This is a genomic window from Paenibacillus sp. MAH-35 (assembly GCF_058135425.1).
The window spans coordinates 1-57,671 of record NZ_JBYUPU010000007.1; the positions used below are offsets into that span (position 1 = coordinate 1).

54 protein-coding genes (1 of these 54 running past the window's edge) are annotated in these 57,671 nt (G+C 51.4%); 21 read left to right on the plus strand and 33 right to left on the minus strand.

Annotation, left to right across the window (positions count from 1 at the left end; genetic code table 11):
- Positions 1-219: 219 nt before the first annotated feature.
- The 7 genes from AC3Y2E_RS09460 to AC3Y2E_RS09490 all read left to right on the plus strand — a co-directional run bounded on the left by AC3Y2E_RS09460 (position 220) and on the right by AC3Y2E_RS09490 (position 10,186).
- On the plus strand, positions 220-1,092 hold the full coding sequence (locus AC3Y2E_RS09460; RefSeq protein WP_379209478.1) for a helix-turn-helix domain-containing protein: 873 nt from the start codon (positions 220-222) through the stop codon (positions 1,090-1,092).
- Between the two features lie 542 nt (positions 1,093-1,634).
- Positions 1,635-5,477, plus strand: a complete 3,843-nt coding sequence (locus tag AC3Y2E_RS09465) for a DUF4838 domain-containing protein (protein ID WP_379209480.1) — start codon at positions 1,635-1,637, stop codon at positions 5,475-5,477.
- Positions 5,478-5,600: 123 nt separating this feature from the next.
- Positions 5,601-6,089, plus strand: a complete 489-nt coding sequence (locus AC3Y2E_RS09470) for a DinB family protein (protein WP_379209482.1) — start codon at positions 5,601-5,603, stop codon at positions 6,087-6,089.
- 308 nt (positions 6,090-6,397) lie between these two features.
- The gene (locus AC3Y2E_RS09475; protein WP_379209484.1) at positions 6,398-6,724 is read left to right on the plus strand and encodes a PadR family transcriptional regulator; all 327 of its coding nucleotides are present in this window, start codon (positions 6,398-6,400) and stop codon (positions 6,722-6,724) included.
- On the plus strand, positions 6,721-7,449 hold the full coding sequence (locus tag AC3Y2E_RS09480; protein ID WP_379209486.1) for a VanZ family protein: 729 nt from the start codon (positions 6,721-6,723) through the stop codon (positions 7,447-7,449). Before AC3Y2E_RS09475 ends, AC3Y2E_RS09480 begins: the two co-directional genes overlap by 4 nt.
- Positions 7,450-7,629: 180 nt before the next feature.
- On the plus strand, positions 7,630-8,655 hold the full coding sequence (locus AC3Y2E_RS09485; RefSeq protein WP_379209488.1) for an SMI1/KNR4 family protein: 1,026 nt from the start codon (positions 7,630-7,632) through the stop codon (positions 8,653-8,655).
- Positions 8,656-8,767: 112 nt separating this feature from the next.
- Positions 8,768-10,186: a DUF5050 domain-containing protein gene (locus AC3Y2E_RS09490; RefSeq protein WP_379209490.1), complete on the plus strand. Its 1,419-nt coding sequence runs from the start codon at positions 8,768-8,770 to the stop codon at positions 10,184-10,186.
- Positions 10,187-10,586: 400 nt separating this feature from the next.
- Here the strand turns inward: AC3Y2E_RS09490 and AC3Y2E_RS09495 are convergent, their stop codons facing one another.
- The 11 genes from AC3Y2E_RS09495 to zwf form a co-directional block, all read right to left on the minus strand.
- A complete protein-coding gene (locus AC3Y2E_RS09495; RefSeq protein ID WP_379209492.1) occupies positions 10,587-10,964 on the minus strand; it encodes a hypothetical protein in 378 nt (125 codons plus the stop codon).
- A 573-nt stretch (positions 10,965-11,537) separates the two neighbouring features.
- Positions 11,538-12,905 carry a serine hydrolase domain-containing protein gene (locus tag AC3Y2E_RS09500; RefSeq protein ID WP_379209494.1) on the minus strand — a complete coding sequence of 456 codons (1,368 nt, stop codon included), beginning with the start codon at positions 12,903-12,905 and terminating at the stop codon, positions 11,538-11,540.
- A gap of 346 nt (positions 12,906-13,251) precedes the next feature.
- Positions 13,252-13,803, minus strand: coding sequence for an AAA family ATPase (locus tag AC3Y2E_RS09505; RefSeq protein ID WP_379209496.1), 552 nt, complete (start codon positions 13,801-13,803; stop codon positions 13,252-13,254).
- Between the two features lie 544 nt (positions 13,804-14,347).
- Positions 14,348-15,322, minus strand: coding sequence for a permease prefix domain 1-containing protein (locus tag AC3Y2E_RS09510; protein WP_379209498.1), 975 nt, complete (start codon positions 15,320-15,322; stop codon positions 14,348-14,350).
- Positions 15,323-15,325: 3 nt separating this feature from the next.
- Entirely contained in the window at positions 15,326-15,652 is a 327-nt protein-coding gene (locus tag AC3Y2E_RS09515; RefSeq protein WP_379209500.1) for a PadR family transcriptional regulator, read from the minus strand.
- A gap of 295 nt (positions 15,653-15,947) precedes the next feature.
- Complete coding sequence (locus AC3Y2E_RS09520) at positions 15,948-16,331, minus strand: DoxX family membrane protein (RefSeq protein WP_379209502.1); 384 nt, start codon at positions 16,329-16,331, stop codon at positions 15,948-15,950.
- A gap of 475 nt (positions 16,332-16,806) precedes the next feature.
- Positions 16,807-17,232: an NUDIX hydrolase gene (locus tag AC3Y2E_RS09525; protein ID WP_379209504.1), complete on the minus strand. Its 426-nt coding sequence runs from the start codon at positions 17,230-17,232 to the stop codon at positions 16,807-16,809.
- 383 nt (positions 17,233-17,615) lie between these two features.
- A complete protein-coding gene (locus tag AC3Y2E_RS09530) occupies positions 17,616-18,134 on the minus strand; it encodes a GNAT family N-acetyltransferase (protein WP_379209506.1) in 519 nt (172 codons plus the stop codon).
- A 582-nt stretch (positions 18,135-18,716) separates the two neighbouring features.
- The gene (fsa, locus tag AC3Y2E_RS09535; protein WP_379209508.1) at positions 18,717-19,382 is read right to left on the minus strand and encodes a fructose-6-phosphate aldolase; all 666 of its coding nucleotides are present in this window, start codon (positions 19,380-19,382) and stop codon (positions 18,717-18,719) included.
- Positions 19,383-19,424: 42 nt separating this feature from the next.
- Entirely contained in the window at positions 19,425-21,410 is a 1,986-nt protein-coding gene (gene tkt, locus AC3Y2E_RS09540; protein ID WP_379209900.1) for a transketolase, read from the minus strand.
- The gene (gene zwf / locus AC3Y2E_RS09545) at positions 21,394-22,908 is read right to left on the minus strand and encodes a glucose-6-phosphate dehydrogenase (RefSeq protein WP_379209510.1); all 1,515 of its coding nucleotides are present in this window, start codon (positions 22,906-22,908) and stop codon (positions 21,394-21,396) included. The genes tkt and zwf overlap by 17 nt, the downstream gene beginning before the upstream one ends.
- A 169-nt stretch (positions 22,909-23,077) precedes the next feature.
- Between zwf and AC3Y2E_RS09550 the strand changes: the two genes are divergently transcribed.
- Positions 23,078-23,956 carry a LysR family transcriptional regulator gene (locus tag AC3Y2E_RS09550; protein WP_379209902.1) on the plus strand — a complete coding sequence of 293 codons (879 nt, stop codon included), beginning with the start codon at positions 23,078-23,080 and terminating at the stop codon, positions 23,954-23,956.
- 134 nt (positions 23,957-24,090) lie between these two features.
- Here AC3Y2E_RS09550 and AC3Y2E_RS09555 read toward each other — a convergent pair whose 3' ends face one another.
- Positions 24,091-25,119 carry an HD-GYP domain-containing protein gene (locus AC3Y2E_RS09555; protein ID WP_379209512.1) on the minus strand — a complete coding sequence of 343 codons (1,029 nt, stop codon included), beginning with the start codon at positions 25,117-25,119 and terminating at the stop codon, positions 24,091-24,093.
- A 445-nt stretch (positions 25,120-25,564) separates the two neighbouring features.
- On the opposite strand from AC3Y2E_RS09555, the gene AC3Y2E_RS09560 reads away from it, so the two are divergent.
- Positions 25,565-27,022, plus strand: coding sequence for an MFS transporter (locus AC3Y2E_RS09560; protein WP_379209514.1), 1,458 nt, complete (start codon positions 25,565-25,567; stop codon positions 27,020-27,022).
- A 75-nt stretch (positions 27,023-27,097) separates the two neighbouring features.
- Here AC3Y2E_RS09560 and AC3Y2E_RS09565 read toward each other — a convergent pair whose 3' ends face one another.
- A complete protein-coding gene (locus AC3Y2E_RS09565) occupies positions 27,098-28,654 on the minus strand; it encodes a HEAT repeat domain-containing protein (RefSeq protein ID WP_379209516.1) in 1,557 nt (518 codons plus the stop codon).
- 142 nt (positions 28,655-28,796) lie between these two features.
- On the opposite strand from AC3Y2E_RS09565, the gene AC3Y2E_RS09570 reads away from it, so the two are divergent.
- Positions 28,797-29,663, plus strand: a complete 867-nt coding sequence (locus AC3Y2E_RS09570) for an AraC family transcriptional regulator (protein WP_379209518.1) — start codon at positions 28,797-28,799, stop codon at positions 29,661-29,663.
- A gap of 47 nt (positions 29,664-29,710) precedes the next feature.
- On the opposite strand, the gene AC3Y2E_RS09575 is transcribed toward AC3Y2E_RS09570, so the two are convergent.
- The 9 genes from AC3Y2E_RS09575 to AC3Y2E_RS09615 form a co-directional block, all read right to left on the minus strand.
- Positions 29,711-30,493, minus strand: coding sequence for a DUF2268 domain-containing putative Zn-dependent protease (locus tag AC3Y2E_RS09575; protein WP_379209520.1), 783 nt, complete (start codon positions 30,491-30,493; stop codon positions 29,711-29,713).
- Between the two features lie 23 nt (positions 30,494-30,516).
- The gene (locus tag AC3Y2E_RS09580; protein ID WP_379209522.1) at positions 30,517-30,846 is read right to left on the minus strand and encodes a hypothetical protein; all 330 of its coding nucleotides are present in this window, start codon (positions 30,844-30,846) and stop codon (positions 30,517-30,519) included.
- A 215-nt stretch (positions 30,847-31,061) separates the two neighbouring features.
- The gene (locus AC3Y2E_RS09585) at positions 31,062-32,243 is read right to left on the minus strand and encodes an exo-beta-N-acetylmuramidase NamZ family protein (protein ID WP_379209524.1); all 1,182 of its coding nucleotides are present in this window, start codon (positions 32,241-32,243) and stop codon (positions 31,062-31,064) included.
- A 12-nt stretch (positions 32,244-32,255) separates the two neighbouring features.
- Positions 32,256-33,113, minus strand: coding sequence for a MurR/RpiR family transcriptional regulator (locus tag AC3Y2E_RS09590; RefSeq protein ID WP_379209526.1), 858 nt, complete (start codon positions 33,111-33,113; stop codon positions 32,256-32,258).
- Positions 33,114-33,145: 32 nt separating this feature from the next.
- Positions 33,146-33,856 (minus strand): PIG-L deacetylase family protein, encoded by a 711-nt coding sequence (locus AC3Y2E_RS09595; protein WP_379209528.1) that lies wholly within the window; start codon positions 33,854-33,856, stop codon positions 33,146-33,148.
- Positions 33,857-33,908: 52 nt separating this feature from the next.
- Positions 33,909-34,784: a carbohydrate ABC transporter permease gene (locus AC3Y2E_RS09600; RefSeq protein ID WP_379209530.1), complete on the minus strand. Its 876-nt coding sequence runs from the start codon at positions 34,782-34,784 to the stop codon at positions 33,909-33,911.
- Positions 34,781-35,686, minus strand: a complete 906-nt coding sequence (locus tag AC3Y2E_RS09605) for a carbohydrate ABC transporter permease (RefSeq protein WP_190928064.1) — start codon at positions 35,684-35,686, stop codon at positions 34,781-34,783. The genes AC3Y2E_RS09600 and AC3Y2E_RS09605 overlap by 4 nt, the downstream gene beginning before the upstream one ends.
- Before the next feature lie 105 nt (positions 35,687-35,791).
- Positions 35,792-37,111, minus strand: coding sequence for an ABC transporter substrate-binding protein (locus AC3Y2E_RS09610; RefSeq protein WP_379209533.1), 1,320 nt, complete (start codon positions 37,109-37,111; stop codon positions 35,792-35,794).
- A gap of 99 nt (positions 37,112-37,210) precedes the next feature.
- The gene (locus tag AC3Y2E_RS09615) at positions 37,211-38,164 is read right to left on the minus strand and encodes a GNAT family N-acetyltransferase (protein ID WP_379209535.1); all 954 of its coding nucleotides are present in this window, start codon (positions 38,162-38,164) and stop codon (positions 37,211-37,213) included.
- A gap of 336 nt (positions 38,165-38,500) precedes the next feature.
- Here AC3Y2E_RS09615 and murQ point away from each other — a divergent pair, with 336 nt between their 5' ends.
- From murQ to AC3Y2E_RS09630, 3 genes are all read left to right on the plus strand, one after another.
- A complete protein-coding gene (gene murQ, locus AC3Y2E_RS09620; protein ID WP_379209905.1) occupies positions 38,501-39,430 on the plus strand; it encodes an N-acetylmuramic acid 6-phosphate etherase in 930 nt (309 codons plus the stop codon).
- Between the two features lie 227 nt (positions 39,431-39,657).
- Positions 39,658-39,969 carry a TFIIB-type zinc ribbon-containing protein gene (locus tag AC3Y2E_RS09625; RefSeq protein ID WP_190928070.1) on the plus strand — a complete coding sequence of 104 codons (312 nt, stop codon included), beginning with the start codon at positions 39,658-39,660 and terminating at the stop codon, positions 39,967-39,969.
- Between the two features lie 60 nt (positions 39,970-40,029).
- Complete coding sequence (locus AC3Y2E_RS09630) at positions 40,030-41,022, plus strand: hypothetical protein (RefSeq protein WP_379209538.1); 993 nt, start codon at positions 40,030-40,032, stop codon at positions 41,020-41,022.
- Positions 41,023-41,201: 179 nt separating this feature from the next.
- Here the strand turns inward: AC3Y2E_RS09630 and AC3Y2E_RS09635 are convergent, their stop codons facing one another.
- The 4 genes from AC3Y2E_RS09635 to AC3Y2E_RS09650 all read right to left on the minus strand — a co-directional run bounded on the left by AC3Y2E_RS09635 (position 41,202) and on the right by AC3Y2E_RS09650 (position 43,251).
- Positions 41,202-41,543, minus strand: a complete 342-nt coding sequence (locus tag AC3Y2E_RS09635) for a GNAT family N-acetyltransferase (protein WP_379209907.1) — start codon at positions 41,541-41,543, stop codon at positions 41,202-41,204.
- Positions 41,544-41,555: 12 nt separating this feature from the next.
- A complete protein-coding gene (locus AC3Y2E_RS09640) occupies positions 41,556-41,723 on the minus strand; it encodes a hypothetical protein (protein ID WP_379209540.1) in 168 nt (55 codons plus the stop codon).
- 160 nt (positions 41,724-41,883) lie between these two features.
- On the minus strand, positions 41,884-42,273 hold the full coding sequence (locus AC3Y2E_RS09645) for a RidA family protein (RefSeq protein WP_379209542.1): 390 nt from the start codon (positions 42,271-42,273) through the stop codon (positions 41,884-41,886).
- A 96-nt stretch (positions 42,274-42,369) separates the two neighbouring features.
- On the minus strand, positions 42,370-43,251 hold the full coding sequence (locus AC3Y2E_RS09650) for a pirin family protein (RefSeq protein WP_379209544.1): 882 nt from the start codon (positions 43,249-43,251) through the stop codon (positions 42,370-42,372).
- A 319-nt stretch (positions 43,252-43,570) separates the two neighbouring features.
- Between AC3Y2E_RS09650 and AC3Y2E_RS09655 the strand changes: the two genes are divergently transcribed.
- Positions 43,571-44,050, plus strand: a complete 480-nt coding sequence (locus AC3Y2E_RS09655) for a MarR family winged helix-turn-helix transcriptional regulator (protein WP_379209546.1) — start codon at positions 43,571-43,573, stop codon at positions 44,048-44,050.
- Positions 44,051-44,126: 76 nt separating this feature from the next.
- On the opposite strand, the gene AC3Y2E_RS09660 is transcribed toward AC3Y2E_RS09655, so the two are convergent.
- Complete coding sequence (locus AC3Y2E_RS09660; protein ID WP_379209548.1) at positions 44,127-44,882, minus strand: class I SAM-dependent methyltransferase; 756 nt, start codon at positions 44,880-44,882, stop codon at positions 44,127-44,129.
- A gap of 160 nt (positions 44,883-45,042) precedes the next feature.
- Between AC3Y2E_RS09660 and AC3Y2E_RS09665 the strand changes: the two genes are divergently transcribed.
- The 6 genes from AC3Y2E_RS09665 to AC3Y2E_RS09690 all read left to right on the plus strand — a co-directional run bounded on the left by AC3Y2E_RS09665 (position 45,043) and on the right by AC3Y2E_RS09690 (position 50,927).
- Positions 45,043-46,119: a hypothetical protein gene (locus AC3Y2E_RS09665; RefSeq protein WP_379209550.1), complete on the plus strand. Its 1,077-nt coding sequence runs from the start codon at positions 45,043-45,045 to the stop codon at positions 46,117-46,119.
- Positions 46,120-46,148: 29 nt separating this feature from the next.
- Positions 46,149-46,607, plus strand: a complete 459-nt coding sequence (locus AC3Y2E_RS09670; RefSeq protein WP_379209552.1) for a helix-turn-helix domain-containing protein — start codon at positions 46,149-46,151, stop codon at positions 46,605-46,607.
- Between the two features lie 211 nt (positions 46,608-46,818).
- A complete protein-coding gene (locus AC3Y2E_RS09675; RefSeq protein ID WP_379209553.1) occupies positions 46,819-48,399 on the plus strand; it encodes a spore germination protein in 1,581 nt (526 codons plus the stop codon).
- A 4-nt stretch (positions 48,400-48,403) separates the two neighbouring features.
- Positions 48,404-49,579: a Ger(x)C family spore germination protein gene (locus AC3Y2E_RS09680; RefSeq protein ID WP_379209554.1), complete on the plus strand. Its 1,176-nt coding sequence runs from the start codon at positions 48,404-48,406 to the stop codon at positions 49,577-49,579.
- Positions 49,572-49,823: a hypothetical protein gene (locus AC3Y2E_RS09685; protein WP_379209555.1), complete on the plus strand. Its 252-nt coding sequence runs from the start codon at positions 49,572-49,574 to the stop codon at positions 49,821-49,823. The genes AC3Y2E_RS09680 and AC3Y2E_RS09685 overlap by 8 nt, the downstream gene beginning before the upstream one ends.
- 6 nt (positions 49,824-49,829) lie before the next feature.
- The gene (locus tag AC3Y2E_RS09690; protein WP_379209556.1) at positions 49,830-50,927 is read left to right on the plus strand and encodes a GerAB/ArcD/ProY family transporter; all 1,098 of its coding nucleotides are present in this window, start codon (positions 49,830-49,832) and stop codon (positions 50,925-50,927) included.
- A gap of 544 nt (positions 50,928-51,471) precedes the next feature.
- Here the strand turns inward: AC3Y2E_RS09690 and AC3Y2E_RS09695 are convergent.
- Together AC3Y2E_RS09695 and AC3Y2E_RS09700 are read right to left on the minus strand one after the other, a co-directional pair.
- Positions 51,472-52,551: an acyl-CoA dehydrogenase family protein gene (locus tag AC3Y2E_RS09695; RefSeq protein WP_379209558.1), complete on the minus strand. Its 1,080-nt coding sequence runs from the start codon at positions 52,549-52,551 to the stop codon at positions 51,472-51,474.
- Between the two features lie 31 nt (positions 52,552-52,582).
- A complete protein-coding gene (locus tag AC3Y2E_RS09700) occupies positions 52,583-53,116 on the minus strand; it encodes a DUF4242 domain-containing protein (RefSeq protein WP_332070609.1) in 534 nt (177 codons plus the stop codon).
- Between the two features lie 133 nt (positions 53,117-53,249).
- Here AC3Y2E_RS09700 and AC3Y2E_RS09705 point away from each other — a divergent pair, with 133 nt between their 5' ends.
- Positions 53,250-53,708, plus strand: a complete 459-nt coding sequence (locus tag AC3Y2E_RS09705; RefSeq protein WP_379209561.1) for a winged helix-turn-helix transcriptional regulator — start codon at positions 53,250-53,252, stop codon at positions 53,706-53,708.
- A gap of 102 nt (positions 53,709-53,810) precedes the next feature.
- Here AC3Y2E_RS09705 and AC3Y2E_RS09710 read toward each other — a convergent pair whose 3' ends face one another.
- The 4 genes from AC3Y2E_RS09710 to nadE form a co-directional block, all read right to left on the minus strand.
- Positions 53,811-54,578, minus strand: a complete 768-nt coding sequence (locus AC3Y2E_RS09710; protein ID WP_379209563.1) for an ABC transporter permease — start codon at positions 54,576-54,578, stop codon at positions 53,811-53,813.
- Positions 54,575-55,567: an ABC transporter substrate-binding protein gene (locus AC3Y2E_RS09715; RefSeq protein WP_332070606.1), complete on the minus strand. Its 993-nt coding sequence runs from the start codon at positions 55,565-55,567 to the stop codon at positions 54,575-54,577. The genes AC3Y2E_RS09710 and AC3Y2E_RS09715 overlap by 4 nt, the downstream gene beginning before the upstream one ends.
- Positions 55,568-55,581: 14 nt before the next feature.
- Positions 55,582-56,370, minus strand: coding sequence for an ABC transporter ATP-binding protein (locus AC3Y2E_RS09720; RefSeq protein WP_379209565.1), 789 nt, complete (start codon positions 56,368-56,370; stop codon positions 55,582-55,584).
- Positions 56,371-56,935: 565 nt separating this feature from the next.
- On the minus strand, positions 56,936-57,671 hold the 3' portion of the coding sequence (gene nadE / locus AC3Y2E_RS09725; protein WP_379209909.1) for an NAD(+) synthase. The gene runs 95 nt beyond the window's last position; the window shows 736 of its 831 coding nt (coding positions 96-831); the start codon falls outside the window, past its right edge; it ends in the stop codon at positions 56,936-56,938.

Below are 57,671 nucleotides of genomic sequence, written 5' to 3' on the forward strand. Positions count from 1 at the left end.
AAATTAAATGAAGTGAATTAAGATTTGGTCAGCGTAACAAAACTACTGGCGTTCGAATTGTTGAAGCACATACAGCCTTTGAACGGGGTATCAGCCAAACAGCTTTACGCGATAGGCTGGTGCAGGCGGATAGACGGGGGAGAAAGTGTGGGATGCAAACCAGCATGGCATCGTCTGTGGACATACGACCAATCTATGTGTTGGGAGGCTTGCATCAAGATGATCAACAAACTGGAGTTCCATGAATTTATGGCGGGGATCCGGCCACAGACAGGAAAGCCGCCATTTTACATCGGGATTCACACGTTTCCCGTCACCGTGCTGAATTACCATACGTTTGTGGAGTTCACCTACATTATCGCCGGGAGCGGTTACCAAAGCATAAATGGAACCATGCATCGTATGGAGCCAGGGTCTGTTTCATTAGCGCTTCCCTATCATATTCACCAAACGATCAGTGATAAAGGCGCTGTGATTCAGAAATATTGCTGTCAGTTCGATATTAGCCTATTATTTGGCTCGCCTTATATTTCGGAATGGTTCGGACGGATGTATCAAATCGGGACACATCTTCCGTCAACTGCTTTGTTTCGTGAAGCAGAAGCTGCCCAGATCGAGCAGCTTTTTGCACGACTCCTGTTGGAGTACCGCAATGCAGATCTGCGCGGGCGAAACAACATGATATGCAACAAGTTGTCCGAGGCATTGATTATGTTTCTAAGAAAGGCCGAAACAGACGATCAACCGGCATATGCGATGGATCAGGACATTTCAGATCAGTTGTTCTGGAGAGCCCTTCACTATGTTCATGTGCATTTTGCAAAACGGTTAACGCTGGATATGATCGCCAGTTATCTTCATATCAGCGCATCGTATGTAAGTCGCCTGTTCCGCGAGAAAACCGGACGAAGTTTCCTGGAATACGTACATCAGCTGCGAGTGAATAGTGCAGCGAGCATGTTGATTACATCGGACAGGCCGATTATGGATATTGCGTTTCGTACAGGCTTCGAATCGGTTCGCACGTTCTACCGTGTGTTCAAGGAAGTAAAAGGGCAATCGCCGCGGGAATACCGGAATGTGTTCATCTGACAGGCAAGCAAAAGGGCGCTTCAAGACCACTTATAGGGTGGTTTGGAGGCGTCTTTGCCTATTATAGCCGGGTTGAAGAGTAAAGATCTGACAACGTGATTGTTTATTCTGTCGCGAATTTGACTTTGTATCGAGGTACAATCTAGGAGCAGTGGAAAGGAGGCAGGATTCAGACAGTTCGATTTGCATATTTTACGGGCCAGAAAAGCGTTATTGAACAAAATTCTGCAGGATCTTATTCAGCGCGGATTGACCGCTACGACTGCATGTGCGAGCAAGGGCGGTGCGAAGGAAGGGGGGCGGCGCTAAACCGTCAGAGGATCAGCAACCGGTCGAGCTGGCAGAAGTTTAACACAGACCAAACTGAAAACGCATACATCGAGATGATAAAAACTTGCACGATGCTAAGCTGGCTGATCTTCCGTTTTGGATATCCGGCGAAGCTGGTTTACAACAAGATGATTCATGATGCATGTCTGCACGTTGGTAGGCCGTTCCATCCAATGCACCATACATTGTTTTGGCGGGAGGAAACATGAACCATGCGACGTAATGTTCCAGTTTGGATGCTGACTCTACTAATTTCGTTGCCTTCATTTTTCGGCTTTGTACAAAAGGCCGAGGCGACCCATGCAGATCAGTTTAGTTTTGAATGGGTGGATATGGCCATCGGAGCCGCACAGGCTCACCTCGACGAATATGCGGCTTCGGGCGATCTTCATACCCCGCTGGCGCAGCAATTGGGAAATGCGCTTAATCAGGTTCGGCATCATCTGGAGAAAGGCTCCACCGGGCAAGCTTCCAAGAAGATGAAAGATTTTCAGAAACACCTTCACAATGAGGCAATGCAAGCATTTCTATCCGGTAATGTAAAGGAAACGCTCGATGTGTACGTCAAACTGATCGTAGAGGCTTTGGAACCGCCATCATCGCAGCCGGTGACTTTGGTAGTTTATGGTCAGCCTAATGCGGTGATCATCGTGCCGGAGGACGTTACAACAGGCAACCAAGCGCCCAACTGGTCCACCTGGAGCAATTTCGCGGGTACGGCCGAGCTTGTACAAGACACTGCACATACCGGTTTTTCCAGCATGCGGTTAAACGACATGAAACGGGGCGGCATTGCCCAAGTTATCGATCTGAAGCCGGGAACTGTTACAGCTCAAGTATACTATTACTCACCTTCCAGTCAGGTTAGCAGCGGGAAAATCGCGATCGGCATGAATTTGCGGGATGCGAATAACCAGCAGCTGTCAACAATCCGATCGGAATTCGTTCCTTTTGCGGATGCGTCTGGTGTATGGAGACAGCTCACGCTGCATCGCGACATCCCGGCAACGATCAACAACAAAACGGTTGCTCGAGCTCAATTGTTTGTGGATGTCGATGGCGGCGAAGGCGCTGGGGTATGGATCGACGATATTGTCGTTTCCCAGCAAGAGAGCAATGGCCCGCTCGTGAAAAACGGCGGCTTCGAGCAGTCTGCCAATCCATATGCCAAACCTCTGGTCGAGTATATTCAGAAGGCTACCGGAGTTGAACTGCCTGTTGTGACGAGCGAACCGGCCGGATTTAACGGTGTAAAAATGTACGTTGGCAAAAGTCGCGACGTCGATGAAGCGCGTCATCAGATTTTGCTGCAACAGTTGAATGAGCACGGCTTTGTGATCGACCCGCAGGAAGACGCCATTACGATCATCGGGACGACAAAGCGCGCGACGGAATTCGGCGTTTATTCGTTTCTGGAGCGTTACGTCGGCGTTCGCTGGCTGATGCCCGGACCGGACGGCGAGGACGTGCCTCAGCTCGGCAGCCTTGCTGTTCCGCGCATGCTTGTCCTTGATGAACCGGCCACGATTTCCCGTCACTTTTTTGGCATGGGAACTCCGTCCTCCTTTGCGGAGTGGGCCAAATACAACCGGATGGATGACAATATCCAGTTCCACCACAACATGGACCACTTGTTTGATCCCAACGTATTTGCCGATCATCCCGAGTATTATCCCGGCGGTGTGATTCCGACCGGAAGTTTTCAGCCATGCTTCAACAATACGACGGCTGCGGCGGCGATCCAACGCATCACAGCATATTTCGGTGCCAACCCGCAGGAGAACTCGTATTCGCTCGGGATGAACGACAACACCAATTACTGTGAAACTCCCGGTCATCCCGACTATTTAACGAAAACGAATTCGGTCGGCAACCTTCACCGTTCCGACCTGTATTACCGTTGGGTGAATCAAATCGTTGAGGGTGTTTTGCAAGAGTATCCCGACAAATACTTCGGTTTGCTTGCGTACAGAGAAATGTATGATCCGCCGATGAACCCGGACGGGACGCCGTATAAGCTTCATCCCCGAGTCATTCCTTACATTACGGACGACCGGATGTCTTGGATTGATCCGGATATGGGGGATATCGGCAAGCAGCACACGGAAAATTGGTTGCAATCGGCGACCCGTCTGGGCTGGTACGAATATTTATACGGTTCACCTTACAACGTGCCGCGCATCTATTCGCACAAGATGGCTGAACATTATCAATACGCCGACAACCACAGTGTGGTCGGACATGTGGCCGAGCTTTATCCGAACTTCGGAGAAGGAGCAAAACCTTGGGTTTCCGCCAAATTGCAGTGGAACCCGAACCAAAATGTCGATCAATTGCTGCAGGAGTGGTACGTTCGCGCCGTCGGCGAAGAAGCGGCGCCTTACGTACGGCAATACGACGAGCTGTGGGAGCAGTTTTGGACGACCCGCATCTTTAACTCGAGCTGGTATTTAGAGTGGAAAAACAGTCCGAGCCGTTCCAACTTCCTGAATTTGTTCGAGCACAGTTATTTGAAAGAAGTGACGAAAGCGGATATCGCCGAGAGCCGGCGTCTGCTGGAACTGGCTGTCGCGCAAGCGGGGACGGAGAAACAGCGAGCTCGCGCCGGGTTGCTGCTGCGCGCGTTTGAATTTTACGAAGCGTCTGCGCTCAGTTATCCGCGAAGCGGAGTTGTGGAGCCTCCCGCCAATGAGCAAGCTGCGTTATTGATGCTGGAGGATCTCGTCCAAAGCTATGAGATGGGCCAGAAACGGATGCAATTGGTGACCGATTTTGCGGGACATTGGGCGCTATACTTGCCGCTCAAACCCCCACTGCACGGAGGCGTTTGGGACGGCGTGCAGATGTCGCTTATTTCCGCGCTGCAAAGCTATGTCGGGACGATCCCGCAGGAACAAGTCGTCTCCACGCAACTGCGCCAATTCCTTGATCAAATTCCCGGATTCGGGAGTTCTGCTGTCGCAGTCAAAACGAATGCGCCAAAAGTGCAAATTTTGCAATCCCTCGATTTCCATACAGGACCATGGACAGAAGCAGAACCTTTCTCCGACTTTCTAGTGAAGAACTCATGGCAGGAGGCGCCTGTACAAACTAAAGTACGGCTGTTGTGGGATAACGAAAACTTGTATGTCGGATACGAAAACTTCGACCCTGCATTGGCGAATATGGTCGCAAGCGACGATGCTCCTAACGATTGGTGGAGAAGCGGCGCGGACGACTCGATCGAAACGTATGTGACCCTTAACCCGAAAGGCGCGTACTCCGGTTATTATACCAATCCGAAGGGCGTGAAGTTCGTTTACAGAAAATTGCCGGAGGGGACGCCCATTCCGCATACAGACTCTGGCTGGGCAGCTAATGCAAGTATGGGGAGCGATCGCTGGAGTGCGATTCAAGTTATTCCTTTTTCCAGTATCGGTGTCAACCCGAACGAAGATCGTACGCTGCAAGCCTTTTTCTTTAGGAACTATCACGGCAACTCCGTATCTTTAGGGTGGGGCGGTGGAGTGACCTGGAATACGGAAAGCTTTCATAAGCTCTATTTGGTGGAGACGAGTAATCGAGTGCAAAATGCTTCTTTTGAAAGCGGCAGTAACGAAAACACCTTTTCCCCTTGGACAAAGTGGGTACCCGACGCGACTTGGCAAAGCGTGAAACGGACGGATGCAATCGCGCACACAGGCGATTATAGCCTTGTATCCGAAGCGGTAACGCAAGGGGGAGGGCCAATTCAGGACATCGCAGTGACACCGGGCAAGTACAGAGCGACGGTTTATTTATATGCGCCTGCCGGGACAACGACGTCGGGCACGGTACAATGGTGGATGAACATTAAGGATCACGCAGGGGGAAGAAGGCTCCAGGCGGTTAAGTCTGAGCAGAGGCCGGTTGCCTGGGCGAATGGAAGATGGGCGAGTTTCGAATATACGTTCGAGATTAAACCCGATTACGCCGGCGTAGCCGCCAATCATTTGCAATTGTGCCTCACCTTATGGGGATTTGCTCCAGGCGAAAAAGTTTACATGGATGACGTCAAGCTGTACAAACTGGAATAATGCAAACCTCGTGTTCGATCTAGCAAGGAGTCTATTTCATACGGTCGGCTTATTCCGAGTCGGCGGCTTTCCACTCGAACGGATTTATTGTATGCTAGCTTTATATGGAGGGAGAGGGGAACTATGGTGAAACAATTGATCGTCGGAGACGCTTTGCATGAGTTGGCTGCTACGCGCCGCATCCTGGAGCGTTTGCCCGATGAGCAAATGTCTTGGAAGCCTCACGCGAAATCGATGACACTCGGCGGACTAACCACGCATCTGATCAACCTGCTGAACTGGCAAGTCGCGATTTTTCTTTATCCGGAATTCGATCTATCGACGGTGCCGTTTCGGCGGGAAGCTTTGGACAGACGCGAAGACGTGCTGAAGGAATTCGACGCGAACGTCGTCAAGATTGAAAGACTGTTAGCCGAGTGCGACGAGAAAACACTTGGTGAGGAATGGACCTTGCGGAACGGTGGTCATATCATCCTGAGCCAACCTCGGGCGCTTGCGCTTCGCACCTTCGGATTAAGTCATATGGTTCACCATCGGGCGCAGCTCGGAGTTTATTTGCGGCTTCTCGACATTCCGGTACCGGGCCCCTACGGTCCCTCAGCTGACGAGTAAGGCAAGCATGGTCTTAGATTTATTTTAAAAATTTAATAAATGGATTTCTAGGAGCTTGTCGCGCCGCGACAGCTCCTTTTTGAATTTATCGCCGATAGCCCCGTTAAGCTAGATGATGCTCCTCGGAAGTACCATTGAGAAAAAAGCATCGATTCTTATAGGTGCGAGTTCAATAATACAACTTGATATGGCTAGCGATGTATCAGCATCCTCGTTATGCTGACAGGAAGGTTAGCGGAGTGAAACAAAACTTGTAATGCGATGTACATTGTATTACAATTTGAATAACTTAATTGGAGGTGTGTGAAGTGGACAAGGAGATGATGAAGGGTAGTATTGATATTTTATTGTTGTCTGAACTAAACAGACACGATTCTTATGGATATGAAATTGTTAAAAACTTAAAACAAAGAAGCAATAACCTATATGATATGAGTGAAGGAACCTTATATCCCGCCTTAAAACGGTTGGAGAATAAGGGATTTGTAGAATCCTATTGGGGAGAAACTAGCGATGGCGGCAGAAGAAAATACTATCGAATAACTGAAAGCGGCAAGACTGAATTCACTCGGAAGATTAGACACTGGAAGGAACTTAATCTCATGATCGTAAATGTCACGGAGGGAGCGATATGAGCCATATTCATCGTTACCTTCAACAACTTTCTTCAAAGCTTGATTGCGATTTAAGTACAAAACAAGAGCTAATTGAAGAGTTTCAAGATCATTTGATGTTATTAAAGAGGGAATACACAGAGAAGGGGCTAGCAGACGATCTTGCAGAAAAGTGTGCAGTATTTGACTTTGGAGACAGTAAACTGCTTCAACACAAAATGGAGATGGAATTAAATCCCTTTAAAAAAATCTTTCGAGTATCACTATGGTTATCTTTGTGTGTTTACATATGGTTTTTGGTAATGGTCTTGTTTGTCGGAAAATTTGACAGAATGATAGATAAAGACTACGGCACGGTTACATTAAGATTTCAATGGGGAGATTATCCATCAAACTTGATCCCCTTTAAAAACATCGACCGTGAAATCTACCAATCTATTTTCTGGGTGTCAACTAGAAATGCTTTTGATATCACCTTTTTTAAAACAGCGATAGGTGTAAGCTTGCTATTTATTCCATTGGGATTTTTTCTTGCAATAATATTTAAGGTTTCAACTTTGACCCAATTCGTTATTTATACATTAATCATTAGTATGTTTATTGAATTGGTACAGTTTATAACCAATACAGGAGCATTAAATGTAAATGATATCTTATTTTATGTAAGTGGCTCGTTCATTGGATGGTTGGTTTATTCCTACTTTCAAAAAGGAAAAGTATCTCGATTAGGGAACATTGCAGCTTGATTTATTGAACTACCAGGTACGATAATGGAATTAGACGGGAGCAGACGACGCGGTGACTGCTCTTTTTTTCATTGAACGGGCAGGATAATTCGAACGTTTATGGAAACTTACGCTATCTCCTAAAGAGAGATATTGGACTTAACTTTCTTGTGCAAAAATGACATCAAGGAGGATCGGTAAGTGCGATTATTATTTCATCTAATTCATCGGACTTTGTGCAGCCAGGAACTGTCACGACTTATCTACAAAATGTCGCAAGAAGAATTCTTAAAGACTCTACATGATTTTGCCAAGATGGGGTTTCTTGAGAAAAAAACAGATCCGTTTGGCGTTAAGGAAGACTGGTATATTGTTACGGATAAAGGTATGCAATTTTACGAGGAACATCGAAGATTCTTGAAGGAGCTTTCATTCGAGGAAGATGATCTGGCTCACTGGATTCGTTTCATGGGAGAAGACTATGTGCCACCGATGGCAGTTCAGCCGGAGAATCGCACACCGCAGCAATTCGAGAAGTTGGATTTTGTCGAAATGGATACACGTTTTCGAAAGGTACATGACATTATACTGGAACGTGGCGGCATGGCACACTACAGCCGCAGTGCCCCTGCTTCGTTGGAGGAGATCCGGCAGGTGGAGTCCAAGCTGAAACGAAAGCTGCCTGTATCCTTCCGCAATACGTTGTTAAACTACTCGGGGAAGCTAAACTTCTTCTGGTCACTGAATAACGAAAATGCCATCGCTATTAAAAATGAAGGAGTATATACAGGTTACCATGAACAGATTATGAGTTTCACAAACGCGTCTGTCTCAAGTGGCGGCTACATCGATGGAATATGGGACTTGAGCCTGCTGGAGGAACTTGAAGAAGAGCGCGAGGGGAATACCTTCAACGATAGTGAAGTACGCAATCACTGGCAGGATTCTCTGATCTTCTGCAGACATGGGAATGGCAGCTATTTTGGAATCAAGAGGTCTACAGGTGAAGTGATTTATTTATCCATAAATATGGAAATGCACGGCTGGCGATTGGGACGTAATTTTGAATCTTTCCTGAGCCAGTGGAGCCGAGTCGGCTGTGCTGGACACTGGGGGGAGGATTTTTTCCTGCTATCGGACCGGGATACGCCTTACATCCATTCTGAATCACTAAACGGTAAGTTGGTTAGAAAGTGGTTATGGGCCGAGCGTACAGATTTCCATTAAAGGTAACAGTCTAAACGAAACCTCATCTACGACGTTCTCCTGTAACATTTTGGGAATATCATTTGTTTATCTATATAATATAAGAAGTAATTCATAAGGAGATGAGTTTGCTTTGATCAAAGCCCGCCTTTGTCTTTATGCACTACTACTAAGTTTCCCCCTTGCCTTGCAGCCGGCCGCCTCCAATGCTGCAACTGACCTGACCGAGGTAAGCTATCCCGAATTTCCCGTAACCGTGAACGGTACCGTGCTGGATGTACGGCACAGCGAATATCCGTTTCTCGTGTATAAGGACATCACGTACTTCCCGATGACCTGGAACAACATGACCGCGCTGGGGCTTACTGCACAGTGGGACCCGATGCAGGGGATGTCGCTTGCAACAACGAACGCCTGCGTACCATTGCAACAGGATTTGAATTCCACAATCCTTTCAAACGTTAATACTCAAGAAGCCGAGCTTGCCACATTTCCGATGCAAGTCAACGGACAAGGGATTGACCATGCGGCTGAACCGTATCCGCTGCTGCTCTACCGCAATATTACGTATTTTCCGATGACGTGGCGGTTTACGCATGACGTGTTTGGATGGGCGATGAGCTGGGATGCGGAGCAGGGACTCGGGATCGAGTCCTGCGGTGGCGTAACGAATACGCAAGGCAAGCAGAGCGACGCGCTTAATGTGGCGAACACCGGACAACTCGCCGTTCAGGGCGATTGGCTCTATATGAATCCGGAGATCAAGTATTTCGGGACGAGTCAGCTGGTCAAGCGGAAAATGGATGGCAGCGGGGAAATCAAGCTGTCGGACGACAATGCCGCAAACCTAAACCTGGAAGGGGATTGGCTGTATTACACGATTCGTTCCTCATTTGGACCCGGCGGCATCTATAAGATCAAAACCGACGGAACAGGGCGCATGCAGATTTCCATTGGCCCGGCCGAAAATATTTGGGTGTACAACGGCTGGATTTATTACATGCACGATACAAACGGCGGGGGCTATTACTGGACCGACAGTATCCGTAGGATGAAGACTGACGGTACGGAGGATCAAGTGATTCTGGCCAAAGACCAAAGTTCGTCCTTTTCCGGATTTTTCCTGGATGGAGATACGATCTATTATGTAAGACAGCACAGTCTGTATCGGATGAACCTGGATGGCTCTGAAAATCGGAAGCTTCGTGAGAAGGTGACCCGTGCGGTTGTCATCGATGGATGGATTTATTACGTTAGCGATAATGGCATACAGTTGAACAAAATGAGTGCGGACGGGCTGGTCGATATTCCGCTATATACCTCGGCACATTTGATTAGGACGATTCATTACCGGCAGGGCTGGATTTACATGGGCACAGGTAATTTCAGAATTATGGGCTCCGGCAATATCGACAAGCTCCGCATTGACGGTACGGGGGAAACCGGCCTGACGACCGCTCGTGCGACTTCACTTTACTTCGCGGGCGACACGCTGTATTACAACCACGCCTGGGAGGGGAACAGCCGGCTAGACCGTATGGAAATGAAATAACGGTCGGTTCTTGTTCATACGAGAATCATGCGCTTCAATATTCGCAGGGTTTATCGTCTCAACTAAGGGAATCATACATCCTTTAGAACCTGAGAAATTTGCGGAAGAGATCGGCTTGGATAAGAATGTCTTAAAGAAAATGTTCAGGCACTAAAACCGGAATCTAATCATTCCGTTTTTTTTATGGGTCAGTCATCCGACCGGATCCCAAAACAAAACCAAGGCGACCAAGGCGCTTTTAGTCGAGTTGCTGACATATGTATAAAATACGGGTTTTGTGAACATGTTATAAGCTTATTTAACACTGGCGGCCCCTATCAGTGTGTTTTCTCACTGCAATGCCATGATGGATGTTCTGAACATCCAACAAATCGATTAAGATCGACATCATTGAATTGTTTTATATCATAGGATTTAAATCCTCAGAATAATCCATATCTAAATAATTGTTCAAACCCGTATTGCTGTCTGCGACTAGATCCGGTATCGTACCGGCAGCGATTAAAGCTTCAATACCATCTTTAGCTGGGCTCGTTACTTTAAGCAGCTTTAGACTGATATTAGGATGTTTGGCTTTAACCGGTTTGACAAAGTGTTCCTCGAATTTTTCTTCTGTAATCCCTGTGTTTGCATCCAAAAAGAGAAGTTCAACCGGAGCGCCGGTATACTCGTATATTTTCTTAACATCTGGATCTTTCTCGACTTGTTCATTGGCACCTTTTTTTTCATTAGTTCCACAACCAGATAGTACACCCATAGAAAGTAATGCGCCGGTCAAAACCAGACTTATTACATAGCTCCTTTAACTAAACATTCAAATTCCCCCCATAGTAATTAGTACATCGTAGACGGGGCACAGCCTACGGCTGACCCAATCGGTAGGCACCTCTCCCCGGACTCCTCTTTAGAGAGACTCTTCTCCTTGCGCATAATTTTATGCGGTTACATTTCAATCTTCCCCCTTCAGTCGTACCTTGCGGCCGCGCTAACTTGAACCGTGACAGTAGCGGGTCCTCCCGCTCTCCGCCGATCCCGTCGGCAGCCTCAACCTCCCTCCTTCATATATGAAACGTTCGTAAACAAACCATGGACAAGAATCGATATTTACCAACCACATATCGTGCTCTCGCAGTAGGCAGTCATTGATAGGGATTGCTCAACTATGGGTTATGTATGCACATCAAAATAAGTTTACATAAATATTATTATGTTAACTATATATGTCTCCATTAAGCAGCTTCAATGTTCCCTTCCTTACAGACGATAATCACGTTCCTCTTCAGCAAGCGAATTGTCTTCCGTCCATCATCGTAAGGTTCTATTTCGGGACTGTGTATAAAATCGCAGCCTTCTACCATCTTTTATGTTGAATCTCCTCTCTCCTTTTGGCGTAATATCCTTCCTCCCCAAGCCAATGTATGGTCGCCCCGTCGATTTTCCCGGAATCATTCTTCCGGAAAGAAATACGTACATATGCCGCTTTCGCATAAAAATCAATCTGTTCCGCAGTTTCCGATTGGAGGAAAAGCTCCAGTTTGAACCCGAATATGGTAATGAACAAACGCCCCGGCTCCACGGTTACATGAATCGGAATAAACGCTTCATAGGTTCCGCAAAATCCTTCAAAACACGCGGGTTGCTCCGGTACCAGATGTTCGGGTTTGTCCGGGAAGGGTACCTCCGTCTCCCCAAACATCATTCCGGTCAAGTCCTGATTCATTTTTTCCAGAGGAGACAACAGAAAGTTGCTTAAAACTACGATCAATAGCCGTTCATCCGCATATCTGGTCATTCGGTTGTAATACCCGGGATTAGCCAATCCCCCATGATGAATTCGGGTTCTCAAGCTTCCGCCCAAAGTCTGCTGGTCAATGTACCATCCATACCCGTAATTTTGCAGAAGCGGGGTAAACAAACGCTCTCTGGTTTGCCGGCTGAACAGCTGGTCGGAATGCAGCGCTTGGTCCCATATATACAAATCACCGGTAGTGGAATACAGTCCGGCTGCTCCGGCATGGGTAGACAAATGTGCATACTCTCCATGAACGATCTCAGATCCTGCCGCAGAGTAACCATCTGCCCTGTGTTTCAGAATGCGATTATGAACATCGTAACCGGAGTGGTACATGCCAAGTGGCTGAAAAATATGATCCTGCAAAAACGCTTCGAACGGTTTCCCCGAGATTTGCTCAATTAAATAGGTCAGCAAAATATATCCGGAATTCCCGTATTGGAACTGCTCTCCTGGAGGAAAGGCAAGCGGCTGGTCGCGAAATTTTTGTACAACATTCTCCAGCCTCGTGGGTACTTTCGTGTTCAGGCCTACGGGATGTGATAGACCGGACGTATGCGTCAACAGATGATGAATGGTGATTTTATCCCCATTCGGAAAATCCGCTAAATACCGGCCGATCGTATGATCCGTGCTAATGCTGCCTTGCTCGTGCAGTATCATGATCGCGGCCGCTGTAAAGGACTTGCTTAAGGACCCCAACTGGAAGATCGTATCACGTGTATTTTTGACATCATGCTCCCGGTTGGCCATCCCGTAACCTTCGTTTAACACAATCTCGCCATTGTGCGCTACCAGTACAGATCCGCTAAAATAGTCCAATTTCTCGTAAGCTTGCAGATACTCGTTCATCCTTGTTCTCAACGTCTCATGGTTGTGAGCGAGAAAAGACCGGTCGAAGCATTCGGACGAAACGGAAAAATTCATAGCAGCATCCCTCCCGTTATCCATCTTATTGGCTTTTTGCTATCAAGATCATCAGACTGTCTCCATTCACACCATATAACGTAAAAAATCTGCAAATCGATACGAGGGGCTACCCCTTTTTTTTCTGAGATTGTCTCATAAACCGTATTTAAAATATTTAATGACGATAATAATTAATGGGAATAATTATTATTTTGTCTTTTTGACTTATCGATAGCTTCCGACATTCCGATTTCAGATGCCGGTTGCCCGATAATGTCGCGAAAGGTACGCGATATTTCTCCCCATGTACCCTTAAAAATGAAGAGGCTTCTGCCCTGCTTGTCTATCCCTCCATCACTCCTCGTCAACGTATGTTCGATCGGATATATTCGGCGCGCTCTTTGATGCTGCAACGTGGAAGCTCGACTAATTCGTAACCAAGCTCGGTGTAAACGGCTGTCATCGTGTCGAAGGTTCGGAAGGCAGTCTCCAGATCTTGTTTTCGTTCGGCATCCTGCCGATAAATGTCCGGCCAGGGCGGTGCTATAAAGACGCGTTTATTGTATCGAAATAATTCGGCAGCGCGCTGGATATGAACCGGAACATGCAACCCCTCCAGTCGAAGATACCCGATGACGTCAGGCACACCTCGATCAAACAGAACGGGGGCGGTATTTCCTGGATTCAGTCCTTGTTGGTAGGAACGCATTTCACAAGACAGCATGAGCTCTGCGAAAAGTATTTTGTCTTTCCAAGGCAGAGCGGTCCCGCCGATCATCGTTTGCTCCTGGATAATGCTGCGTCCCGCTTCGACCGACCGCAGGAAGCCTTGCTGTTCGAGATAATCAAGGAGCGTACTCTTTCCTGAGCCAGGGCCACCTGTAATGACAAAAAAAGAGTTTCCGTCTACCTGCATAACATCCTCCTTAGATTAGATAGAGTTTGTAAGGCGAGTTCGGTCCAACCGTAATTCGTTGAATGGATGTGGAATAATAGAACCAGACGGGGTTAACTTTCAAGCATGGTGAGGTGGCAGGGCGTTTAGTAGCGGATGTGGGACAACTGAGGGAATGCAGCAGCTATAGCTATAGCCTAGTTGTATTTGTATTTGCAGATGTAGGCACATGCAATCTGGAGAAGGTCACTGAGGAGTAATTAAATTCTATGGAGCATTATATCATACTGTCGGAAAAGTCGCTTCAATCGTAAGCACTCTTTAGCGTGCCTGAGGCGGTCGCCGGTCTGACGGAGCGGGGGGAGGTCCAGCCAGCGGCGGCATTCCGATCGAGGATTACCTTATTTCCGGATTCGCAGCACTTGCTCAAACGATCCGATAGCGCAACAAGACTGCCGGTCTGCCGGCAGCCTTGACGTAGATGATCCAGGGACGTCCCGCGCCTACGTCTTATCGGGGTGTTCTTACACAGGCCTTTGTGATGCCCCTGCCCCCTTCCTTCCAATCAAGACGCTCTGTTACCCCTCGATATATTGTAAACCGCGCTGAAGATTCCGAACAAAATGCCAGTCACGGGGAAGATGATCCAGTTGATGTGCCATTGCTGGTAGACAAGTCCGCTAATCAGAAACGCACAGGTCGCAATCGGCCATACGATCGCGGCCACGGCGCCGACGACCCGATTCTCCTCCTTCTTTTCCTGCGAATAGTCGCCTTCCTGCAGCAGCACCGAGAAGCTGTTTTTGATATTACCGTAATACGTGAACAAGAAGACGGCAACCGCAATCATCAGAAGCATCGCCGCCACTCCGTAAACGGTCAAATCCTCGCTAATGACAGAGGCCGCAAATATCATGACCGGCGACATGACGCACAGGCACACACCCACGATCAAAGCCAGTGTGAACGTTGGAGTAAATGCTCTTTGTTTGTGACGAATATAGGTTTGTAAAGCGTGCGGAAAAACAAATTCGCCCTGCATATAGTGAAACGAGTTCAGCTTCGTCCCGCTGTAGATGAACATCGCGATGGCCGGCACCATCAGCATGAACATGGCGATCAGACCGATCCAGCCGCCGGTATTATCCGTGACGAGCGGCCCGAGAAGGCCGTCCTCCGAGAGATTGGTCAACAGCACAAGCAGCGCGACCCCGGTAATGCACAAAAATACGCCGAGCCGGATCAGAAAGCCGCTCTTCCGTTTGGCGGTCGCATATTCCTCCGCTTCCCAGTCGGAGATGTGCCGTAATGACTTCTCCTCACGGTCGCGCGACAGGCCAAGCTCACTGGCCAGTTCGTCGATATTGCCGAACTCCGAGATGACGATGCCGACGGCTTCGTTCTCCGATTTGCCTTCGTGTTTGAGCTCGTAATATTTCTCCTCCATCGTAGCAAGTAAATCCTGCTTCAGTTTGATCGTCTGATCGTTTTTCGGCAATGAGGCGAACATATTGTCCAAATACCCGATAATGGTGTCCATACGCTACAGCTCCTTTATGAAACGATTTACAACCTCTTGCGTCAATTGCCATTCCTCGCACTTTTCCCGGTAATAGGCAAGACCGGCTGCGGTAATCCGATAATAAGTACGACGCTTCCCGAACGTTTCTTCTTTGAAGAAGGAGACGATATAGCCGTTTTTCTCCAGACGCGTGAAGGCGGAGTACAGCGTCGTTTCCTTCATGACGTATTTCTCCTCCGACAGTCTCCGGATATTTTTCGATATTTCATAGCCGTAAGACTCCCCGTCCAGCAGCATGTAGAGGATGATCGTATCATTGTACCCCCGGATAATGTCGCTGCTTATCAAGTGTCCCTCTCCTTACTATGCCTGTCGTACTTCACCAAAAACGGGCTCGCTTCCGCGGAGATAAAACAAAAAAGCCTACTCTGGCCGGACACGACCGATAGCAGGCTTGCGAACCATATTCTTTTCCAGGATAGCGACACCACAAGCATAAGGTGCTGTTTGCGGATAAGTACAATCTATCGATTGTAAGCTCTACATCTGCTGCTACGTGTACGTCGATTGCATCGATTTGAAGCCCGGCTCCTTCTGTGCCAGCCTCCCCGCTTTGCTTCATCCCACGATGATGCCCCATTGACTACAGCCGGTAGGCAAAGAGCTGCCGGTAATGGTCACGGATCACCCATAACAAATACAAATGGGCGGCTGACATGACGAGGACGGGCACCAGCAGTTGAGGGTCGCGGAACAGATGGAAGGCGGCGATGTTCATCGTCAGCGGGAAGAGCGCGGCCAGGCCAAGCGGAATAAACCGGCCCCAGAGCAGCAGCAATCCGCCGAGCAGTTCGACCGACTTCTCCATCGCAAGCAAATAGCCCGTTCCGAGCAACTCGAGCGCTTCCGGACTTTCGGGCAGAAACGGTTCAAGTCCCCCTAACACGAAAAAACCGTTTATCCCTGCCGCCACGTAAATAAGCCCCAACGCATAACGAAGAACATGAAATACCGGATGAATCCGCATGTGGATCAGCTCCTTATCCTAATTGCGATAGCAATTGTCTTCATTATAGCTGCAAGGGAATTATTGTAAAAGTCAATAAACATAGTGCTTATCGTCATAATTGTCACTACTATTGTAATGGTCCTAATTATCACTTCGATGGTACGATACAAAACGTTGACTTACATAATGGGGTCGCTATGGTAAATGGAGTCGTGTAATTATCGGGGTAAAGAATAGTTCACTTTACCACTTTAATGATTTGGCAATAACAATCTTTGAATGTTAAAAAAACCGCGATTTACGCGGTTTCTTAAGAATACGTGCACTTGTCACTCTACGTTTGCAAACCTAGTATATTCTTCATTTCGGCCCGCTTGCGGTCAGTCAACTGCCGCACGAAGCCGTTTTCAGCGGGCGATTTTCCACAGTCGGCGGCAGCTCCACTCTGTCGTCTATCATAAGGAAACGAGATCCGTCGGAAAACGTTGGCGCACTAGCAATCTTTTAGCGGAATGGAAAATTCAACATAAAAAGGCTGAAGTTCTTCATTTAAACAAAGCTCCATTCTTTGTTTGAAATTTCCCCAGCTTACCATCTCCAATGCGGTCTCGATTGGAAAAAAACCTACTTCCAACGACTCCTGCGAAGTTGTTAATTCTCCTCCGATTGGTCTGCCTAAAAATAAAGTGTTGCAAATACTAGCGCCTACATTTTGAAAAATCCCACAAAACTTTGTTACTTCTATATCGATCCCGCTCTCTTCCTTGGTTTCCCTTACCGCCGCATCTTTCAACGATTCCCCTACTTCAACTTGCCCGCCTGGCATTTCCCATCCTCGTTTGGGTCCTTTGATCAATAAAATTTCGTTGCGCTCGTTAACTACAATGGTTGCCGCAGATACGATATGTTTTGGAACCACTTCATCGCCCTCCCCTATTTCCAAGCAACTCAAAACGGATGATGAGTAAAACTCTGATATCAATTAAATGTGCTCAATCGATCAATCTCCGTTGTCTAAATCCATCTCCCATACAGTAGCATACATATATTGCCATGGGCCAATGATAAGTTACTCATATCAGTCTGATAAGGGAACGGGGTCGAGCACCAAGAAAGGACGACCTGCCTTCGCCAGCCGTTGTATCGGTATGGGCAACATTTCATTACCCTGGGGTAATACCAGGGTAGCTGGCACCGCCCGCAAACAAATCGATAAGGTAAGAACCCTCCGCTTCTGGAGAGTTCTTTTTATGAGTGATATATGTAACAATTTCAGCCAGTTCGTTAAACTATTGTCCCCTTTTAGTTTATAAGTCGCAATCTTAATATCATTAAGTCTTCATCGTAATACTGTTCATTAAACTTTAATGCACGCGGTTCTATACCGTAAACTTCAAACCCCAGCGAGACATATAAGCGTTTTGCTGATTTGTTAGTAGACACAACCGTCAAATGAATTTGTTCCAACCCTTCACACTCATTTGTTGCTCTTTCAATCAAGGCTAATAGAAGGGCTTTACCTACCCCCCGTCCTCGAAATTGAGGCTCTATGTACATACCGTAGATGTTTCCTTTATGTGCTGTCTTAAGCCTGTTTTCGCGTGAAAAATTGACAATGCCAACTAATGTGTTACTGTCGTCAAAACATCCCAATGTAAATTTATCTTTGGTATGATGTATCCTTTCTATAATGTGCTCCAGTGGTTTAGTTTCTTCTTGCTCATACGTTGATCCAAATGCATCGGGGTCATTTTTCAATGCACGCAACCTTACTTCTCTATACACTTGGGCATCAGAGTCATTCAACAGACGAATGTTCATTAGTCACTTCCGATCATTTATCAATTTGTTCTAAAAATAATTCGACATTAGACCAATAAACCCTCCATCTCTCAAATAGCTGGCTGATCTCGACTTTCATTACGTTTGCGGATGGTTACCCCTTTTTGTGCGCAGGTTGTGTTCGCCTTCGTCGACCAACTCGTCGCGTACGCACCCTTTTCGCCGATTATAGCAGCTACAAACCGAGCTTATTTCGCCGTACAAGCGAGCTTTCGGAAAAATAACGGGTACAAACGAGACTGTCGATTCATTGTGTAGAAGTGTTAGCAGGCCGTTCCAAGTGAAAAGTTACCTTCTTCTGCTCAAACAGGTTGTCCGGAATCCCTTGATTTCATAAGGATTGTAAGGTAGGGGATTCCAGACAAAACTCGCCAGAAGGTAATCTTTTCCCTTTCCACTTGGTTGTCCACAATGAATCGACAGTCTCACAAACCGCTCTTATCCAGTTCTTAAAAAAACAAACAACCGCGGCCTCTACAGCCACGGTTGCTTATTTAGATAATGGAGCTTGATCGGCGTGAAGCAGCCGGTTTCCCCGTTTCTGCTCACTAGTCTTACTGCTTATTGAACGGCCTTCTTCCAGTCTGCCGCAAATTTCTCAAGGCCTTGCTCGGTTAAAGGATGCTTCGAGATTTGCTCGATTACGCTGAAAGGAACCGTCGCAATATGAGCCCCTGCCATCGCTACACGAGTGACGTGATCCGGGTGGCGGACGGAGGCGGCGATGATTTGGGCGTCCAGGTTATGAGTGCGGAACACTTCCGCGACTTTAACGATCAGCTGCACGCCGTCTTCGGAGATATCGTCCAACCGGCCAAGGAAAGGCGATACGTAGGTTGCGCCTGCGCGAGCGGCCAGCAGCGCCTGGTTGACGGTGAAAATCAGCGTAACGTTGGTTTTCACGCCTTTTTTGGACAAGTAGCGGCAAGCCTCCAAGCCTTCCAGCGTCATCGGAAGCTTGATCGTAATGTTTTTATCGTAATTGTTGATTTTGATCAGTTCGTTCGCTTGTGCGATCATTTCTTCGGCGGTAAGCGCATCCGGTGTGACTTCGGCGGATACGGATTCGACCTCTGGCACTTCACGCAAAATTTCGGCGATGCGGTCTTCGAATTTCACGCCTTCCTTGACCACCAGAGACGGATTCGTCGTAACGCCGGAAAGAATACCGACTTTGTTCGCTTTTTTGATTTGCTCCAGGTTCGCTGTATCGATAAAAAACTTCACTTCCAACAACCTCCATTTTATTAATAGTTTGTACCCTAGCTATTATAATATTTCTTTCGCCAGACGCACTACCTGATTTGAAGAAAATCCGAAATATTCCATCACTTCGCTGCCCGGACCCGATGCTCCGAACGTATCGATCGACAATACTTTGCCGCCAAGTCCCGCATACCGGTCCCAGCCTAACGAGATCCCCGCTTCAATCGTTACCCGTCTGGATACGGAATCCGGTAAAATGCTTTGCTTGTAAGCGTCGGACTGACGGTCGAACAACTCCCGGCACGGCATAGCCACGACACGTACGGAAATGTTGTCTCGCTCCAGCTCCGCCTTGGCCTGTACCGCCAGGGAAACCTCGGAGCCGGTTCCGATCAGGATCACATCCGGCTGATCGTTCGTCTCTGTCAAGATGTAGGCACCATTCGCAACGTTATCCACGTTGGCTCGGGTCGCCTCATAAACCGGTAGATTTTGTCTGCTAAGAACCAAAGCTACCGGGCCCTCTTGTTGCTGCAAGGCATAAGCCCATGCGCTGGCCGTCTCGTTGGCGTCCGTCGGCCGGATGACTGTAAGTCCCGGGATGGTGCGCAGAGCGGCCAAATGCTCGACCGGCTCGTGCGTAGGTCCGTCTTCGCCAACGGCAATCGAGTCGTGGGTAAATACATAAACGACAGGCAGCTTTTGCAAGGCGGCGAGCCGGATCGACGGGCGCAAATAATCGCTGAATACGAAAAACGTGCTGACGAACGGCTTGACGCCTCCGTGCAAAGCCATCCCGTTCCCCGCCGCGCCCATCGCGTGCTCCCGGACGCCGAAGTAAATATTGCGGCCCTTGTAGGAGTCTACCGCAAAGGTAGCTTCGCCGGAAATGTCCGTCATCGTCGAATGCGATAGATCCGCGCTTCCACCGAATATCGACGAAACGGTTTTCACATAATGATTGATCGCTTGACCGCTGGCGACCCGGGTCGAAATCGATTTGGAGCTGTCAAAGGTCAAAATGTCACCGGCATCGATCAATACCGAACCGTCGATCGCTTGCTCCAGCTCCCCGCCAAGCGCCGGGTGTTCCGCTTTGTAAGCAGCGAACAGTTTGTTCCACTCCGCTTCTTTCGCTTCGCCCTGCTGCTTCAGCTGCTGAAAGTGGGACTTCACTTCCTCCGGCACCGTGAACTCTTCCTCGTACTGCCAGCCGTATACACCCTTGGTTGCTTTCGCTTCTTCTGCGCCGAGCGGAACGCCATGCGCTTTGTTCGTACCGGCCACTTTGCTGCCGTAGCCAATAATCGTCCGGACTTCGATGAGAGTCGGCTGCGAATCGTTCTGCTTGGCTTCCCTGATCGCATCGGCGATTCGCGAAATATCATTGCCGTCCTCGATCCGAATGTACTGCCAATTCGCCGATTCCGCTCTTTTTTGAATATTTTCGCCGAAGGATAGGTTCAGATCCCCGTCCAGGGAAATATCGTTCGAATCGTACAAGACGATCAGCTTGCCTAGCTTCATATGGCCGGCCATCGACATCGCCTCGTAAGAGATCCCTTCCATTAGGCAGCCGTCCCCGACGAGCGCGTACGTATGATGATCGACTACCGGGAATCCGGCTTGGTTGAATTTTGCGGCAAGGTGCGCTTCAGCCATCGCCATCCCGACAGCCATGGCGACTCCTTGTCCCAACGGTCCCGTCGTTGCGTCCACGCCGTCCGTATGTCCGAATTCGGGATGTCCCGGCGTTTTGCTGTTCAGCTTGCGGAACTGCTTCAGATCGTCCAGCGACACCTGATAGCCGGACAGATGCAGCAGACTGTAAAGCAGCGCCGAGCCATGCCCTGCGGACAGGACGAAACGATCCCGGTTGAACCATCTGGCGTTGCCTGGATTGTGATTCAGCAGTCCGGACCAGAGGGCGTACGCCATCGGTGCGGCTCCCATCGGAAGCCCCGGATGACCGGAGTTGGCGCTATTGATAGCGTCGATGGACAGCGTACGGATGGTGTCGATGCACAATTGATCAATAGTTTGTGTGATAGGCATAAGATTGCTCTCCTTCTTTCTGTTCGGATGGTTGGTTTGGCTTTATGTCGAACCACCAATGAAAGCCGTCCTCCGCAAGCAGCCGGTCGGACTCGGCCGGACCGTAAGTGCCTGCAGCATAGAGGTGAAGCGGAACCAGATTCTCCTCGAACGCTTCCAAGACGGGTTGAACCCATTTCCACGACAATTCGACTTCGTCCCAATGGGCAAAAAAGGTAGGGTCTCCGTGCAAAGCGTCGTAGATCAGATTTTCGTACGCTTCCGGAACGTTGTCAGGGCTTGCGGGAGCGTCGATCCGGATCGGATCGAACGCTTCATGCTGCGACGAATCCTTGGATTGGAATTGCAGCGTAATGGCTTCGTCCGGACCGATCTCGAATACGAGCAGGTTCGGCGCCCGGCTGCCGGACTTCGTCTCCGCATCTTTGAATTCCACGACGATCCGGGTCGACTTCTCCCGCATTCTTTTGCCTGTCCGGATATAAAAGGGAACGTCTCTCCAGTGATCATCGTCGATCAGCAGCTTGGCGGCAACGAACGTATCGTTCCGCGAAGCGGAATCAATCCCCGGCTCGGCCGTATAACCGATCACCGGTGTATTCTGAATCTCCCCCGCCTGGTATTGACCGCGGATAACAGCAGCGCCCGCATCCTGTTTGACCAGCGGCCGAAGAGCTTCCATCACGCTTCTCTTCTTGGAGCGCCCGTCTCCTCGGGGCAGATCTTTGGGGAAATGGCTCGCCACCATCATCAGCAGCTGCAGCATATGGTTCTGGAACATGTCTCTGATCGCGCCCGCCTGATCGTAATATACGGCCCGTTCCTCGACACCGACGGTTTCGCTCGCCGTAATCTGCACGTTAGCTACGCGGCGGCTGCTCCACAGTTCCCGGAGAAGCGGGTCGGTCTGGTGCAGCTCCTCCAGCTTCTGAACGATCGGTTTGCCCAGGTAATGATCGATCCGGAAAATCTCGCGCTCCGTAAAAGCCTGGCTCAGCTTCCGGTTTAAATCCTGCGCCGTCTGCAAATCGTGGCCGAAAGGTTTCTCGATCACCAGACGTTTCCAGCCGTTCGCCGAACCTAACCCGCTTTCTTGAATATGGACGGCAATCTTCTCGAAAAACTCGGGCCCGACTGACAAGTAAAACAAACGGTTCGGCTGAATGCGCAGCGCTTGTTCCCGCTCTTCGACCATCTGCAGCAGCTTCGCATAATCTTCTTTGCGTCCGGCATCCAAAATGCAATAGCGGAACATAGTCAAAAACGATTGGAGGCGCGCCGAATCGTGGACTTTCCTTCTGGAAAACTGGCGCAATGACTGCTTCACATGCGCCTGAAAAGAGGCATCCGAATGTTCTCTTCTTCCAAGACCAATCAAGGAGAACGATGGCGGCAGCTTCTGATCGGCAAATAGATTATATAAGGCCGGGTATATTTTACGTTTGGCTAAATCCCCTGTCGCACCAAATAAGATGAGTGTAGTCGGTTCCATTCTCCTTCTCCTTCCGGCAGTGGCTCTGTTGATGGATCAAACCGGTAAAACAGCGGTAAATGCGGATTCCTATCGACAAACTCTGTTTTCTTTCTCGCATTTCCACTATAATACGTTTAACGACCATGTAAGTAATTAATACATTTTACAGGAGCTATAGATGGTGTCTATGGGGAACAATTACGAGCTGTACAAAGTGTTTTATTGGGCCGCCAAAACAGGCAGCCTGACTCAGGCCGCCAAGGCGTTATATCTCACCCAGCCGAGCGTCAGCCATGCGATCAAACAGCTGGAGGACCGGTTCGGCATCACGTTGTTTTACCGGAATCCGAAAGGCGTGGCGTTGACTCATGAAGGCTCGATCCTGTACTCGTATATCGAACAGTCGCACATCCTGATTACACTGGCCGAGGAGAAGATGGCCGCGCTTAAAAATCTGGATATCGGCGAGCTGCGGATCGGCGGAAGCGATTCGTTGTTCAAGCACTATTTGCTCCCCTACCTGGAAGATTTCAATCAAACTTATCCGGGAATCCGGCTCCATCTGAGTCATGGGACGACGCCGGAAGTGATTTCGTTTCTGAAGGAAGGCCGGATCGATCTGGGCGTCGTTCGTATGCCGATTATCGATTCCCAGCTCGAAGTGAGGGAAAGCATCCAGCTTCAGGATTGTTTCGTGGCGGGAGCCCGTTTCGCCGAGCTGAAAGAAGTGGTTCTTTCGTTGGACAAGCTGCTTCAGTACCCGGTCATTCTCTTCTCGCGGAACAGCCGGGCGCGGATGGCGATCACGGAGTTGTTCCAGAGCTACGGCTACACGCTGAAGCCGGAGATCGAGGTCGGGAGCGTGGATCTGCTGATCGAGTTTGCGCGGAGAGGTCTTGGAATCTCGTATGTGACGAGAGAATTTGTTACGAAGGAGCTGGAGGAAGGTTCGCTGTTCGAGATTTCGCTGGACGTCCGGCTGCCGCCCTCGAACGTCGGAATTATGACCATGCGCAACATGCCGCTTTCGATTACGGCCGGCCGGTTTATTGAACTGGTCCGGTAGTTGCTGCCGGTAGTCGGAAATCCGTTCTGTCGGGAAGCGGTCCTCCTCCCTTTGCGGCCAAGCCAAACAACCCCCGAGTCCGAACGGCAGCGTTCCGGGGGTTGTCCGCGTGATCTCCTTCTTGCTAGCGGCGTTTATACGACGACCTCGCTAATATGCAAGTCAGGACGATCGCTTAAATTAATAAAGGCATCATTCACTTCCACCATCGGATTAAGCGGGTCGTACGGATTGTTATAGACGACCTTGCCCCATTGCCCGTCGGTCAGCTTCACCCGTCTGCCGATCAGATGCCGGCTCAAATGATCGAGGAACACGGAAACGATCGAAGGGTCCAAAGCTCCGAAGAAACCGTCGCGCATTTGAGCGACCACTTGATAATACGGCATCGGAGGCTGCTGAGGACGGCCCGAGGACATGGCGTGAAATACGTTCGCGACCGCGACGATTTTACTGAACGGTTCGATTCGGTCAGCTGGCAGCGCTAGCGGATACCCGCTTCCGTCCATCCGCTCGTGATGCTGAAGAGCTACCAGGGAAACACGGGGATCGAGGCCAGCGGTTCGTTTCAGAAGCCCGTATCCGAACATCGGGTGGCGCTTCATCTCATTTTGCTCCTCCGCCGTAAGCGGTCCCACCTTATGCAGCAGTTCGTCAGGGATAAACACCTTCCCGACGTCATGCATTAACGCCGCCAAGGAGAGAATCGAAAGCTCCTCGGCGCTTTGTCCCATCCACCGTCCGATCAGTGTGGCGATTACGCTGACTCCGATGTTATGCTGATACAAAGATTGATCTTTGGCATTTACGAATTCGATCAAATCATACAGGTCCGGATATTCCGATACCTGCTGCACGATGGGAAGCAGCTCGTTTTTGATTTTCATCACCGGAACCCGTTGATTCCGCTTCATCTCTTCAAACAGCTCTTTCATTTGCCCGACCGCCTGTTGAAGTTCCGCCTGTGGATAGGAAGGCTCACTGCCTTGCTCCGGACTTGAATCATCCGTCATTTGCTCGATCTCTGACAAATCGACCCGATGTTGCAGAACAAGATTCAGATGTTTCTGCTCCAGCATCGTTCCTGCCGGCACTAACAACAATCCAAGTGAAGTCCGGATATCTTTTTTCGTGATCGTACCCAATAAGTGATTCGGCAACATTCGCACACTCCCATTGATCCGTTTCTCCCTGACGTCCGAGTCCGGAAGCCTAGTGCTTCGCCAGCTTCGCAGGTTCGGAATACCTAGATCTGCCTAATGAATTCCTCCTATTTGTCCCGACAATCCATTCATCGGACGGCGTCTGCATATAATTTACATGAACCGGCGAATTGGGTAATTGGCATCAGCTTTTGCAACATAAAATCATAGGAATATAGTCCAAAAGATGGATGACTCGCCGATGCGTTCATCCCCACCTGGTCACGCTTATAGATGGTCCCGGCCTGTCCGCAGCGGGGAGGGAATCTCTCCGAGGATGGCGGATGTCATCCGTTCCTGTTGGCGTAAGCCTCATATTTCGATCACAATTCATCCCTCTACCTTGCTGCAATACGTGTTAGAATAGAGAAACGGCTTTTATATTATTCGGTAAGGAGCATATCAAGTGCGGGTACATCCAGTTTACATCCTAAGGTTAGCGGGACTTTTCGACGGAATTTCCTTGTTGGTGTTACTAGGCATCGCGATGCCTTTGAAATACATTTGGGGGATCAACCAAGCGGTCACAATTGTAGGGAGTCTGCACGGCGGAATCTTCAGTCTTTATGCCCTGGCGATCCTGTATGCAGCCATCCGGCTGCAGTGGAGTCTGTTATGGTCGGCAGCGGCGGTTGTTGCAGCTTTTGTGCCGTTCGGCAACTATGTGCTGGACGGGAGATTAAAGAAGGCGCAGGAGACCTATAGCGTCAAGCCGTTTAACCACGCTCTGCTCGTATACAGCATCGTGTTTTTTTCCTTTTTCGATTTATTTTCGCAGCTGCCAGTGATGAGCACGTTTGCCGCTTCCGTCGGCGCCAGCTCGTTTGTTGTCGGCTTTGTGATCGGACTGTATTCCCTCTCCAATACGGTCGGCAATATCGTTTCCGGCATACTGACGGACAAGGCCGGGCCGTTCAAGATGCTGATGGCCGGCTTGTTGCTGACGAGCGCCGCCCTGCTGTTGTATCAGCTCGTCGATCAGCCGTCGTTCCTGATTTTCGTCCGGATCGTGCACGGATTCGTCGCCGGGCTTATTGTACCGGCCGCATTTACGTTTTCGGCGAACACGACGGTCAAGGAGCAGCAAGGAAAAAAAGTCGCCTTCACCGGCACGTTCGTCGGATTGGCGGCGATTATCGGACCGGCCTTCAGCGGCATTATGGCAAGCAAGACGTCCGTTCCGTTCGTTTTCAGCTGCGTGGCGGCGTTAGGTATGGTGTTGGCCGTTCTGTCGGCGATTTTTCTCGGGAAGTTCAAGGTGACGAAAAAAGAAAAAGCGGCTGCCGCTTCGCACGGTTTAGGCCGATTCTTTAATGAAGGCGTATTAAAGGCATACGGCGGCGCGTTTTTCTTGATGTTTTCTCAAGGCGTCATTGCGTACTTGCTGCCCTTGCACGTTCAGACGCTCGGTTATGATTCGAGATTAAGCGGTACGTTGATGAGCGCCTTCGGGATTATCGCCGTTCTCATCTTCATCCTTCCGACGAACCGGATATTCGATCGGGTCGCCGCGCCTATCACGATGGCCATCGGCATCGGTCTTATGGGGATCAGCCAGCTGCTGATCGGCCAGTCTGAGACAACGGCTGTGCTTTATATCGTGTTAGGTCTATACGGAGTCGGCTTCGCCTTTTTGTTCCCCTCCATCAATACGATGCTCATTCGGGCAACACCGGCGGAGCTTCGGGGGAAAGCGTACGGCTATTTCTACGCCTTTTTCTCACTCGGTGTAGTCGCCGGATCATCCGTTCTCGGGTGGCTGTCCTTGGGGATCAGCGAAGGATTTATGTTTACGGGAATCATCCTCCTCGTATTTGCGGCATTCGTCGCATTCAGCAAGCAGAGAGAACGGGCGTATCATTAATCCCGTAAGCATGCAAAGGCCCTGCTCCTTCTACAGAAAGAGCAAGGCCTTTTCTCAATGATTTAAGCTCGGAGGTTAAAACGTACTCGCTTTGCTGGTATCGGGACACCATCTGGAAGTTCGGTAATAGCGGATCAAAACGTCCAAGGCTTCCACGGTCCGAAGATGGGTAAGCGCCTCGGAGGCATAAGCTCTAACATACCGGTCTTTGCTATGGAGCGCTTTCTCAAGGGAACGGACGACTAGCCCGGCATCTCCATCCTTACCCGTTCGCAGCAAGGACAATGCAGCCGTATATCCGATCTTATTGGATATATACTTTTGCTTATTCACATACATATCGCTCGTCTGCTCCCTCTCTTCCGTTTCATTGAGCAGTGAAGCTATCAGAGCCTGCGCCAATGCCGGTACGACCTCGCCGCTTGCATTCCCGATTATACCCAAAGCTTCGACCGCATTACGGCGCACCCATTCGCTTTCATCTTGAATACTCGCGATCAGCGCCGGAACTGCATCATTTGCCTGGGGGCCGATCATGCCAAGCACGAAGGCTGCCAATGCTCTACTCTTCTCGTCCTTGTGCTGCAATACTTGCAGAAGACCGGGGATCGCCCCGGCTGAGGCACCTTGCAGCCCGTATGCGGCCCGCTCTGCGACCTGTGTGGTTCCTTCGGTTACATGTTTGATTAATTCATCAATACCTTTTGGCCCCATATGGCCAAGAGCGTAAGCGGCATTCAAAGCTGTCGTCTCCGTATCGTCCAACAATTGTCCAAGTGCAGGCGCCAATGAAGCGCCGGCGTCTCCCCACAATCCCAGCCGGTCCGCAGCCTGAGCCCGAACGGATTCGTCCTCCGACTTCAAATCTTGCGATACCTTTTGCAGCGTGAAATCATCTACAGCCGCAGCAGCCATACAAGTTGTGTGTTCGCCGCGCAGCCAATCCCATACATCTCTCCATAGATTCAAATGAACGGCAGGCGTTCCAGGGGGAACGATCATTTCCTTCCTGCGATGATTCCATGTCGGATTTTCAGGCGCGCGCAAACGGACAAACTGGAATTTGAGCATGTAACGGTCCAGGCTGGACACGTTCAGCGAAGCTTTATGCCACAAGTCGAAATGCACAAGCACCATTGTACCCGCTTTGCCGGTCGGCAGGAGAGTCTCTCCGCGATCGCCGATAAACTTCTCGTAATACTGGGTCCCCGGCATAATCGCGGTCGGTCCCAAATCTTCGGTTATATCCTGCGTGTAATAAAAGATCATCGCCCACCACGGCCGGTGACTGCGCATCGAGGACCAATACCCGTCTTTATGCCATTGCCCCCCTCCCGGCATCTGGCTTCCCGGCTTGTTATAATGGCAGTGGCGGTGCGGATGCATATAGTAATCGGTTCCCAACACACTCGTTAAAGCGCCTTTTACCATAGGTGTATCGAAAAACTCCATAATCTCTGGGACACGCGGCAAAATATTATTGCCCGGATTGCCTTCCTCATGCAATACCCGATAGATCGTATCCATTACCTTCTTATGCAGTTGCGGGTCCAAGTCGTTCTGAAGCACCAGGTAGCCTTTCGTAATGAATTGCATCATTTGTTCATCCGTCAACAGAAAGCTGCTATCCATCCTCACGTTCACTCCTCGGGAATAATGATCCTTCAGCGAATATTGTAGCAACTCCGACTGTTGATGTATTTACACGACCGTCGTCCTTTTGTACAATCGTCATGTCAATGCTGCGATTACTGAGGAAAGGATGTGAACGGGTATGAACTTCGCTGCCTATCACCCCTATGTCCACTATGCAACCCGCTATCCGTTTTCCAAGGGACAGACGAGCCTCAATCGTCACTGTTATAGCTCATCGATTTATTTGATCAGCGAAGGAAGCGGGAGCTTACGAACTTGCGGGCGCGTTTACCGGACCGATCCGGGTTCTCTGGTCTATATCCCGGCAGGGCAGCAGCACGATTGGATCGCCGACAGTATAATACCGATGGTTCATATTTGCTGTTATTTCGATTGGAGCCACATCGATCGTCGTGCCTGGTTCAATCATCCCAGTATGATCTGTTATGACGCATCACAATTGAATGTTTCCTTGGTCAGCGCCCCTTTCCCCTATGAAATTCCAGAATATTTGAAAGTGGAGAAGCTGCGGGTATGGACGGATCTGTTCGAAAAATTTTATACAGAAAATCATTATCCCAATGAGCGAACATACATTCGCAATATCAAGCTGCAAAGCTATTTTCTGCATTTTATCGAGTTTTTCCTGAGCTTCGTACTGAGAGACGACCGGTTCCCGGACCGGCGAATGTACAAAGTGTTGGAACGATTGGATCAGGATCTGCTGCACGGCCTGGTAAAACCTTTGGAATCTTACTACAAAGAAATGCGCGTAAGCCGCGGTTATTTTTTCGAACTGTTCAAACAGGCAACAGGTTTGCCGCCTACGCAATATATCAATCAGTTCCGGATCAACCGGGCAAAGGAAGACTTGCGCCATACGTCCATCAGCATTACGGAGATTGCCGAGAAGCACGGCTTTGCCTCCGTCCACTACTTCTCGAAGCTCTTTCGTCTGTTGAACGGTATGTCGCCGAGGGCATACCGGGACGAAGCGAACGAGTGACAAAAAGACGCGTTTCGGGTTGAATCGCGTCTGGCTTGAATTCGAATTTACCGTATAAACGGATAACCGCTTTTCCAGTACAATTCCTTATCCGTTCTGGAATGGGCTTCGACGATCGAAATCTCATGTTTGGCGATATAGCTGCTCACAATTCTGGAGGAGATCTCATACGCCCGTTTCGTCATAAAGCGGATGTAGGCATCTGTGCCTGAAGCATCCAAATCGATTTTTTCCCAGAAGGCTGCTTCGCTTTCGGCGGAAACCTCATAGGGAGGGAAACCGGGATGAGGATATAAGGAGTCCCCCAAAACCATAGCTAATCCTTCATAGGCCAAGTACCCCCGCATTGTTTTGGAAGACGGAAAAACGGATTTATTTGGCGAGTCGATCAGGGCTTCCTGGGTGTATCGTACCGTATGACTGTATTCGTGGGCAATATTCCGCTTTAACCGCATCGGAGCAAGCTCGTCACATCGAATCCCGAGAAGGAATTTGCCAGGCGCGTAGCAGCACCCTCCCCCTTTGGACTCGATGGCGGGCAGGATGTGGATCGAAATGTCATCGATCGGGCACGGCAACAGATGAAAGACATGATTGGCGGTTTCGCAGGATAACTGGCGTAAATCGAAATCGAGCAGCTTCTGAAACGATTGATCCCGGTTCGGATCAGCGACGAATGGCTTGGTCGCATTTTCAATGCTGGCCCGGATCATCCACTGTTTGGGCTGATTGGCGGATAGCTCTTCGGTCAGATCATCCAAATATTGCGTATAATCCGCATCACCCAGCCGGATCAGCTCCGGAACGTAATTGAATACTTTGACGTACATCCGATCACCTCGCCATTTCTCAATTAATCTACCCTGGATTTTTTCATCGTTAAGGCGGATACGAGATAGAAAAGAAGGACGGCACCAAACAGGTTGAACAGACTCGGTACGGCGGCCACAGTCAAATAAAGGCCATAAGGCAAAGACCAGACGAACACGATAATCATCAGTACCCGCAATCTGAATAAGGAAGCGGTTACACCTAGACAAGCGGGCAAAATGACCATGATCGTAAGGAGGACAATCGTATCCGTTCCCGCCCGGGACCCGGAGTATGGATTCCAGAATAATAGGATCATACTTAAAATGATGCACCCGATAGAAGCGATCATACCCGGCGAGGAAATTCTCATCCGTAAGGCCCCTCTCTGTTAGAGTCGAAGCAATGCTCCGCCTCCTCCGGAATCACGGCTAAATATGGAACTGGTAACCAAATCATACCATACTTATGTGACCGTAGGGGGAAAAGAGCAGCGGTTTTCAATTGATCCTTCGGCTTGGCTTCTATCCAAATGAAAACCCCCGGCTGCTCAGCCGAGGGTTACACTACACAATATTCGGTTCACCCTCACTCGTAAAGCAAATAAGGCACGCGCGTCTTGGCCCAATCCGCCGCTTCCTTATCCCATTCGTCTGCGATTCGCTCGGCGGCACCAGGCTCGTGCAGCGTCTTCAGCACGACGTCGCTGCCGGTCAGCAGCTCGATGAACGACTTCGAGCCTTCCTTGAACGGCGGCAGCCAGGCGAAATCGTCCGGATGCATCTTCTGGATTTGCTCCAGCATATACAACCCGGTGCGGACTTGCAGGAACTTCTCCGGTTCCGTTACGTACAATTGAACCCCGCCGCATATCGCGCCTTGATGCTTGGAGAACATCGGAGTGAAATAGGCCGGATAAAAGATGACGCCTGGCAGTCCGCGCCGGTTCAACGCTTCGGCGACACGTCTGCCGTCCATCCACGGAGCCCCGATCTGCTCGAACGGACGCGTCGTCCCTCTTCCCTCGGACAGATTCGTTCCTTCGAACAAGCAGGTGCCGGGATAGACGCGCGCCGTATCCATCGTCGGCATATTCGGGGACAGCATCGTCCATGGCATGCCGGTCTGCGGAAACTCCATGTTCCGCGTCCAGCCTTCCAGCGGAACGATCTGCAGGTTGCAGTTCATGCCCGATTCGGCGTTCACCAGTCTGGCGAATTCCCCGATGGTCAGCCCCGTCAAGATCGGGATTTTCCAGCCTCCGACCATCGACTGGTAGCCTTCGCGGAGAAGTCCCCCTTGGACCGACAAGCCGCCGAGCGGATTCGGCCGGTCTAGAACGATCAGCTCTTTGCCGGCTTTGGCACAAGCCTGCATCGTATAAATTAACGTCGTTAAATAAGTGAAAAACCGGACGCCCAAATCCTGATAGTCAAATACGAGCGCATCGACCGTATCCAGCATCTCGGGCGTCGGCGCCCGAAACTTCCCGTACAGGCTGTAGACGGGAATCCCCAACTCCGGCTCCGTCTCATCCTCGAACAAAATTCCCGCCTGCCGCTCCCCGCGGATACCGTGTTCGCAGGCGAACAAAGCGGTCAGCTTCCCTGCTTCCAGTCTTGCGCTTACGTCTATCGTAGACCGGTAATCGCGTGTAATCCCCGTATGATTCGAGAGCAGGCCAAACCGCTTGCCGCCCAGATAGGCGGACGGAGCGCGTGCGAGCACATCCACTCCCGCATAGATTGGCTGCCGGTTGATGGTTGCCAATAGGTTTCCCTCCTATTTTCGGGTTTCGATTTTCTCCATATCCCCCAGCACATTGCGGCTCCGCTGTAAATATTGAACCGCTTCTTCGAAGTTGGCGCTGGCGACGCCGAGATACAAAATGTCGATCAGGTTCAGCTGTGCAATCCGTGACGCCATCGCTCCGCTCCGGATTTCGTTCTCCGTCGAAGCGATATGAAGCGGAATCGCGGCAATGCTGCCCAGCGTCGTGTGGCCGTACTTGGTAATGCCGATTGACGGCGCACCCACTTCGTTCGCATAGATCAAGCTTTGAATAACCGGCTTCGTCTCGCCCGAATAAGAGATGCCGACCGCCACATCGTCCGACCGGACGGTGACGGCCGCAGTCAGCTGCACCGTCGGATCGGTAAACGTAAACGACGGCTTGTTGATCCGCAAAAATTTTTGCTGGGCATCCTGAGCGATCAGGTTGGAGGCGCCGACGCCGTAGAAGAAAATCCGGCTCGCCTTGCTCAGCGCCTCCACCGCCTGCTGCAGATGATGGAGATCCAAGATTTTCATCGTATCGAGGATCGACTGCACATTGTTGTACGACACGTTCTGCACGATCGTATCGATCGGGTCGTTGGGACGAAACTCGCGATACTCATACCGTTCCTGCGACTGCAGATCGCCGATCACTTTCATCTTTAATTCCGGGTAACCCTTCAGCCCGAGCGATTTGCACAGCCGGATGATGGCTGCCTGGCTGCCTCCGCTCCGCTCGGCCAGATCCGCGACAGACATATGCGCCAGCTCATGCGGGTGAGCCAAAATATAATCCGCGATAATACGCTCCGACGGCGTAATTTGCCCGATCATTTCCCGTATCCGAACCAATCCGCCGTTCACATGAATTCCACCTTTTCTAGTTGCCGGCCTTATTATTCAAACCATTGGAGGCGCTTGTTTAGTCCTCCCCTCGGTACCATAAATCCTTGTGCCCGCTTGAAGTATACCGGCGCTCCGCGGACGACCGTCAACGCTTTGTAATAGTCGATATAGGGGAAGCCGTACGTCTCGCCGCGGGCGAATGCGTATACGCTCAGCGCCCGGACCCAGGCGTCGAACGCTTCCTCGGGAATATCCACGAACACTTCCGGTACGAACTCGTGCATATCTTCCCAATTTTCCGAGAAGTAGATTTTCCGGGTATAGTGCGCCGGCAGCTCTCTCTCGATCGTTTTGAGCGCAGCGTAAAAATGCGCATCTTCTACAATCTTATGCGTGTTCGCGTGGTCTTTGTGGATGCTGTGTTTCCAGTGTGTAATAATGATGTCCGGCTTCAGCTCGCGGATGACGTCCGCCACTTCGTATTTGATCTGCTCGTCAACCGGAATTTCCGCATCCTTGTATTGCAAATAACGGACGTCAGCTCCGAGTATTTCCGCTGCTTTATACGATTCCTCGATTTTCTGCTTCGCGTATTCGTCCGGAGTCAGGCGAGGATGCCCTTTCTCTCCCGGAGTGAGGTGGAGGAACGTCGCCTTATGGCCTTCCTGCGTATACTTCGCGATCGTCGCTCCCGCCGTCAGCTCCTGGTCTCCCGCATGCGCGCTAATCGCCAATATATGTTTTTTGGTTTGTTCCGTCATCGATTCGATCTCCTTTTCATTGTATCCAATAATCGTTTGGCAAATCAAATGGCTACTCTTTCAAGCCTGTATTCATCATGCCTCGTACGTAATATTTCTGCAGGAAGATGAACACGATCAAAATCGGGACGGTGCTGATGACGAGCGCCGCATTGACGAGCGGCTGTGTCATATTCGCATCGAGATGGGATTTGAGCTGCTGGATGCCGACCGGCAATGTCGCCAAATCTTTGTTGACCGTGTACATGAGCAGCGCCCAGATAAATTCGTTCCAGCTGCCGATAAATTCGAAGATCGCCAGCGTCGAGAGCGCCGGTACCGTCATCGGGAGAATAAGCTGGAAGAAAATCCGCAGCTCGGACGCTCCGTCGATCCGGGCGGCCTCGATGTAAGCATCGTTGATCGTCATTATGAACTGGCGCATCAGGAAGATGCCGAACGCGCTGACCGTGAAGGGCAGAATCAGCGCGAGCATATATTTCGCCATCCCCCCGTCCCCGCCTTCGCCCATCCAGTCGTTGCCTCCGACGAACGGGAAATGAACCATGATGTAAAAGTTGGGGATCAGAAACAGAAACGCCGGGAACATCATCGTCGCCAGAATGAAGCGAAAGAGAACTTTCTGACCGCGAAACCGCAGCTTCGTCAGTGCATAACCGGCAAGCGAACTCGTCAGCAGCACGATCACCGTCGTCACGACGGACTTGACCAGACTGTTCTTGAACAGCAGCCCCAGCTTCAACTGCTCGAACGCCGTCGCATAATTGCTCGTCTCGAACGTTTCCGGGAATAACGAATAATGAAGCCGGTTGTAGTCCGCCGTTCCTTTGAAGGAGGAGAAAATCATCTCGAGAAACGGGAATACCATCATGATGCTGCCGATGATAATGACCGTATACGAAAACCACGGAAATTTTTTCGGTTTCATGTGTAGCTCTCCACCCCTCCCCGGCGAAATACAGTCAGTTGAATGATCGTGACGATAAAGACGCAGATGAACAGAACAAATGCCATCGCGCTGGCAATTCCCCAATTGCCGTAAGAAAACGCCTGATTATACATCTCCAGCCCGCCGACGTTCGTCGAATTGCCGGGCCCGCCGTTTTTGGTCATGACGAGCGACAAGGTGAACGATTGCAATCCTCCTATAAAGGAAGTAATTAGCACGAACAAAATCGACGGCTTGAGCAGCGGCAGCGTAATCTTCGAGAAAATGGCCCCGAGCCCCGCTCCTTCGATCGTCGCCGCCTCGTAATAATCGTCGGAGATCGCCTTAAGCCCTGCAGTCAAAATCAGCACCGAGCTGCCGATTCCGAGCCAGCCGCCCACGACGATAATCGAAGCGAGCGCCGTGTTCGGATCGTCCAGAAATTTGATCGACGAGACGCCCAGCTTGTTCAGCACGGCATTAATCAGCCCGTTCGTCGGGTTGTACAAATACAGCCACACGTTCCCGACCGCTACGACCGTCGTCACGGTAGGCAGGAAGTACAGCGTCCGCCAAAACCCTTCGAAGCGCAGACGGGTAATCGTGTAAGCGACGAACAGAGCGATGAAAAACGAGAGGCCGACCGTACCGAAGGCGAACACGAACGTGTTCTTGATGATCGGATTCAAAAAGGTCGAGCCGTCCGCGAACAGCGCTTTATAGTTTTTGAGGCCGACCCATTCGATCAGCGTCAAGTCGAAGCCGCCCCATTCCGTAAAGCTTAAAAACAACGAGAAGATTAACGGCACAAGGAAAAAGATCGCGTAAAACACGATGACCGGCGATAAAAACAACCAGCCCAGAAGTCCTTGGCCGCGGCTCAGTTTGCCATTTCCGCTCATGCCAATCCTCCAATCGGGTGCTGCTAGAAGCAGATGTAGGGTAACGGGCCGGAGCGACCGGCCCTATGGATCGGATCGCAACGGCCCTCGTATGATGCTCTAGGATTAGTTCGCGAGCTTGGACTGAATGTCTTTTTGGGCCGCTTGTACGGCTGCTTCCGGCGTCGTTTGACCGGTCCAGGTGCTCTCGATCTGCTTGAACAAAATATCCTGGATTTCCGTTCCGGCAGCCGGGTTCGGCTCAGGCAACGCGTAGTTCAAAGCGTCGACGAACGTTTTCAGCACGGCATCTCCGGCCAATTTGTCCTTGATCGGCTTCGCGTCAAGGTCGGACTTGCGGGTCGACAGCGAATTGAAGGCATCCAGCAGGAACCCGCCTTCCGGCGTCAAGCCGTCTTTAACCGATACCGTATTGAACCATTTGAGGAACTCCCATGCTTCCTTCTGATATTTCGATTTGTTGTTGACGCCCCACATCCAGGTATAGGCGATCGAACCTTTCTTCGAGCCGTCCGGAGACGGAAGCGGCGCCGCGCCGATATTCTGGTAGGCCTCCTTCATCGTGCCGGCAAGCGAACCGGCATACCAGCCCGCCTGAATCGTCATCGCCGTTTGCTCGGCCGGGAACGTTTTGCTTACGCTGAACGAGACGTCCGCGATTCCGTCTTTGTAAAACTTCGCGGCATAATCCATCGTTTTCTTGCCTGCGTCGGAATCGAGCTGCGCCTTGGTCAGATCGTCGCTGATCAGCTGGCCGCCCGCCGTCGCCATAAGCGACATGAACGGCTGGTCGACGATCGAAGCGTACCCGCGAACGAAGCCGAAGCCTTGCTGCGTAATTTTGCCGGAGCTGTCCTTTTTCGTAAGCGTCTTGGCCATGTTGTACATCTCATCCCATGTTTTCGGCGGATTGTCGAATCCGGCTTCCTTCAGCAGTTTTTTGTTATAGAACAAGGCGTAAGCGTTTACTTCCGTCGGGAAGCCGTATATTTTGCCGCCGATGGAGGCGCCTTTTACGGATGCGTCCGGGTAATTTTTCTTGACGTCGTCGATCACGTCGGCCGGCGGCTCGGCCAGCACTTTGTTTTTCGTCAGTTGGCCGCCCCATAGCGAATAGACGTGCATAATATCGGCGACCTGCCCGGCCGTTTGCTTCGCTTGGATCGTTTTCAGCAATTCCCCGAAGTCCACTGGCTCGAGCTTCACCTGGATGTCCGGATGGTCCTTGTTCCACATATCCACATACGGCTTCAGCTTCTCTTCCTGCGCTCCGGCGTAGTGGGACAGCAGCGTGAGCGTCACCGGACCTTTCTTGCCGTCGTCGCTTCCGCTGCCTTCTTTGCCCGAGCCGCATGCGGCCAGACTGACTGCCAGCGCCGACGTGACGGCGAGGCTTACTGCGCGTACTGCCATTTTTTTGTTCATACGAAAAGACCTCCCTGAATGATAGATGAATGATTACACTTCTCTGCTTTCTCCGGGAAACCGGATGGACGACGCGGCCAGTAAGGTATTACGGGGACGTCAGAAGCTTTTCCGGCATACGTGAAACCGCCTCGTCACTTGAAAACCAAGCTTTTTGTACAGCAGCCCGGCCGTCGTCGTCTCCCCGGTCCACAAAAACCATGCTCCATGAAGTCCTTGAGCCCTCATGTTCGACAAACAATCGTGCAGCATAATTTTGCCGAGTCCCTTCCCTTGATGCGCCGGAGCGACACCGAACGGTCCGAACCGCTCGAGCACGCCCTCGTAGCCGCCGTGCATGCAGAACCCGATCAGCTTGCCTTCGAAGCGGGCGACATGGATCGCGGACATCGGCAGACCGCGCAGCAGTCCTTCCCGGATCGCTCTTCCCCAGTCGGGGGTGAACAGGTCCGCCGCAAACCGGATCACATCAACGAGATCCCGGTCCTGCGCCAATCTGAACGCATACCCTTCGTCCTCCCGTGTTCGTTTCAACCGTTTGACGTCTTCAGGCGCTGCGTACCGGACCAGCGAATAGTCCATCGCCACCGGCGAATACAGCTTGGCGAACCCGTGTTTCAGCAGGAAGGCGTAACCGTCCGGGTAGCTTGCTTCATCCACGCCGGGTGTGAAATAGTTCGGCGCATACGATGAGAAAAATACGTGCTTGCGTCCCAACCGCTGCAAAAAGTCCAGCGCTTCCTCCATCAGTCTGCTGCCGATTCCCTGCCTTCGCCGATCCGGAGCGACAAAGAAAAACGGAATCCATCCGTTATCCGGCTCTAGCTCCGTCCCGTGCATCGGCAACAACCGCCTGACGGCATACACCGCGCCGACAAGCCGGCCGTCTTCATAGGCGAGACACAGCCCTTCCGGATCGAAATTAGCGTCAAGCAGCACCATATTGCGCAGTCTGATCGGCGTAATCGGATCGTGATGCAAACATTCGTTCCATAGTTGAACAATGGCCTCTTCGTTACCGCTTTCATAATGGCGGTATTCCAGATTCCCCATCTCCCTGTTGCCCTCCCCTCGCTTTTTTCCTCAGACACCCCGCTTGGATAAATCCGCTCGATATAAGGACCCGGATGACTGACAACGCTTACACACGCCTTATGAACTGACACAAAATTTCACTCATAAGGTCTGTGGTAAAATTTATTTTCATTTCCCACACGCCCATTATATCATCGTGAAATATTATTTCAACATAAATATTTATTCATAAAAATTTATTTTACAAGCCTCGCCTTGATCGTTTATAGTTAGACAAAAGATACCGAAAGGAAATCCATTCACCCCTATGAGTTGCAGCCTCGATAAAACAGTTGTGGAGGGACTTTTATGAATATGAATCGCGCTTTGGAGCGTCTCCTGACGGAGCAGCAAAATGAACATACCCGCGACATCGATCAGGCGCCGACACTGGGCATGCTTCAGATGATGAGTGACGAAGACCAGCGGGTCGCTTCTGCGGTCCGGGCCGTATTGCCTCAGATTGCAAAGGCGGTCGATGCGATTGTCGCCAGCTTCCGTGCGGGCGGCAGATTGTTTTATGTCGGAGCGGGAACGAGCGGACGGCTGGGCATCCTGGACGCCTCCGAATGTCCGCCGACATTCGGGACGGAACCGGAGATGGTGCAGGGAATTATAGCCGGCGGGGATACGGCTATTCGCTGTGCGGTGGAAGGTGCGGAGGACGACGAAGCGCTCGGCGCATCGGATATCGGGGAACGCGGCATTGGCGTGCACGATGTCGTGGTCGGGATCGCAGCCAGCGGACGGACCCCTTATGTAATCGGCGCGATGAAAAAAGCGAAGGAAGCCGGAGCGGCTGTCGTCTGCGTATGCAACAATCCCGATTCGGTCATGAGCAAGTACGCGGACATCGCGATCGAAGCGATCACCGGGCCGGAAGCCGTGCTCGGCTCAACGCGGCTGAAAGCCGGAACGGCGCAAAAGATGATCCTGAACATGCTCACGACCGCCTCCTTTATTCAGATGGGCAAAGTGTACGGCAATCTGATGGTCGATTTGCAGGCGACGAACTTCAAGCTGGTCAACCGGGCGAAAGGCATTATCCAGCGGGCGACCGGCGCCCCGGACGATGTCGTGGAACAAGCTTTCCGGGCGACCCGCGGCGATGTGAAGACCGCCACAGTAATGATCGCAACCGGTTCTTCATATGAACCGGCCGTGCAGCTGCTTCGGCAATCCGGCGGTTTCGTTCGCGGTGCGATTGAGATCAGTATGTCCGGCTCCGGCAAGCCGGCCGGTTGAGCTGAATAGCAAACAGACCCGCTCCCTTCCGAATCGTATTCGGCGGTTGGCGGGTTTTTGTTATTCCGGTTTGATTCAATTGGGAGTCCCTCTTCGTATCCCGATAATCCTTTCCCTTCCCTTGAAAAACTGTTCGTCCCGGCACCTCTTTTTTGCATGCCGCCGGATATCGTGTTAAGGTAAAAGCAGTTACCATTCCGATATTCAAGGAGGCTGACATCCCACTCATGAATTGCCCAATCTGTGACGATGTAAAGATGCGTGAAGTCGAAAAGGAAGGCATCCTGATCGACATCTGTCCTTCGTGCAAAGGGGTTTGGCTGGACCGCGGGGAGCTCGACAAATTGATGGCGGGTGTCCGAGAAGTACGCGAGCCGTTCAATCAATGGTATGACAGACAGGAGCCGCAGCCCGAACGGAGAACCGGTTATGAGGAACGCCCTCCCGCCTACTCGGAGCCGCAATATTATGACAAGCATCATCCGAAATACAAGCGCAAAAAAAATGTAATGGATATTTTTGGGGACCTGTTCGATTGATAGTACTACGCAAACGACAGTCCTGCAGGATAGCTGATTTCCTTAAGGGGGCTGCCTCAGGTGGATGATTTGTACCGATTCGAATCGATCCTGGACGACCTGGCCGACAGCGCGCTGTCTTTTATCGTATCCAATCTGCTCGGGTTGCTATTTGCTCTGTTCGTCGCAGGATTGATTTTTCTATTGGTGGTATTAGGACTTAAGCGGAGCGTAACCAAAAAACGGCTCCGAAAAGCGATTAAACTGCAACAGAACCAAATGACCCGGTTGAATGCGCTTATTGCCGCCGAACCGTTTAGAGGATTGGGGCAAGGTTTCGTTCAGGGACGGACACAGCGGGCATTAGCGGACATCGAGAATAGACTGCTTGCCCTGCACCGGCAGGCCGAACCGCTCCAAGCCGAGCTTTTGGCGTGTAAAGTGCCATTTTTTTCCGTATTCAGCCCGATTGTGCGAGTTTACCGGCTCTACCGGGATACGAAAGCATGGTCCAGTCAGGTCGATAGTATGGCTGTGGAAGTAAACGGAATTGTAAACGTAGAGAAAAGCGCCTCCTCCTCTGTCCGGCAAGCAGCGGGCCATTTCTCCGAAGTTTCGGCCGCGATCGACCGGCTTCGCTCCGAGTCCGGTTACCCGCTCGATGAGCTGGTCCGCGAACGTCAACGCATACAGACGCTTCTCGATCAAACCGAACAAGCGGCCGCCTTTGATGTGATACAGGCCAATGCGGAGTTAAACGCCTTCGGCCGGGAGCTGAATGCCTTGCAGCGGCGGACGGATCAGATGCTCAAGCAGCTCCGCATCTTCGGGGAGATGCGTTCCCGGGTCGCCCGGGAAAAAGAGCAGCTGGACCGGACCCGTATAGAGCTCCAGTCCACTGATACCAACAGCATCGCGATCGCCATGAGACAGGTGGATACCATTTTGCAGAGACTGGAACAATCCCTCCGTCTGGGCCAAGACACCGATCTTCGCGCAGGCGCGGTTGAGGTCGAGCTACTGTTCAAGGAAGCGGCCAGCCGTCTGCAGACGGCCCGAAGCCGGTCCGAGTAAGACGCAACGCCAAAAAAGCCGGTTGTCCGCGGTTTGCGGATTCCGGCGTTTTTGGTTTCACACCTTCTCGGGTAATAACAAAGGCAGCCCAACGAGTAACTGAACAAGAGTGTTCAGCTTCGTCGTAAGCTTGTACGTTAAGGGATTCCTCCCGGGCAAGAAGCCTCCCAGCTGATTCTCTACTTTTCAAAAAATTCTTTCGCATATTCGACAACCCCATGGACACCTGACAGACCGCCATCCGTCAGCGCAACGGCCATAAAGCTGTCTTCAGATACATCAAACGGCGCTTGTATCCCATATAAACTTGCTTTTTTATAACCGAACCTCGGATAATACTTCTCATGGCCCAGTACAACGGAACCCTGATACCCAAGCCGTGCGGCGATTTGGTGTCCTTCCGTAATCAGCTGCTTTCCGATCCCCTTACTTTGCATGTCCGGCATTACAGCAACAGGCGCAAGCGCAACCAGAACCCGATCACCGACTTTTATTTCTGTAAACAAAATGTATCCGACGATTTTGTCTTCGTATTAAGCTACAAGGGACAACTCCGGTATAAACTTCGTCGAATTTCGAAGCCTGTTTACCAGGTGATGCTCGTCATGATCCGAATAATCCGCATTCTCAAAGGCCTTTTGAATGACACGATAGACTTCAGTAACATCCTCGATTTCTTCTTGTCGGATTGCAATACCCATTGTGCTGCCTCCTACTGTCGGGTTTACCAGGTTCCGTAGCGGATAAGACTTAGTGATAGTCGTATTTGTTTCTTCGATACACATTGATGGTTACATAATATTTATTATGTATACTTGAAAATATCATCCAGAACTCCGACCACACCCGGCCACCTACTCCCTACGCCTCTTCCACGATCGCCTCGACCTCGATCTCCACCATCAGACGCGGATCGATAAGCGCTTGTACTTCAACCATCGTCGCCGCAGGTTGGATGTCTCGGAAAAACTCGCCGTGCGCTTTCCCGATCTCCTCCCATTTCGATATATCGGTAACGAACATCCTTGTCCGGACTACGTCGGACATCGAAGCTCCCAATTCGTTCAACGCTTTCTCGATCGTCAGCAAAATAAATCGGGTTTGCTCGTAAGCATCCCCCTCGCCGACAACTTCCCCTTGCTGCATCGCAGTTGTACCCGCTACTTCGATCCGGTCCCCGATCCGGATGGCACGGCAGTAACCGACCACCGGCTCCCAAGGCGAACCTGTAAACACACGACGTCTAGTCATAAAGTATCTCCTCTCCGTCCTGACTCTCGGCTCTCTTCCAACTCAAAAATAGCAGAGCAGGGTTTTCCCCGCTCCACTATTATACACTTCCGGCGCTTAAAAATCGGTGCTGCCCATCTTGCCGGACTGGAAATCTTGAAACGCCTTGATAATTTCCTCCCGGCTGTTCATCACGAAGGGGCCGTGCTGGTAGATCGGCTCGTTGATCGGTTCGCCGCTTAAGACGAAAACGACCGTATCGTCCGCCAACCCCTCGATCGAAATTGCGCCCGGACTGTTGCCGAACAAGACGAAGTCTCCTTCTTGGGCGGTGCGATCGCCGTTTACTTTCGCCTCGCCCTTCAGGACCAGAGCCGCGGTGTTATACGCTGACGGCAGTTCGAACGCCGCCTTTCCGTTAAGTTTCAGCGTCATGTCGAACAAGTGAATCGGCGTAAACGTGGACGCCGGTCCTGCGACGCCTTCGTATTCGCCGGCGATCACCCGCACCGTCCCGCCGCCGTCCGGAAGCTCCACCCGCCCCATCTGCGCGTGAAGCAGCTCCTGATATTTAGGCGCATGCATCTTGTGAGCCTTGGGCAGATTCACCCATAGCTGAATCATCTGGAACAAACCGCCGCGCTTCGAAAACTCAGTCTCGTGATACTCCTTATGCAGCAGTCCCGATCCCGCTGTCATCCACTGTACGTCGCCGGGCCCGATAATACCGTGATTGCCGTAATTGTCATGGTGCTCGATCGAGCCCTCGTAAGCGATCGTCACTGTCTCGAACCCGCGGTGCGGATGGGCGCCTACCCCTTTTACCGACGGGCTGGGCGGGAAAACAAACGGAGCGTTATAGTCCATCAGAATGAACGGGCTGATCCGGTGCTGAAAGTTGTTGCCGGACGGAAAATAGTTGGACACCCGGAAGCCGTCTCCTACCATATGGAATGGCGCACCTCTGAAAATACCTTCGATAGTACGGAATGTTGTCATAGTAAAGTCTCTCCTCACTCAATTCTTAAACTTTTATATCTTAAATTAAAGATAAATGATTTTGGAGTTCCCGTCAAGTGGGCTGCCGCATAAACGTGACTAGTCGTTCAGAGAGACCCGAATAAGTTGGTAAAGCCGGCAACCGAGTGAGTGACGGTGCCGGATGTTGCCAGTTTTGCTCTGGAACGCCTTGTTCGTCATCTAACCAGAAGCCGCACCTCGCGCTCCTTTAGATTTGCCTTCGTCCATCCGTTTCATGTACAATTTGAAACAACGGCTTTTTAGTGAGTCTACTCTTTAGTTGAAGGGAGCTGCGGGCATGCCCCCCCATTCCAACGATCCTTTATCCATCGACGTTATCCATACGTTAGTTCGCGCCACTCATTATATGCAGAGAGAATTCAACGCCCGGATTACCGCTGTCCACATCCCTTATCCCGTCTCCGCACCCCGCCTGCGCGTATTGTCCGCCGTAGCCGAAGCTGGCAAAATCCGCATGAACGAGCTGGCGGCCGTATTAGGAATTAAAGCCCGTACGGTCACCGATTTTGTCGATGCGCTGGAGAACGATAACCTACTCGTCCGCGTACCCGACCCGACAGACCGCAGGGCGACCCTTATACAATTGACGGAGCTCGCGCAAGCTCATCTGGAACCTATCCTTGCCGTTCAGTCCGAGGTGGCGGACCAACTGCTCAAAAATTTATCCATCGCCCAACGCAGCCGGTTGTACGATCTGCTCCAGCTTCTCATACAAAATAAGGATGCGGATCTGTCATGCGAGAAAGACGGCTCCTGAATAAACAAAGAGGGACCGGTTGGCGACGCCGAGCTTCGGGCGTTTCCCTGCCGGTCCCTTCTATGTGTACGCTTATTTAAACCTCGCCCCAATACACCTCGGTCTCGTAGTCGAAAAACACGACTCCGTCCTGGTTCGTCCGCTCGAACACGTTCCGCAGCTCCACCATCATCGGTTCGTAAGCCGGATCGCCGGAAACCGGAATATACGAGGAGGACTGCATTCTGCCGCTGAGCTGCTCGAAATCGTGAGCGTAACGGTTCATAAACCGGGCCTCTTGCATATCCCCGTTATGGAAAAAAGCAGTCAGCGCCTCTCTCGATATGTTTTTATGGTTCGTCTTCGCATAGTCGGTGCCGAATGTCCGCAGCAGCTGTTCGTATTGTTCCAGAAACGGGGTTCCTTTCAATAACCGCGAATTCCAGATCAGCACCGCTTTCCCGCCCGGTTTTAATATCCGGTGAAATTCGATCCGCGCTTCGGCATGATTAAACCAATGAAACGACTGGGCGCACACAATAAAGTCGACCGACTGATCCGGCAGCCCGGTGCTCTCCGCCGCCCCGGCAACCGCACGAAAGTTCCGCTCTCCGGCCAAATCGTTTTCGGCTGCGCGGCGCATCGGTTCGTTCGGCTCCACGGCAATGACCCGGCTGCCCCGTGCGACAAGAAGCTTGGAGAAAATCCCCGTTCCGGCTCCGATATCCGCCACCGTACAATCGTCCGACAAACCGACCTTGTCGTACAAATAATCCATCGCCGCCTCCGGGTAGCTCGGCCGGTATTTGGCATACATCTCGACCCGGTTGGAAAACCGTTCTTTATTGTCCATTTCTCTCACTCTCCCAACTGACAGATAGTTTCATTCTATCATAATTCGCTGCTTATATTTCGATTAGCGCCTTACATTAAATGAACGGAATATCCGGCGACAGTGCAACATTCCGGCTTCGAATCCGTCTAATCTTTTACAAACTATGGAAAGGATTTCGATGATGAGAAAATATATAATCGGTTTTATTTGCGGCGCCGCTGTCGCTTCCTCCACCGCAGTTGTCGCATCAGACTCGCTTCAGGCGTATTTATTTCCGAGCCAAGTCGCTATTTACAACGGGGTCACGATCCAGCCTGTCGAGGTTTCCGGCGATAATCCTGTCATTAATTACAACAATAAGGCTTATATCCCGCTGCGCACTTTCGCGGAGGCGTTCGGAGCCGACGTTTCGTTCCAGCCGGCCTCGCCGGACAACGGCAACTTGAATCAAATCGATCTCAAGATCGGCAGCTTCCCGGATCACGTTGTACCTTATATGCGCGACCCGGACGGATACTTTGAGATGGAAAAGCTTCAGGTAAGCCGTCTGCCGGGCGGCCAACGCATGCTCTCGTCTGGAATGATCCGCATCAACAAAGATTTAACAGGCAAACAAATCGAAATAACAGCCATGGACTCGAATGGAAAACCGATGGGGTCAACCGAGTTCGTATCGATCGCCGATTCGGAGACGAAGCCGCCGGTTCCCGGAGAAACGCGTGCTTTTGCCACCCGTCTCGTCTTCGACGGACAGCGTCACATCTTCACCTATGACATCAAGGTGAGGGACAAACTGGAGCCATACAAGCCGGAAATGAGAGATATCCATCTGGACGGCGGCGTTGTCGCCGCGCTTTATCCTCCAAGCGGCTTTAACGGGGATCTCCCGGCCGATCAGATTTCCCCTTTCACCGTTTCCTTTCAGAACAATACCGGACACGATATCGTGCTGGATACCTACGAATGGACGTTTAAGGTCGAATCGGTCGGCGAGGACGATCAGCCGCTCTCGCCCGTCTACGAGCAGACGCTGCCTGTCGTTCATGGTCCGCTTCAGGCCGGCTACCGGTATACCTTCACCGTGCCCTGGAATCCGGTGGACGCAGCCGGCCAGCCGGTGCCGCACGGACGCTACAAGGTTACGCTGGACCGGCCCGACAATGTAACGTACTCCAAGGGCGGAGAACGTCCGGTAACGGAGCCGCTGCTGATCAATACGCGAACGCCGTACGGCTTCATTTTCGATCTTGAATAACTTATCCAACGAAACGCAAAGCCAGCTGTATGATCGGATACAGACTTGCGATTCTGGAGGAATTCGTCAAAAAGCCGAAAGGGTATGAGATTGCTGCAGGGATGTATATCAGACAGCTTATGCTGACGCTGTTGCGGGGAGATCACAGAGGGCTTTTGCGAGCTTTTGACGGCTTTGACACCGAGATGATCCGACAGGTGATTGATTATGTGGATGAGTATATGTCCGAGGGATCGACATGGGGCAAGTCAGTCAGCTCGTTGGAAGGAGTTACGCTTATTTCTCGAGATATTTTAAAAGCAATGGGTGTCTCCTTTACGAATTATGTCAACATTCGGCGCATCCGGAAAGCGGAGCTGCTGCTGGCAACGAGCGACCGGAGCGTAATCGATATCGCCTGCTCGGTTGGGATTCACAATATCCCTCATTTTTATGATTGTTCAAGCGGCATAACGGCTGTACGCCTAAGGAATACTTGCAACGTTTGAAAACAAGATCTTGAGTATGATGGTGGAGTTGCCACTGTGCTTTACCCTCCGAGCTGCTTTGCATACCTTGGCTGTAACCTGGAATCCGGTAGACTCTAGACGGGGCGTCCCAAGTCAGCCTTTACTGACTTTCCGGATAGCCCTTTTTGGTATATCTTTCTCCTCTTGAGGGAACTCTAACTCCAAACTATTCCAAATCAAGGAGAACGTTATGCGGAATTACGTTCCCGGCCATCGAAATAATACGCCTCCCTCTTCTGCTGCCGGTCAAAGCGGCTCGTCGTCATCACCAGGCGTCGATTCGCCTTCGCTTCCGATCTCCAAGCAGCTCGAGGCTAATATCCACGCGCTCGGGGAGACGCTGGCGAACTGCGGAGATTTGATTATTCTTCCCTGGAGCTACGGTCCGCATATGGAACAAAAGGCCGTTTCCGTTTATTTCGAAACGTTGGTTCGGGACCAGCGGCTTAACGATGTCAAGGAAGCGCTGCAAGACATGGCTTCGCACGAAATCGGGCCCGCTGCCGGCATCTCGGCGGACGATGTGATGCGTTTTTTCTCCAAGCACGGCGTCACCTCGCATCCCGTCGAGTTGATGGAGACGATCGGGCAGTCCGTAGCCGGCATGCTGGACGGGAAAGTAGTCATCTTCTGGGACGGATGGGACAAAGCGACCGGATATGTAGCGCTTGACGTGGCTCAGCGGCAAGTTGGCGAGCCGGTTAACGAACCTGTTGTCCAAGGGCCTCATAACAGCACGATTGAGGACCTGGGCAGCAATATCGGCATGATCCGGGGACTGCTGAAATCGCCGGGACTGAAATTCGAATACCGGACAGCCGGCGCCGAGAGCCGCAGAAGCTTCGCATTCGGTTATTTGGACGGCGCAGTGAATCCGGAAACGTTGCGCGAGTTCAAACGCCGGATCGATCAGATCGACCAGGAAGAAATTATGGAAACGTCCTATCTGGAGGAATGGCTCGGGGAAGCCCGCTATTCGCCTTTTCCCCAGGTCCGGTATACGGAGCGGACCGATACCGCCATCGCCGCACTGCTCGACGGCAAGATCATTGCCATGGTAAACGGTACGCCTTCCATCCTGATCTGTCCGGGAAATTTCCTGGAGTTTTTCATGTCCAGCGAAGACTATTATCACCGGTCTATTTTTTCGTCCTTGATCCGTCTGCTCCGGCTGGTCGCTTTTGTTATCGCGCTGCTGCTCCCCAGCACGTATATCGCCTTGTCGACGTTTCATTCCGAGATGATTCCGACCGTCTTGCTGCTGGCCATATTGAATACCCGGGAAGGGATTCCGTTTCCGGCTTTTCTGGAAGCGCTCATTATGGAATTTTTTTTCGAGCTGCTGCGGGAAGCCGGGATACGTCTGCCAAGGCCGATCGGTTCCGCGGTCAGCATCGTCGGCGCGCTGGTCATCGGGGAAGCGGCGATCCAGTCCAAGATCGCGTCGCCCGTCATGGTCATTGTCGTCGCTCTGACTGGAATCGCCTCCTTCTCTCTGCCTCAATACAATATGGCCATTGCGGTCCGGATATTGCGCTTCCCGTATATGGTTCTGGCTGCGACATTCGGAGGGCTCGGCATTATGTTCGGCTTTATCCTGACGCTGCTGCATCTGACCACGCTGCGTTCGATCGGCCAACCGTATCTCGCTCCTGCGGCGCCGCTTGATTTGAAGCAATGGCGGGATGTGTTCTGGATCGTTCCGCGCAAACTATTGCTCCATGCTCCGCGCAACCGGCATCTACATAAAAAGACCGCTGGGAGGAAGTAGCCTCGTGAAATCCCGTTCGTTTGCCGCCGTAGCTTCCCTGATGGTGTTGATCCTAACGACCGGCTGTTGGGACAATGAAGAGCTGACCGGGTACGGTTTCGTCCAGGCGGTTGCCATCGATCTGACGAAAGATGGCGAGTTTCAGCTGACCACCCATTTCTACAGCCCCACCGGCGGCGCGGAAATGCGGGATAGCGAGCAGCAGAAGCAAAGCGGCATCAACATTCAAACGCAAGGGAAAACGATCTTTGAAGCGGTCCGGGATATTCCGATTCATTTCGGCCGGAAGGCCAAATGGGATCATCTGCGGGTCATCCTGCTCGGAGAGCAGGTGCTGCGGACACAAGGCGTCGGAGCGATTCTCGAATATTTCTCGAGGGATCACGAACCGCGGGGAACGATTCTTCCGCTCGTAACGGAAGGACCGGCCAGCGATTATTTGAACATTAAACCGTTTATCGAACATACGATCGGTCAGCAGTTGAAGCGGATGGAGACCGACGGTGCGGACTATGCCGCGAAAACATCCAAAATTCCGCTGTTCGAGCTGGCGATTCAATTAAAAAGCGCGACAGGTGTATCGACGGTCCCTTATATTCATCGCGACGGCGGACAGCAGGACGTCACAGTCTCCGGCATCGCGCTGCTGAAGGACGGCAAGCTGGCGAAAGCGATCGTGACGCCTAAAGATACGCAAGCGCTGATGTTGCTTACCAATAAATACAAATCCGGCATCTTGGAATACCCTTGCTCGGGTGGCGAAGGCGAGCAGCCGTCCGGCTCGGAATCGTTCGAGGTTCTCGATGCGGCAACCCGCTTAACCCCCCGCGTCGAAAACGATCAGGTCACCGTCCGGATCCAAACCCGGATTGCCGGAGCGGTAGGAGAGCTGCGCTGTACTCAAATCACGAAAAACGCCGAGAAGGAATCTTTGGAAGACCGCCTCAAGCGCCAAGTCGAACGGCAAATCCGGAAAACACTTTCGTTCCTCCAGCGGGAACGAATGGATGCGCTCGGCATCGGCAATCAGGTATACCGAAAAGAACCGGCCTTATGGAAACAGTGGCAGCCGGTATGGGGAGAACATTTCGCCAAAATCCGTTTCCACCTCGACGTTGATGTCCAAGTGTTAAATACGGGGATGAACGTAGGAAAGCCATTCGGCAGAGAGGATGAATAGATTGCTGGCCAGGCTGGTTTTTGTTCTTCTGTTCGTTGCGGCGATTGTTGGCAGCGGCATGCGGCAATGGAGCAGCGCGGAGAGACGCGACCGGATCGTTTACGGCTCGCTGATGCTACCCGTTTTATATCTCGGGATTATTTTTGTAACCGAGGCACGCTGGCCGAATATCGATACCCTGTTCCACTCCATCTTTGCCGGTCCGGCCAAACGGATTGTCGATTTGTTCCAACCAGGAGGATAACGTCCCATGAGCAAGCAAGAGAGCGTCAGTTCGGCCCAGATGAGCATGCTGTTCCTCTCCTTTATGACCGGTTCGTCGATCGTCATCATTCCTGCTCCGCTCATCAACGCAGCCGGGAACGGAGCCTGGCTCTCTCTGCTGCTGGCCTGGCTGATCGGCTTGCTCCTGCTGGGCTGCGTTCTGTATCTATACCGGAAATATCCCGGGATGTCCTTCATCCAGTACAGCCGTCATACGCTCGGCGGATGGCTGACCCCGATCATACTTCTCCCTTACGTGTGCGTCATGTTCTGGCATGTGGCCGGGATCGTGAGCGAGATCAGCGTGTTCTTCAAAAGCACGATGCTGAGAGAAACGCCGAGTTATGCGATCAATGCGCTCTTTTTCATCGCAATCGCCCTCACCGTCCGCAGCGGCATTGAAGTGATAGCCCGGATGGCCGTTATATTGTCAGCCTTGATGTTCGGCTTCATCATTCTGATTCTGGGCCTCGTTGCGCCGATGTACCACCCGGAATATCTCGAACCGATCATGCCGCAAGGGATCGGGCCGATTTTGCACGGCGCTTATATCGCTTACGGCTTCCCCTATTCGGAGCTTGTCGTCTTCGCCATGCTCCTGCCGTTCGTGCGGAAGGAAGAAGGCGGCAAGGTCGGCAAACATCTGTTCCTTGCGCTGATCCTTAACGGCTTCACCCTGCTCGCTTCGATCGTGAGCAGTATGATGGTGCTCGGTCCTTTGGCCGGCGATCTCAAATTTTCTCTCTATCAGCTCTCCCGCTTAATTTTCGTGAGGGAAATTATCGAGAGAATCGAGTCGGTGGTCGGCTTCTCGCTGACCGTCGGTTTTTACATCAAAAGCGCGATCATGCTGTACATTCTGATGAAAGTTTTGTCGCAGCTGCTTCATTTGAAGGATGACCGTTTTCTCGTGTATCCCGTCGCCATGATCTGCATGCTGCTGTCGCTGACTACGTATCGCGATGAGACGAGTCTCGGGGAGCAAGTGAATATCGTCTGGCCCCTGCTCGACAACACCGCCTATATCGCCCCGATGCTCCTGATCGCTGTCGTGTCGTTGATCCGCAGACGGATGCCGGCGTGACCGAGTGTGGAGAGGAGAAACACGAATACGAGCGGTTTGTGAGACTGTCGATTCATTGTGTAGAAGTGTTAGTAGACCGTTCCAAGTGAAAAGTTACCTTCTTCTGCTCAGACAGGTTGTCCGGAATCCCTTGATTGAATAAGGATTGTAAGGTAGGGGATTCCAGACAAAACTCGCCAGAAGGTAATCTTTTCCCTTTCCACTTGGTTGTCCACATTGAATCGACAGCCTCGTTTGTACCTGTTATTTTGTCTATATTCCGCTTGGATGGGAATATAAGAGCGGTCTGGAGCTGCTAAGATCGGCGAAACGGGCGCAGGTCCGACCGGTGGGCTGAAATAAAGGGTGCAAACCGCCTCTATATGTCTCTGGCAGCCCAATATGACGAAAATAGAGGGTACCGGAGACTGTTATGTTGTCGTAGAGCCCATATGCATGTTTTCGTTTTAGTCATGACGAACATGCGTTCTGTTTGGCCGTAAACTTAAACGTTCAAAAAAAAGCCGTCCGGACGCTTACCGGACGGCTTTTCGTAATGGTTTGTTCACCTGCCGCTGGTCTGCAGGCAGCGCATCTTCTCCAAATGTTTGACCGTAGGCGTCAGATTGGACAAGAAGTACGCCTCTCTCAGCCGGCGTGACGGCGAACTGTTCTGCAAATAACCGGCTCCGCCGTAGTGCAGCATGCAAGTCTGGACAGCTTTGAGCGTCAGATACGTGATCTCCAGCCTCGCCTTCACCGCTTCGGGCCACAGCTGGGACAAATGATCGCTGGAAGCCAGCCTATATATCGTTTCTCGCAGCGGCGCAAGCTCTGCCTCGAGATCGTCCGGCTGGACGCCGATGTAGCTGCAGCAGCCGCTCTGCCGGTCTCTTACTTTGTACATCGATTGGATCGAAGCGTCCGTAACGCCGAGGCCGAGCGGAATCTGGTACATCAGAAACTGGGGACGAATCGAGGCAACGAACGCGTCCGCCTGTTCGGAGAGTATCCATTCATCCGGCACGAACACATCGTCGAACTCGCAGCTGTACGTTGCGCTGCCGTTAATGCCGATATAATGCACCTTCTCGCGCAGCGTCAATCCTTCGGAACTGCAACGGATGAAAGCCATAATCCGGGTATCGTCATCAACAGCGGCCACTACGCCGAAACCGTGATCCGCTCCGAGATTGGACACGCTCGGCAGCACCCCGGAGAGGATATATCCGCTCTCGCTTCGTCTCGCCTTCAGACATAACTTTTCGAGCCCGGCGTAATATTTCATCGGGTTGGACAGCCCTGTGCCTCCGAGCATTTCCCCGTTCTCCAGACGCGGCAGCACGTTTGCCAGCAGATATGGGTTGCCGCTTCTACGCAGATAGGTCATTGCCGTCAGATGACACCATAAGTTAAATCCGGTCGTCATGCACACCTTGGACGTTTCCTCGACCAGTCTCACGCCTTCCGTCACAATTACGGGCTCGGGCAGGCGGCGGGACGGCAGCAGACCGGATGTTCCCAGCTTTGTTAAGTATTCGCGCGGGTATAACGCTTCCGCGTCCACTTTCTTGACGATCGGTTTTAAGTAAAGATCGATAAGTTCGTTCAGGAGATTTTTTCTGGCAGCTTCCTCTGTAACCATCCTCTTTCCACCCCTGATCCGCAAATAGCTTTTATTTGCCGGGCAAAATCTCCGTGATGGAGTCGATCGGCGCTTTAACCGCTTCCCGAGCTTTTTTGACGGCCGCTTCGCCCGGAGCGTCGTAGAAGCACAAACACTTGGTCATGTCCTCGCATACATAGGTTCTGGAAAACGATACTTCCGGCACTTCCGCATAATGGACGGAATTGTTTTTCTTCCGCTCCAGATACTGATCCATCGTCAGGTTCTCCGGCAAGTTCCATTCCACCAAATAATTCACGACTTCCTTCTGCTGCTTCACTTCCTCCAGATCTTGCCCGATCAGGCGAACCGGCTTGCTCAGGATGACCGGGATGCCCGCGCTGCGCAAGCTCGCATTCAAAATGTCCCGTCCCGCCGATTCGAAAATGAAAAACGCGCGGCTCCAATCTTTGGACACTTGAACCTCGATTACCGTTACGTCCTGCGACGCCAGCTCTTTCTGAAGCTCGGCGATTTTTTGCTCGAAGCCTGCTTTATCCTTCACGATACCATTCAGTGCCGATTCTACCAAATACAAAGTCATTTGTATCTCTCCTCAAGGTATATTTTTAAAACCTACTATACCTAGTGATTTTAATTTACTTGGTATAAAAAATCAACTCATTCATCGGCGGAATATGGTATGATGGACAAAAATCATTTTCGGAGGTTCTTCGATGAAAGAAAGATACGACCTGCCCTGCAACATCGCCCAGACGCTGAACTTGATCGGGGATCGCTGGACGCTGCTTATCATTCACGAGATCATGATCGGCAACTCGACTTTTAATCAGATCAAATCGTCGCTGGAAGGCGTCTCCTCCCGACTGCTGTCCGAACGACTCAAATATTTGGAATCCGCCGGCCTGATCACCTCCCAGCTGTACTCGGAGCATCCGCCTCGTTACCGGTATACGCTCACAAGCAGCGGTCAAGATTTGGAGCACGTCTTTCACAGCATGGTGCTCTGGGGCAGGCAGCATCTGCAGAAATGCTACAAGAAGCTTATCCACGAATCGTGCGGACACGAGGTCGAGATCTCGTATTATTGCTCACACTGCAACGAAAATGTGTCCGATCTGAAAGTGGTGGAAATCGGCGCAACCGCTCCAAGTCTCCAGCTTAACCCCACATAAGCCTTAACTTTAACCGTTACGGCGCGCCATTCGCCGTGCGTCTTCCACGAATCCGCCCCCGCTGTTGTCCGCCAGCTCGTCGCTGCGGGCTGCCGGCAACAGCTACTCGTGCGAGGCCGCCCCCCACAGCTTCTCAATCCATCGCTCCAATGCACGCACCGCCCGGTCTAGCAGCAGTCCGCATAGCCCGATGAAGACGATGCCGGCAAATACGAGATCCAGCCGCAGTAAATTGCGCGCGTCCACGATCAAGTAGCCGAGTCCCGACTGCGCCCCTACCATCTCCCCGGATACGAGGAAAATCCATGAAGTGCCGATTGCGATATGAAGACCGTTCGCGATATAAGGGAACGAGGCCGGGAATATGATTTTGGTCAACAGATGAATCCGCTTCATCTCCATATTTTGCGCTACCTTCAAATAAATCGGTTCCACCTTGCGGACGGCCGAGACGGTGGACAGCAGCACCGGGAAAAACGCCGCCAAAAAGATAATGACGATGGCCGGTGCATCTCCGATCCCGAACCAGAGCACGATGAACGGAGACCAGGCGATCGGCGACACCGGACGAAGCAGCTGGACGATCGGATCGACAATCGCCCATGCCCGTTTGAGCAGCCCAAGCGTCAACCCCAGCGCGACGGCCAGAACGACTGCGCTCACATATCCGGCAGCGAAGCGAAGCAGGCTGACTCTCAGATGCTCGAACAACGTGCCGTCCGTGATCAGCGAGACGATGCCTTTTGCAACGTCCAGGGGCGGCGGGAATAACGATTTCTCATATTGCCCGATCAGTACAGCGGCCTGCCATACCGCGATCAGCAGTGTAAATCCGATCAGCACATTCGTTGTTTTGGTCATTGTTTTCATGATTTACCGAGCGCTTCCTCTATGAACGAATTATCCACGAACTCTTCAAACGTCGGCGGATTGTCCGACAGCTTCATTTCCTTCATATATTCCCGAAGCTCCTCGTAGGACGCTTTGTCGAGCTTCAAATCGTCGTACTTAATCCACTCCAGGGACAAGCCGAGCACCTCGTCTTCGACATTCATATATTTCTTTAAAATTTGTTTGGCTTGCGCGTCTTTTTGTTCCGCTTTTTGTCCTGCCTTCACATATTCCGCAACGAACTCCTTGACCGCCTCCCGGTCTTTCCGGATCAGATCGCCCCGGATAACAAGCCCGCAATCGACGGAATCCTTCCACAGCTGCTCAGACTGGAACAGCACTTTGCCTTTCTTGATGACGACGGATTTGGCGCCGAACGGCTCGGCGACGACATAACCGGCAATCCGTTTCTCGGACAAGGCGGCCGGCATCTCGGCAGGCGGCAGCTCCACCACTTTGACATCGCTGTACTGCATGCCGTGTTGTTTCAGCATTTGGTAGAGCAGCACATTGTGAGTCGAGAATTTGTGCGGAATCGCAAAGTTTTTGCCTTTCAGATCGCTTACCGTCATAATATCGTTCGACGATACGACCACGTTGCCGTCCTTATGGCCGAGTGCGACGGTCTTCAGATCGATCCCCTGCTCCTTCGCCCGCATCGCCAGCTCGATCAGCACCGACGCCCCGTCGATATTGCCGGTATTCAGCGCGTCCATCAGATCCGGCCACGAGCCGAATTTGACCAGCTCCAGCTCGAAACGGTTGAATTTGCCCTTGCCCAGCTCTTCTTCTATGTAGAGGGGTGCGGCGTGTGTAATCGGCAAATACCCGATCCGGATCTTTCGTTTGCCGGAATCTCCGGACGTTTCCTTCCCGGTTCCTTGCCCGCATCCGGTCAGCGCCAGCAGAAAGGCAATCATAATGACCGCGGCGGTATAAGCTTTGCGGGAGCTGTTCATAAGCCTCATTCGGATCTTCTCCTCTATATCGTATATTCCTCGGGCTGTGCGGAGCCGTTGAAGTGAAAAAACTCGAGAATCTGCTTGCGGAAAAGCTGGAATTCCCCATGTCCCCGGTCTCGCGGCCTGGCCGTATGGACATGAATTTCCTTATGGATGCCTCCGGGGTTCGCGTTCATGATCAGAATCCGGTCGGATAAATAAACCGCTTCGTCGATGTCGTGGGTAACCAGGATGATCGTCGTACCGGACTGGGATTGGATACGCAGCAGCTCGTTTTGCAAGTGATAACGGGTAAACGTATCCAATGCCGCGAAAGGTTCATCCATCAAAATCAACTCCGGCTCGATGGCGAGCGCTCTCGCCAAGGCGACCCGCTGCTGCATCCCCCCCGACAGCTGGCGCGGAAACAATCCGGCCTTGTCTTCCAGCCCGACAAGCCTCAAGTAATCGAGAGCTTTCGCTTTGCGCTCAACAGCCGTTAATTCGGTTTCCTCCAAGCCGAGCTCTACGTTTTTCAATACTGACCGCCAGGGAAGCAGCCCGTAATTTTGAAACATCATGACACACTTCCGGTTAGGACGGGATACTTCTTCGCCGCCGAACCATACGGTTCCGCTGTCCTGTTTGTCGAATCCGCCGATGATACTCAGCAGCGTACTTTTGCCGCAGCCGCTCTGACCGAGCAAAGAGACGATCTCCCCCTTGCCTACGCCAAACGAAACACGGTGCAGAACCTGATCCGAAGTTGACTTTGTATGGGCAAAGCTTTTACATACATCTACCACTCGAACGGCTTCCAACTGCTCCAACCCGCGATCCCTCCCCAGACGATACGACGCCCTTGATTACAAATTTAATAATTCCTATCTGTTTAGTTGTATTTAACTATTGGTTATCTTATTATACTTTGTATAAAAATACAACCTTTATTTTTGAAGGAGCTGATCTTTTCCTGTTGGTCAACTTCCGCGCTTGTCTGGGCAAAATAAAAAGCCCTTGTTAGACAAGGGCTTGAAGCGGATGTTCGGGCATCTTCTAATCGGGAGTAACCGGCATTTTTCGCTTATGTGCAAATCTCGTTTTTTGCTGTCGCCTCACACTAAGCTATAAGGGGGCAACTACATGTGCCAAAACCCAATTCATTTCAACAATAAGAACGAGGATTAGAAGGCAAGCAATTCCAAATCTTTATTGCTCCATCCATTTGAAAGAAAACGGTAGATGACCAAGGCTGTGATTTGCAAAGCTGTCAAAGCAAAATACCAGCCTTCATATCTAAAAACGGTCACAGAATCGAGTATTCTCCCAAGGAGTATAAAGAGGAATAGCCAAGCAAAACCAAGATAATACAGTATATTGGTGCTCCTATTCCTCTTAGCTCGAGTGATCATCTTTCCACCAGGTCTCATCGGGAGTAACCGGCATTCTCCGCTTATGCTCGGAACGCAGATACCGGGTCTCGATTTTCTCCCGGGCGTTGTCGCTCACCGGTTTGCCCTCCAGGTAATCATCGATCTCATCGTAGCTGAAGCCAAGCTCGTCTTCGTCGGTGCGGCCAGGGTTATGGTCCAGCAAGTCGGCGGTCGGCACCTTGTAAATGAGCGAGTGCGGCGCGCCCAGATGCTCCAGCAGCTGTTTGCCCTGGCGTTTGTTCAATCCCGCCAGCGGTGTCACGTCACAGCCGCCATCGCCGAATTTCGTATAAAATCCGGTCAGCGCTTCCGCGGCATGATCGGTGCCTACTACCAGCAGATCGTAGTGGCCGGCCAAATCGTAATGAACCTTCATCCGTTCCCGCGCCTTCGTATTCCCTTTCCAGTAGTCGGACAACGCCTCGCCCGTACCAGCCTGGAACGCTTGCATCGAGCAATCGACCGCATCTTTTATGTTGATCGTCACTACGCGGTCGGGGTTGATAAACGAAAGCGCGGCTTGGGCATCGTCTTCGTCCAGTTGGACGCCGTAAGGCAGCCGGACCGCTATGTACGTATACGGCTGGCCCGATTCCTGTCTCAGCCGCTCCGCTGCCAGCTGACACAGCCTGCCCGCAAGCGTAGAATCTTGCCCGCCCGAAATGCTCAGGACGAGACCCTTTTTGCCGGATGTTTTC

Coding starts and splice junctions, on each gene's coding strand:
- AC3Y2E_RS09530 (WP_379209506.1), bottom strand. CDS start 18,134: ATGAACATTCGTCTGTTGAATGACTCTGATGCCCAAGTGTATAGAGAA.
- AC3Y2E_RS09685 (WP_379209555.1), top strand. CDS start 49,572: ATGAATAGATTGCTGGCCAGGCTGGTTTTTGTTCTTCTGTTCGTTGCG.
- AC3Y2E_RS09625 (WP_190928070.1), top strand. CDS start 39,658: ATGAATTGCCCAATCTGTGACGATGTAAAGATGCGTGAAGTCGAAAAG.
- AC3Y2E_RS09605 (WP_190928064.1), bottom strand. CDS start 35,686: ATGAGCGGAAATGGCAAACTGAGCCGCGGCCAAGGACTTCTGGGCTGG.
- AC3Y2E_RS09575 (WP_379209520.1), bottom strand. CDS start 30,493: ATGTACGTCAAAGTATTCAATTACGTTCCGGAGCTGATCCGGCTGGGT.
- murQ (WP_379209905.1), top strand. CDS start 38,501: ATGAATCGCGCTTTGGAGCGTCTCCTGACGGAGCAGCAAAATGAACAT.
- AC3Y2E_RS09640 (WP_379209540.1), bottom strand. CDS start 41,723: ATGGGTATTGCAATCCGACAAGAAGAAATCGAGGATGTTACTGAAGTC.
- AC3Y2E_RS09715 (WP_332070606.1), bottom strand. CDS start 55,567: ATGAGGCTTATGAACAGCTCCCGCAAAGCTTATACCGCCGCGGTCATT.
- AC3Y2E_RS09480 (WP_379209486.1), top strand. CDS start 6,721: ATGAGCCATATTCATCGTTACCTTCAACAACTTTCTTCAAAGCTTGAT.
- AC3Y2E_RS09670 (WP_379209552.1), top strand. CDS start 46,149: ATGATCGGATACAGACTTGCGATTCTGGAGGAATTCGTCAAAAAGCCG.
- AC3Y2E_RS09550 (WP_379209902.1), top strand. CDS start 23,078: ATGGGGAACAATTACGAGCTGTACAAAGTGTTTTATTGGGCCGCCAAA.
- AC3Y2E_RS09465 (WP_379209480.1), top strand. CDS start 1,635: ATGCGACGTAATGTTCCAGTTTGGATGCTGACTCTACTAATTTCGTTG.
- AC3Y2E_RS09710 (WP_379209563.1), bottom strand. CDS start 54,578: ATGAAAACAATGACCAAAACAACGAATGTGCTGATCGGATTTACACTG.
- AC3Y2E_RS09705 (WP_379209561.1), top strand. CDS start 53,250: ATGAAAGAAAGATACGACCTGCCCTGCAACATCGCCCAGACGCTGAAC.
- AC3Y2E_RS09570 (WP_379209518.1), top strand. CDS start 28,797: ATGAACTTCGCTGCCTATCACCCCTATGTCCACTATGCAACCCGCTAT.
- AC3Y2E_RS09675 (WP_379209553.1), top strand. CDS start 46,819: ATGCGGAATTACGTTCCCGGCCATCGAAATAATACGCCTCCCTCTTCT.
- AC3Y2E_RS09505 (WP_379209496.1), bottom strand. CDS start 13,803: ATGCAGGTAGACGGAAACTCTTTTTTTGTCATTACAGGTGGCCCTGGC.
- AC3Y2E_RS09460 (WP_379209478.1), top strand. CDS start 220: ATGATCAACAAACTGGAGTTCCATGAATTTATGGCGGGGATCCGGCCA.
- AC3Y2E_RS09595 (WP_379209528.1), bottom strand. CDS start 33,856: ATGACGGAACAAACCAAAAAACATATATTGGCGATTAGCGCGCATGCG.
- AC3Y2E_RS09650 (WP_379209544.1), bottom strand. CDS start 43,251: ATGACAACATTCCGTACTATCGAAGGTATTTTCAGAGGTGCGCCATTC.
- AC3Y2E_RS09690 (WP_379209556.1), top strand. CDS start 49,830: ATGAGCAAGCAAGAGAGCGTCAGTTCGGCCCAGATGAGCATGCTGTTC.
- AC3Y2E_RS09565 (WP_379209516.1), bottom strand. CDS start 28,654: ATGGATAGCAGCTTTCTGTTGACGGATGAACAAATGATGCAATTCATT.
- AC3Y2E_RS09655 (WP_379209546.1), top strand. CDS start 43,571: ATGCCCCCCCATTCCAACGATCCTTTATCCATCGACGTTATCCATACG.
- AC3Y2E_RS09580 (WP_379209522.1), bottom strand. CDS start 30,846: ATGAGAATTTCCTCGCCGGGTATGATCGCTTCTATCGGGTGCATCATT.
- AC3Y2E_RS09610 (WP_379209533.1), bottom strand. CDS start 37,111: ATGAACAAAAAAATGGCAGTACGCGCAGTAAGCCTCGCCGTCACGTCG.
- AC3Y2E_RS09520 (WP_379209502.1), bottom strand. CDS start 16,331: ATGCGGATTCATCCGGTATTTCATGTTCTTCGTTATGCGTTGGGGCTT.
- AC3Y2E_RS09665 (WP_379209550.1), top strand. CDS start 45,043: ATGATGAGAAAATATATAATCGGTTTTATTTGCGGCGCCGCTGTCGCT.
- AC3Y2E_RS09555 (WP_379209512.1), bottom strand. CDS start 25,119: ATGTTGCCGAATCACTTATTGGGTACGATCACGAAAAAAGATATCCGG.
- AC3Y2E_RS09660 (WP_379209548.1), bottom strand. CDS start 44,882: ATGGACAATAAAGAACGGTTTTCCAACCGGGTCGAGATGTATGCCAAA.
- AC3Y2E_RS09500 (WP_379209494.1), bottom strand. CDS start 12,905: ATGAATTTTTCCGTTTCGTCCGAATGCTTCGACCGGTCTTTTCTCGCT.
- AC3Y2E_RS09510 (WP_379209498.1), bottom strand. CDS start 15,322: ATGGACACCATTATCGGGTATTTGGACAATATGTTCGCCTCATTGCCG.
- AC3Y2E_RS09700 (WP_332070609.1), bottom strand. CDS start 53,116: ATGACTTTGTATTTGGTAGAATCGGCACTGAATGGTATCGTGAAGGAT.
- AC3Y2E_RS09470 (WP_379209482.1), top strand. CDS start 5,601: ATGGTGAAACAATTGATCGTCGGAGACGCTTTGCATGAGTTGGCTGCT.
- AC3Y2E_RS09645 (WP_379209542.1), bottom strand. CDS start 42,273: ATGACTAGACGTCGTGTGTTTACAGGTTCGCCTTGGGAGCCGGTGGTC.
- zwf (WP_379209510.1), bottom strand. CDS start 22,908: ATGGAACCGACTACACTCATCTTATTTGGTGCGACAGGGGATTTAGCC.
- AC3Y2E_RS09600 (WP_379209530.1), bottom strand. CDS start 34,784: ATGAAACCGAAAAAATTTCCGTGGTTTTCGTATACGGTCATTATCATC.
- AC3Y2E_RS09615 (WP_379209535.1), bottom strand. CDS start 38,164: ATGGGGAATCTGGAATACCGCCATTATGAAAGCGGTAACGAAGAGGCC.
- AC3Y2E_RS09695 (WP_379209558.1), bottom strand. CDS start 52,551: ATGGTTACAGAGGAAGCTGCCAGAAAAAATCTCCTGAACGAACTTATC.